Annotated in this window: 29 protein-coding genes and 3 pseudogenes (1 of these 32 cut by a window edge); 13 read left to right on the top strand and 19 right to left on the bottom strand. The window is 71.3% G+C overall.

The features are described from left to right. Positions 1–506 precede the first annotated feature (506 nt). A complete protein-coding gene (locus ABZ910_RS27710; RefSeq protein ID WP_361369892.1) occupies positions 507–1,283 on the top strand; it encodes a VOC family protein in 777 nt (258 codons plus the stop codon). Positions 1,284–1,345: 62 nt separating this feature from the next. Here the strand turns inward: ABZ910_RS27710 and ABZ910_RS27705 are convergent, their stop codons facing one another. The 4 genes from ABZ910_RS27705 to ABZ910_RS27690 all read right to left on the bottom strand — a co-directional run bounded on the left by ABZ910_RS27705 (position 1,346) and on the right by ABZ910_RS27690 (position 3,845). Further along, the gene (locus ABZ910_RS27705) at positions 1,346–2,323 is read right to left on the bottom strand and encodes an MBL fold metallo-hydrolase (protein ID WP_361369890.1); all 978 of its coding nucleotides are present in this window, start codon (positions 2,321–2,323) and stop codon (positions 1,346–1,348) included. Continuing rightward, positions 2,320–2,775, bottom strand: a complete 456-nt coding sequence (locus ABZ910_RS27700) for a PaaI family thioesterase (protein WP_361369900.1) — start codon at positions 2,773–2,775, stop codon at positions 2,320–2,322. The genes ABZ910_RS27705 and ABZ910_RS27700 overlap by 4 nt, the downstream gene beginning before the upstream one ends. A gap of 176 nt (positions 2,776–2,951) precedes the next feature. Continuing rightward, positions 2,952–3,440, bottom strand: coding sequence for a hypothetical protein (locus ABZ910_RS27695; RefSeq protein WP_361369888.1), 489 nt, complete (start codon positions 3,438–3,440; stop codon positions 2,952–2,954). A 93-nt stretch (positions 3,441–3,533) separates the two neighbouring features. Further along, complete coding sequence (locus ABZ910_RS27690) at positions 3,534–3,845, bottom strand: helix-turn-helix domain-containing protein (RefSeq protein WP_361369887.1); 312 nt, start codon at positions 3,843–3,845, stop codon at positions 3,534–3,536. Positions 3,846–3,964: 119 nt separating this feature from the next. Between ABZ910_RS27690 and ABZ910_RS27685 the strand changes: the two genes are divergently transcribed. Further along, positions 3,965–5,530 carry an MFS transporter gene (locus tag ABZ910_RS27685; protein ID WP_361369886.1) on the top strand — a complete coding sequence of 522 codons (1,566 nt, stop codon included), beginning with the start codon at positions 3,965–3,967 and terminating at the stop codon, positions 5,528–5,530. A gap of 126 nt (positions 5,531–5,656) precedes the next feature. Here the strand turns inward: ABZ910_RS27685 and ABZ910_RS27680 are convergent, their stop codons facing one another. Next, on the bottom strand, positions 5,657–6,877 hold the full coding sequence (locus ABZ910_RS27680) for a PucR family transcriptional regulator (protein ID WP_361369884.1): 1,221 nt from the start codon (positions 6,875–6,877) through the stop codon (positions 5,657–5,659). 124 nt (positions 6,878–7,001) lie between these two features. Between ABZ910_RS27680 and ABZ910_RS27675 the strand changes: the two genes are divergently transcribed. Further along, a complete protein-coding gene (locus ABZ910_RS27675; protein WP_361369882.1) occupies positions 7,002–8,546 on the top strand; it encodes an NAD(P)/FAD-dependent oxidoreductase in 1,545 nt (514 codons plus the stop codon). Positions 8,547–8,604: 58 nt separating this feature from the next. Here the strand turns inward: ABZ910_RS27675 and ABZ910_RS27670 are convergent, their stop codons facing one another. Next, positions 8,605–9,174 carry a TerD family protein gene (locus ABZ910_RS27670; RefSeq protein ID WP_361369880.1) on the bottom strand — a complete coding sequence of 190 codons (570 nt, stop codon included), beginning with the start codon at positions 9,172–9,174 and terminating at the stop codon, positions 8,605–8,607. 151 nt (positions 9,175–9,325) lie between these two features. On the opposite strand from ABZ910_RS27670, the gene ABZ910_RS27665 reads away from it, so the two are divergent. Then, positions 9,326–10,006: a TetR/AcrR family transcriptional regulator gene (locus ABZ910_RS27665; RefSeq protein ID WP_361369879.1), complete on the top strand. Its 681-nt coding sequence runs from the start codon at positions 9,326–9,328 to the stop codon at positions 10,004–10,006. 121 nt (positions 10,007–10,127) lie between these two features. Here the strand turns inward: ABZ910_RS27665 and ABZ910_RS27660 are convergent, their stop codons facing one another. Then, on the bottom strand, positions 10,128–10,721 hold the full coding sequence (locus tag ABZ910_RS27660; protein ID WP_361369877.1) for a response regulator: 594 nt from the start codon (positions 10,719–10,721) through the stop codon (positions 10,128–10,130). Then, the gene (locus ABZ910_RS27655) at positions 10,718–14,890 is read right to left on the bottom strand and encodes a HAMP domain-containing protein (RefSeq protein WP_361369898.1); all 4,173 of its coding nucleotides are present in this window, start codon (positions 14,888–14,890) and stop codon (positions 10,718–10,720) included. The genes ABZ910_RS27660 and ABZ910_RS27655 overlap by 4 nt, the downstream gene beginning before the upstream one ends. Positions 14,891–15,180: 290 nt before the next feature. Between ABZ910_RS27655 and ABZ910_RS27650 the strand changes: the two genes are divergently transcribed. Then, a complete protein-coding gene (locus ABZ910_RS27650) occupies positions 15,181–17,040 on the top strand; it encodes a SpoIIE family protein phosphatase (RefSeq protein WP_361369896.1) in 1,860 nt (619 codons plus the stop codon). A 91-nt stretch (positions 17,041–17,131) separates the two neighbouring features. On the opposite strand, the gene ABZ910_RS27645 is transcribed toward ABZ910_RS27650, so the two are convergent. The 3 genes from ABZ910_RS27645 to ABZ910_RS27635 are packed head-to-tail and all read right to left on the bottom strand — an operon-like array spanning position 17,132 to position 20,528. Continuing rightward, on the bottom strand, positions 17,132–18,040 hold the full coding sequence (locus ABZ910_RS27645; RefSeq protein WP_361369875.1) for an oxygenase MpaB family protein: 909 nt from the start codon (positions 18,038–18,040) through the stop codon (positions 17,132–17,134). Next, positions 18,037–18,873: an acyl-CoA dehydrogenase family protein gene (locus ABZ910_RS27640; RefSeq protein WP_361369873.1), complete on the bottom strand. Its 837-nt coding sequence runs from the start codon at positions 18,871–18,873 to the stop codon at positions 18,037–18,039. The genes ABZ910_RS27645 and ABZ910_RS27640 overlap by 4 nt, the downstream gene beginning before the upstream one ends. Continuing rightward, positions 18,870–20,528 carry a long-chain fatty acid--CoA ligase gene (locus ABZ910_RS27635; RefSeq protein ID WP_361369871.1) on the bottom strand — a complete coding sequence of 553 codons (1,659 nt, stop codon included), beginning with the start codon at positions 20,526–20,528 and terminating at the stop codon, positions 18,870–18,872. Before ABZ910_RS27635 ends, ABZ910_RS27640 begins: the two co-directional genes overlap by 4 nt. 358 nt (positions 20,529–20,886) lie before the next feature. On the opposite strand from ABZ910_RS27635, the pseudogene ABZ910_RS27630 reads away from it, so the two are divergent. Together ABZ910_RS27630 and ABZ910_RS27625 are read left to right on the top strand one after the other, a co-directional pair. Continuing rightward, positions 20,887–21,078 (top strand): annotated as a pseudogene (locus tag ABZ910_RS27630) (hypothetical protein); the annotation flags it as partial. A 43-nt stretch (positions 21,079–21,121) separates the two neighbouring features. Next, positions 21,122–21,523: pseudogene (locus ABZ910_RS27625) on the top strand (aldehyde dehydrogenase family protein); the annotation flags it as partial. Positions 21,524–21,955: 432 nt separating this feature from the next. On the opposite strand, the gene ABZ910_RS27620 reads toward ABZ910_RS27625, so the two are convergent. Further along, positions 21,956–23,197 (bottom strand): hypothetical protein, encoded by a 1,242-nt coding sequence (locus ABZ910_RS27620; protein ID WP_361369869.1) that lies wholly within the window; start codon positions 23,195–23,197, stop codon positions 21,956–21,958. A 197-nt stretch (positions 23,198–23,394) separates the two neighbouring features. Between ABZ910_RS27620 and ABZ910_RS27615 the strand changes: the two genes are divergently transcribed. From ABZ910_RS27615 to ABZ910_RS27605, 3 genes are all read left to right on the top strand, one after another. Then, positions 23,395–23,703: a hypothetical protein gene (locus ABZ910_RS27615; protein ID WP_361369867.1), complete on the top strand. Its 309-nt coding sequence runs from the start codon at positions 23,395–23,397 to the stop codon at positions 23,701–23,703. 156 nt (positions 23,704–23,859) lie between these two features. Beyond that, positions 23,860–24,063, top strand: a complete 204-nt coding sequence (locus ABZ910_RS27610; protein ID WP_071365560.1) for a cold-shock protein — start codon at positions 23,860–23,862, stop codon at positions 24,061–24,063. Between the two features lie 86 nt (positions 24,064–24,149). Then, a complete protein-coding gene (locus ABZ910_RS27605; RefSeq protein WP_361369865.1) occupies positions 24,150–25,853 on the top strand; it encodes a DEAD/DEAH box helicase in 1,704 nt (567 codons plus the stop codon). Between the two features lie 232 nt (positions 25,854–26,085). Here the strand turns inward: ABZ910_RS27605 and ABZ910_RS27600 are convergent, their stop codons facing one another. The 7 genes from ABZ910_RS27600 to ABZ910_RS27570 form a co-directional block, all read right to left on the bottom strand. After that, entirely contained in the window at positions 26,086–26,979 is an 894-nt protein-coding gene (locus ABZ910_RS27600; RefSeq protein ID WP_361369863.1) for an alpha/beta hydrolase, read from the bottom strand. Positions 26,980–27,029: 50 nt separating this feature from the next. Continuing rightward, positions 27,030–27,416 carry an AraC family transcriptional regulator gene (locus ABZ910_RS27595; RefSeq protein ID WP_361369862.1) on the bottom strand — a complete coding sequence of 129 codons (387 nt, stop codon included), beginning with the start codon at positions 27,414–27,416 and terminating at the stop codon, positions 27,030–27,032. A 147-nt stretch (positions 27,417–27,563) separates the two neighbouring features. After that, positions 27,564–28,991: a DEAD/DEAH box helicase gene (locus tag ABZ910_RS27590; RefSeq protein ID WP_361369861.1), complete on the bottom strand. Its 1,428-nt coding sequence runs from the start codon at positions 28,989–28,991 to the stop codon at positions 27,564–27,566. A gap of 169 nt (positions 28,992–29,160) precedes the next feature. Next, positions 29,161–29,364 (bottom strand): cold-shock protein, encoded by a 204-nt coding sequence (locus ABZ910_RS27585; RefSeq protein ID WP_361369859.1) that lies wholly within the window; start codon positions 29,362–29,364, stop codon positions 29,161–29,163. 441 nt (positions 29,365–29,805) lie between these two features. After that, a complete protein-coding gene (locus ABZ910_RS27580; protein ID WP_361369857.1) occupies positions 29,806–37,386 on the bottom strand; it encodes an amino acid adenylation domain-containing protein in 7,581 nt (2,526 codons plus the stop codon). Continuing rightward, the gene (locus ABZ910_RS27575; protein WP_361369855.1) at positions 37,383–51,800 is read right to left on the bottom strand and encodes an amino acid adenylation domain-containing protein; all 14,418 of its coding nucleotides are present in this window, start codon (positions 51,798–51,800) and stop codon (positions 37,383–37,385) included. Before ABZ910_RS27575 ends, ABZ910_RS27580 begins: the two co-directional genes overlap by 4 nt. 397 nt (positions 51,801–52,197) lie before the next feature. Further along, complete coding sequence (locus tag ABZ910_RS27570; protein WP_361369853.1) at positions 52,198–52,416, bottom strand: MbtH family protein; 219 nt, start codon at positions 52,414–52,416, stop codon at positions 52,198–52,200. A gap of 528 nt (positions 52,417–52,944) precedes the next feature. Here ABZ910_RS27570 and ABZ910_RS27565 point away from each other — a divergent pair. The 3 genes and pseudogenes from ABZ910_RS27565 to ABZ910_RS27555 form a co-directional block, all read left to right on the top strand. After that, a pseudogene (locus ABZ910_RS27565) lies at positions 52,945–53,546 on the top strand (MFS transporter). After that, positions 53,480–54,196, top strand: a complete 717-nt coding sequence (locus tag ABZ910_RS27560; protein ID WP_361369894.1) for an SDR family NAD(P)-dependent oxidoreductase — start codon at positions 53,480–53,482, stop codon at positions 54,194–54,196. The pseudogene ABZ910_RS27565 and the gene ABZ910_RS27560 overlap by 67 nt, the downstream one beginning before the upstream one ends. 373 nt (positions 54,197–54,569) lie before the next feature. Continuing rightward, a protein-coding gene (locus ABZ910_RS27555; protein WP_361369851.1) for an MBL fold metallo-hydrolase crosses the window boundary here: on the top strand, positions 54,570–54,958 show its start. The gene runs 976 nt beyond the window's last position; the window shows 389 of its 1,365 coding nt (coding positions 1–389); the start codon lies at positions 54,570–54,572; its stop codon lies off the right edge, out of view.

Genomic DNA, 54,958 nt, shown 5'->3' with positions numbered 1-54,958 from the left:
CCTATCCCCCTCTTAGGGCGGGGGGCGTGCTTCCCCCCCGGCACCCCCCGCCCCCTGCCTGCCCGCTCAGCCTGCTGCGGACGCCCGGCCGAAGAGGCGCCCGGCCGAAGAGGCGCCCGGCGAGGTCGATACCTCGCGCGTGCGCGGACCATCGAACCATGTGCGGCCCGCCCTGGACGATCATTTCCTCGCCCCATGGCCAAGCAGTCCGCAAGCCCAACATCCCTGTCGCGCAAGGATGGTTCGGGATCCTGGCCGGAGCCCGTGGCATCGGCGGCCTCCATGCGGGCCACCCTCATCCATAGCATCAGGGCAGCGGCAGCTCCCGCCTCCACGCCCCAGGACAGGGCGGCCGGAACACCGACACCGTCGCCGGCCGACAGCGCTGGTCGAGGCTTCCCCAACCCGGGTGAAACGAACGGGCTGTCCGGACCGGTGTGCCAGGCACCGTCCAGGCAGTCGACATAGTGACGGGGTCTGCGCGCCGGACTCGTAGGAGGAAACGCATGCTCGGCACCCACTTCCGCACCGGGTCGCCCATCTGGATCGACCTCGGCAGCCCCGACACGGACGTGGCCGCGGCCTTCTACGGGGCCGTGTTCGGTTGGCAGTTCGTGTCGGCCGGGCCGCTCGCGGGCGGGTACGGGTTCCTCCAGAAGGACGGGAAGACCGTCGCCGCCCTCGGACCGATGACCGAGCCAGGCGCCAAGCCGACCTGGATGACGTACTTCCAGAGTGATGACATCCAGGCGACCGCCCGCGACGTGGCCAGCGGCGGAGGCACCGTGCGCGTCGCGCCCATGAGCGTGGGGGACGGGTCGATCGCCCAGTTCACCGACCCGCAAGGCGCGCAGTTCGCCGTACTGCAGCCCGGAAGCGGTCTGGAGAGGACGTCCGCGGCCGATTCGCTGGTGTGGGTCGAGCTGCACGTCGGCGATCCGGAGGCGGCAATCCGTTTCTACAGCGGCCTGTTCGGCTGGCGCTCCGCGGAAATGCAGGTGCCCGGCATGACGTACTGGGTGCTCAGCATCGCGGACGGCGACCAGCAGGAGGGGTCCTTCGGCGGCGTGGCTCCACTCCCGGGCGGCCAGGAGAATCCCGGCTGGCTGCCGTACTTCGCCGTGGCCGACGCGGATGCCACCGCCACGGCGGTGCAGCAGAACGGCGGCACGGTCCTCATGCCGCCCTCGGACGTACCCGACGTCGGCCGGATCGCCTGGCTGGCGGATCCGGGCCAGGCGGTGTTCGCCGTACTGAAGCCGAACCCGCGCCAGGGCGGCTGACCTTGGGCCGGTAGCAGCGCGGGCGCGGCTCGGCCCCTCCCGGGCCAGCCCCGGTGGGTACGTCAACGCGGCGCCGGTTCCGGCCATGCGCGGGGGTACGGCACCCTGAGCGACTCCGGAGCGACCGGGACGTGGGAGGCGGCGGCGTGGAGGCGTCCGCCGCGCAGGACGACGGCGCCGCTGCGGAGCATCGTGTCGATCAGCTCGGCGGCGAGCGTCTCGGGCGTGCGGTCCAGAAGGCGTGCCGCGTCCGTCAGCCACGCTCGCGCGTGGAGGTACGGCTCGACCTCGTCGGTCGGAATCCCGCTACGGATCATCAGGGCGTAGGCGAAGATGCGGCGGGCGCCGTACCAGACGGCGCCGTCCGGGTCGTCGACCAGGCGCTGGGCGCGGCGCAGCGCCGTGGCGAAGGCCGCGCCGGGGTCCGCGGGGATCGGTCCGTGCGAGGGGAGGATCACGCGTGGGGCGAGGTCGGCCAGCCGTTGCACGGAGGCGAGTGCCGTCGTGGCCGCGCCGGGTCCGTCGAGGGCGAGGTTCACCCAGCCGACGTCGTAGTCCGACAGCGCGTCCCCGACCACGAGAAGCCGCTCGTCCGGCTGCCACAGCCCCAGGTGGCCGGGCGTGTGTCCGGGCGTGCGGACGACCTCCCAGTCGGCGTCCCCGAGCGTCAGGATCCGTCCGTCGTCGAGCGGTATGTCGACCGTGTACGGACCGACAGGCTGGTCCAGGTACTCGGCCGCGCAGCAGCCCGGGTCCCTGCGGGTGATGGCCTCGGCTTCCGGGGTGCCTGCGGCGACGGCGGCACCCTGTGCCTGAAGCAGGGCGTTGCCGCCGACATGGTCGGAGTGCCAGTGGGTGTTCACGACCAGATCGACGGATCCGGCGTGTGCGTGTGCCCAGGCGGCGGTCTGTTCGGCGTGGCCGACGAACCCGCTGTCCACCAGGGCCGGTCGGCGTCCGTTCAGCAGGAGCAGGTTGGCGTCGGGGAACGGCCGTTGCCGCCAGGTCACCCAGGACGGCAACGCCGGCTGCGGACTCACTGCTCGGGCCCGTTCAGGCTGATCAGCGTCTGCTGACCGTGGGCGACGAGTTTCCGCCGGTCGTCCTGGACGGCGAACACCTCCAACTGGCACACGGTCAGGGTGCGTCCGTACTTCAGGACGGTGCCGACGGCTTCGAGGTGGTCGCCGACGGCGGGCGCCAGGAGGTTGATCTTGTACTCGACGGTGAGCACATCGGTGTTCTCGGGGAACAGGGTGAAGCCGGCGTATCCTCCGGCGCTGTCCGCGATGGCGCTGGTGGCACCGGCGTGGAAGAAGCCGTTCTGCTGGGTCACTTCGGGCCGGCTCGGAAGCACGATGTGCACGCGGCCCGGGGCGATACGGGTGATCCGGGCACCCAGGTGGCTCATCAACCCCTGCCGGTCGAAGCTCTCCTGGACGCGCTTGCGCACCGCCGGGCTCGCCTGTTCCCGCTGCGTCTCGTCGTCCACCTGTTCCACGCGTTCCACATGCTCTCCTTCAGCGAGTAGGTAGCCGAAAGGCGACGATAGGACCTGGGCGACGACGACCCAGCGACCGCGGACCGGGCGTCACTGAAGGGTTCCGTTCCGCGTGATCCACCGGACAGGCGACAGGACCTAATCCGCACGGCCGGTGACGGCGACGGTCACTCCGAGTCCGAGTCCAGTCTGACCGCCCAACGCGTTTCGTCGTAGCCACGGGCAGCGTCCAGACCGAACTCCGCCTCCCCCACCACCTCGGCACCCGAGTCGTCGTACAGGACCACGGCCAAAGGCGGGTTGAGGAGAAGCTTCTGGCGGCTGATCTCGGCAAGGCTTCTGTCCCCGCAGAGGAGGACACGACCGAGTTCGTCCCGCAGGGCGAAGTCGGCCCAGATACGGGGCGGGGAGACATCGACGACGTACGAGATGATCGACCCGCCCTCGCCGTCCCGGTGAAGGCGCCCGCAGTTGCCGCAGACGTACAGCGCCGAGAACGACTCTTCCACGGCGCGCTGCCGCTCCTGGGTACCGAGGTCGGCAGGAGCAGGCCAGGCGATCTGCTCGAAGAGCTCGTCAGGAACGAGCCGGAACTGCTGGCCCGGGTTGTGGGAACCGCTGAAGAGTTTGCCGCACCCGCACTTGAAGCCCCCCATGTTCCTCCCCTCATCCTTCCCATGGCCGGTTCGGCAGCAGCTACTCGATCTGCGCCTAGTCTTCCGGTTTCCCCGACGCCCCGAGCGTGCCCGTCAGGAATTCGCGCTGATCAGGTCCAGCAGGCCGGGGAAGCGCTTGTCGAGGTCCGCTCGGCGCAGGGTGGCCGCCCTGCTGTTGCCGCGGTCCACCTGTCGTACCAGGCCCGCCTCGCGCAGGATCTTGAAGTGGTGGGTCGTCGTCGATTTCGAGACGGGGAGGTTGAAGGAGGCGCAGGTGCGCGCGGCGTCTTCCGGTTCCCGAAGCAGGGCGGCCACGACCCCGTAGCGCAGGGGGTCGGAGAGCGCGCTCAGTACGGTCCGCAGGTCCAGTTCCTCGAGCGAGGGATGACCGTCCTCGTCGGGCATCGTGAGCCTCCTTCCTGAGGTACGGGTTGCATCATACCTTCTCCTGTGCGAGCTTAAGGTTCGATCAAATCCGTACCTGGCCGCGCAGTAGGCCGGGCCGAGCCTGGAGTTGCTCCCTCATGAGTACGCAGACCACGTCGTCCGCCGCACCGCCGGTGCAGGCGGACGGACAGCCGGGCCGCACACCGACCTTGGCCGCCGTGCTCCTCGCGGTGTTCGTCGTCCCGATGTCGATCTCCGGCACGGCCGTCGCGCTGCCCGGCATCGGGGCCGACACCCACGCCGGTCTCGCACCCCTGCAGTGGGTGGTGAACGCCTTCAACGTCGCCTTCGCCTGCTGCACGCTCCTGTGGGGTTCCGTCGCCGACATCGTCGGCCGGGTCAGGGCCTTCGCGGCCGGTGCCGCCGTCTACGCCGTGGCCTCGCTGGCCAGCGCGTTCGCCACGGACGTGCTCTGGCTGGACGCCGCCCGCGCGCTCGCGGGCGCCGGCGGCGCGGCGATCTTCTCCTGCGGCGCGGCGATTCTGTCGACCGTGTTCGACGGCCCGGCGCGCGCCCGGGCGTTCGCCCTCTTCGGCACCGTCGCGGGCGTCGGTGTGGCGTTCGGTCCCTCGCTGGCCGGCGCGCTCACGCAGGGCCTCGGCTGGCGCTGGGTGTTCGCGGGACATGCCGTCGCCCTGCTCCTCGTGCTGGTCGCGGTGCCCGCCATCGCCAAGGCCATGCCGGCCGACGGTGGCAGCGGCGCGCGCGTCGACGTGCGGGGCGGTGCGCTGTTCGTCGTCGCCATGGTGCTGCTGACCACCGCCATCGTGCAGGGCTCGCAGTGGGGTTGGGGCAGCGCGGGCGTGCTCGGGCTGTTCGCGGGTGCGGTGATCTTCCTCGCGGTCTTCGCGGCGGTCGAGAACCGCACGGAGCACCCCATGCTCGACCTGAGCGTGCTGCGCAACCGGCGCTTCGTCGGCCTCTGCCTGGTGCCGGTCGCCGCATCCTTCGGGTTCGTCACCATGCTCACCTACCTGCCGAGCTATCTGACCGCGGTCACCGGTCGCGCCGGCGGCGCCGCCGGTCTGACCATGCTGCTGCTCACCGCGCCCGTGCTGATCTGCCCGATGCTCGCCGCGAAGCTGGTCACCCGCGGGATCTCCGCGCTCACCCTCATCTACGTCAGCCTCGTCTGCCTGGTCGTCGGCGACCTGGCGCTCACGCTCTTCGCGCCGGACGTGAAGATCCTCGTCGTCGCCCTGCCGATGTTCGTCACCGGCGCCGGCATGGGCCTGTCCGCCGGACTCGTCGACAGCCAGGCGCTGGCGTTGGTCGATCCGGCCAAGGCCGGCATGGCGGCGGGCTTCCTCAACACGCTGCGGCTCGGCAGCGAGGCCGTCGCCGTGGCGGTGTACGGGTCGGCGCTCGCGACCGTGCTCGGCACTCGCGTCAAGGACGGAATCGGCGACTACGCCGGCGCCTCGCACGCGGACCGGGTCGCCGACCAGGCGGCGGGCGGCGACCTCGCCCGGGCCACCGAAGTGTCCGGCGCGGCGGACGCGAAGGCCTTCACCCACTTCCTCGCCCAGTCCTACGACTCCGCGTTCCACACGATCCTGTGGGGACTCGCCGCGGTCTGCCTCGTACTGTGCGCCGTGGTCGCCGCCCTGCTGCGCGGCGGCTCCGACGAGAGCACCGCGTGACCCTCGCGCAGGACGTCGACGGTCAGCGGTCCGGAACCATGCCGGCCGCCGCTTTCGACGAATCGCGGTGACGACCAGCGCCGGGCGCGCCTTCCACGACCTTGAGGTCACCCCAGGTCGAACGCGTCAGTCGCGGCCGCGCCAGCGGAGGACTTCGAGCGCGGCCGCCACGTCGAGGGGGTGGGCGGAAAGCGGGAGCGGCAGCAGTTGGTCGGCGCGGGCGAGGCGACGGAGCAGGGTGTTGCGGTGGGTGAAGAGACGGGTGGCGGCCCGGGAGGCGTTGCACTGTTCGGCGACGAAGACGCGTACCGCCTCGATGATGTCGGCCGGTGCCGTCGCCAGGTCACCGAGGGTGCGTATGACGAAGCGGTCGGCGCGTTCGGGGTCCTGGGTGAGGAGCGTGACGAGTTCGACCTCGTCGTACGAGGCCAGGCGCTGCGTGGACGAGAGCCGGGCCAGCATCTGCTGGGTGGTGAGCGCGTCGAGGTGGCTGCGGCGGAAGCCGTCTACGCCGGGCGCGGCCGAGCCGAGCGCGATGCGTACGGTCGACAACCGGCCCAGGGCTGCCTGCAGTTGGTCCGCGTGGGGGTGGCCGTGAACCCATACCCACCGCGTCGCGGCACTGGCGAGGACGCTCAACGGCACTGCCTGGCCTGCCGCGGTGGCGAGGGCGTCCGCGGCACGGTCGAGTTGATGGAGGTCGGCGTCGGGATCGTCGGTCCACACGACGGCCGCGGTGTGCGTCGGGTCGAGTGCGTAGCCCAGTCGCGTCTGGGCGTGCTGCCGGGTGATCGGCGCGCCGTCCAGCAGCAGGGTCACGATCTCCCGGCGCTCGGCGTGGGTACCGCGGGTGAGCTCGCCGCGCTCGACGTGCATCCGCGCGGCGAGGGCGGCGACCGTGTCGTCGACGAAGGCGGAGATGGAGCGCAGCGACACGTCGAGCAGTTCGCTCAGTTCCTCGGTGTCGTCGGTGAGCGAGCAGGCGATCTGCGTCCACACGCGCACGGCGACACCCTGGCCGACCCGGTAGGTGTCGAGGGCGGACTCGTCGAGGCCGCGCCGCACGAGGTCCCGGGCGATGGCCAGGGGTGCGTCGCCCTCGTTCGCGGGCACCGGCTCGCCGGGGGCGCGGACGTTGGAGGCGGCCCAGAACAGCAGGTTGGACCGGTTGGTCCGGCGCGTCCCGGCGGCGAGCACCGGGTCGGCGGCGACCGGTTGCTGCGCCTGGCCGGACAGGGTGGCCGCGTCGAGTTCGTCGAGCCACTCAGGCCTCGGGTTGAGCGCGATCTCGGCGCCCTGGCGGATGAGGTCCCGTACCCGAGGTGACGGCGGTTTCCACAGCGGCATGCGCCGACTCTAACGGTGCACAGTGCACCGTAGGAGCGTCGATCTGGTGCACATCGTGCCTGGCCGCGCTGTTGCCCACGCCTCACCATGGTCGAGCCGCACGTCATCGTCTGGAGTCGCCGCCATGTCTGCTGCCTCAGCTTCGCCCGCCTCGGCCTCGCCCGCCGCCACACAAGTCGAACACCTCGACGTCCTGATCATCGGCGCCGGGATATCCGGTATCGGGGCCGCTCGCTATCTGAAGACCGAACTGCCGTCGAAGAGCTTCGCGATCCTGGAGGCACGGGCCGCCTCCGGCGGGACCTGGGACCTGTTCCGCTACCCGGGCATCCGGTCCGACTCGGACCTGCACACCTTCGGTTACGAGTTCAAGCCGTGGCGGGACGAGGAGTCCATCGCCTCCGCACCGCGCATCCTGACGTACCTGCGCGAGACCGCGACCGAGAACGGCCTGGACAGCCACACCCGTTACCACCACAAGGTGCTCTCCGTGTCCTGGTCGACCGAGCAGGCCCGGTGGACGGTGCTCGTCGAGCGCGCCGACACCGGCGAGCGGACGACGCTGACGTGCGCCTGGCTGTTCTGCGCCGGTGGCTACTACCGCTACGACCAGGGCTTCACCCCGCACTTCGAGGGCCGCGAGCGCTTCCGCGGCACGATCGTGCATCCGCAGCACTGGCCCGAGGACCTGGACTACGCCGGCAAGCGGGTGCTGGTGATCGGCAGCGGCGCCACCGCCGTCACGCTGCTGCCCGCGATGGCCGAGACCGCCGCGCACGTGACGATGCTCCAGCGGACCCCGTCGTACATCCTGCCGGTGCCGAGGAAGGACGTCATCGCCAACACCTTGAGGAAGTACCTCGGGCCGGAGCGGGGCTACGCGCTGACCCGGCGCAAGAACATCGCCCAGCAGCGCCTCGTCTGGGCCCTCTGCCAGCGGTACCCGAAGGCCGCACGCCGACTGATCCGGTGGGTCAACTCCCACCAGCTGCCCGACGGTTATCCGGTCGACGAGCACTTCAACCCGCCGTACGACCCCTGGGACCAGCGCCTGTGCGCGGTGCCCGACGGGGATCTGTTCAAGTCCATCCGCGCCGGGAAGGCCTCGGTCGTCACCGACCGGATCACCACGTTCACCGAGAACGGCGTACGACTCGAATCCGGCCGCGAACTCGAGGCCGACATCGTCGTCACCGCGACCGGCCTCAACGTGCAGGCGTTCGGCGGCATCCAGGTCACCGTCGACGGCGAGGAGGTCCGGCTGTCCGACACCGTCGCCTACAAGGGCATGATGCTCTCCGGCGTACCGAACCTGGCCTTCTCGATCGGCTACACCAACAGCTCCTGGACGCTGAAGGTCGGCCTGCTGTGCGAGCACTTCTGCCGACTGCTGGCCCACATGGACACCTACGGCCAGGACATCTGCCGCCCCGAGGTGGCCGATCCGTCGATGCCGACCCGGCCGTTCCTCGACTTCGCCGCCGGCTACATCCAGCGCGTGGTCGACCAACTGCCGCGCCAGGGCGACCGGATGCCCTGGCTGACCTCGATGGACTACCACTCGGACGTCAAGCTGCTCCGCGCCGACAGCGTCGTCGACCCGGAGCTGCACTTCACCCGGGTCGAGACCTCCCCGGCCACGGCGGCGGAGACGGCGGTCGCCCGGTGAGTGCCGAGTAGGAAGACGGGTTCGTCGGAACTGCGGGACGGCTCACTGCCCGTATCGGCTAGCCGACGTCGACACCGTGAGCGCGAGCGAGTCCGTCGAGACCGTCGGCCCAGCCCTGACCGACGGCGCGCAGCTTCCAGACGGGTTCGCCGCCCGCGGTGTGCCGGTACAACTCGGCGACGACCATGGATCGGAGCCGATGGTCGGCGGGCGGCTGGAAGGTCCAGGTCGTGCCGCTCGCGCAGTCGATGCGCAGGTCGGCGTGGGTGAGGGCGCCGCAGGTGAGACCGGCGTCGACGTCCATGTTGACGGCGATCGCGACGCGCTGGACATACGGCGGGAGGGCGGCCGGATGGAGGGCGGCGCGTTCGACGGTATATGCCCCTTCGATCCCCTTGCCCAGCAGGCGGGCCGCGCCCGCCGCGGCGGAGGGCTGGTTGTAGAAGACGAAGTCCTCGTCGCGGGTGACCCGGCCGTCGGCGTCCGTCAGGAACAGCGTGAGGTCGGCGTCGGCACCGCTGAAGGCGAAGGCGATGAGCATGCCCTGCCGGGCTTCTTCGGGGAGGACCAGGTTCTGTCCGGGCGCGAGGACGATCGCGGGCCTGGTCCCTCGACCGCGCCCGGCCACGGAGGGAAGCAGGGGCCGGCTGACGAGCCAACGAGCTGACGGGCGGATCAAGCTCGGGCCAAGGGGCATTCGCCTACGTTCTGAGATTCTACTTAGCGTTCGTTAGAATGCGGTCGACAACCTGTCGACAGCGGTGGCGAGGAGTGGGCGAGTGGCGGCGAAAGTGCCCGGTGAGGCCAAGCAGAACGCGACGTCCGACCCCGAGGTGCGCATCGACGACTGGCGCGCGTTCGCACCGCTGGAGCTGCACCCGATCCTGGCGGCCGCCGTGGAGGAGTTCCGTGAGCACGGCTACCACGGGACGTCGGTGCGGGACGTCGCGCGCCGGGCCGGGGTCAGCCTGCCGATGATCTACTACCGCTTCGACAACAAGCAGGGTCTGCTCGTGGCGCTGCTCGAAGGCGCGATGAGCGAGGTGCTGCGGCGGGCGCGGCTGGCCGACGCGGAGGCCGAGGGCCGGGTGCTGGATCGGTTCGCCCATGTCGTCGAGTGCATCGTGCTGCACATGACGCACCGGGAGGCGACGGCCGGACTCGACGCCGAACTGCGTTATCTGGAGCCCGCCAATCGCAAGAAGTACGCGGCTCTGCGCAAGGAGTTGGAGGAGCTGCTCCTGGAGATCGTCGAAGAGGGCGTGGCCCAGGGTCTGTTCGAGGTGGACAGCGCTCCCGACACCACGCGTGCGCTGCTGGGCATGTGTCAGGCGGTGAGCGGCTGGTACCGCACCGACGGATCGCTGCCGCCCGCGGAGATCGCCGATCGCTATGTGGCGATCTCGCTGCGCACCGTCGGGGCACGAGTACGACCCGCTCCGCACGGCCGGGCGAAGTGAGCCTTCAAGGCACCACCGATACGCCACCGGTCAACCTTCCTGCGTCGTGGCCCGGTTCATTCCGGCCAGGTGCACAGGGGTGCGATGACGTTTCAGTGGGGCGGGTCACGGTGGATCCGGGCTATGAAGACCTCTGGGCCGGTGGGGCCTGCTGCAGGCTCTCCACCGCGCGCTCCACTTCTGCGATGCGGTCGGCGAGCTCGCCTGCCTCCGGTCCCGGCCTGTTCCGCAGGAGCAGCTCGATCTGGGCGAGCCGCTCGGTGATCTCCCCGAGCCGCTCCGCGTCTCCCGCCGCCGCGTGCATCGCCAACTGGCGCTTCTTGCGGTGCAGATCGAGGAAGACGTTGACTTTGGTGCGCAGCACCCATGGGTCGATGGGTTTGGTGATGAAGTCGGCCGCGCCGACGGCGTATCCGCGGTAGGCGTAGCCCGCGCCCGCCTCGCTCCCGGTCACGAGAATGATGGGCACGTCCTTGGTCTGGTCGAGACGTTTGATGTTGGCCGCGGTCTCGAAGCCGTCCATGCCGGGCATCCGGACGTCGAGGAGGACGACCGCGAACTCCTGGCGCAGCATCGCCTTCAGTGCTTCCTCGCCCGAACGTGCGCGGACCAGGTGCTGGTGGAGGGGGCCGAGTACAGCCTCGAACGCGATGAGGTTCTCCTCCATGTCGTCGACGATCAGGATGTTGCACCGGTCGGCAGGGCCGCGCTTCATGGCGTGTCCCCTGGCGGTTCGTCGGCATCGCCGTCCGCACCCGGCCATTCATCGGCGGTGTCCGGGTCCTGGGCGGGTGCCGGGGAGCCGCCCTGCGGGTCGAGCAGGTCGCAGATGACCGACAGCAGGCGGTCGACGTTCACCGGCTTGGGCACGTAGTCCGAGGCGCCACTGTCGATGGCCTTCTCCCGGTCGCCGGGCATGGCCTTGGCCGTGAGCGCGATGATCGGCAGGTGGGCGAGACGAGGGGTGCTCCGGATGGTGCGGATGGCCTCGTACCCATCCATCCCGGGCATCATGATGTCCATCAGGACCAGGGACACGTCAGGGGATCGCTGCAGGACCTCGAGGCCCTCCCGGCCGTTCTCGGCATACTTCACGGTGATGCCGACGCGGCCCAGCACGTGGGTGAGGGCGAAGACGTTGCGGATGTCGTCGTCAATGATGAGGATGCGACGGTCTGCCAGGACGCGGCCGGCGCGACCGGTGAGCCATTCCTTGAGCCGTGTCGTCTCCGGCCAGGTGTCCTCGCGGCCATCGGCTGTCCGCGTGGTTCCGGTGGCCATCAGGTCGTCCGGGCTCGGCTGGTCCGGAACCAGGGTGTCGGGACCCAGGGGCACCACACCGTCGAACGCACGCTCGGGCGACGCGTCCTCTACGACAGTCGCCGGCGCCGGGGTCTCCTCCACGGGCAGCGCGGGCGGCACGGGCGCGGTCAGGTCCGCCGGACCCTGCGGAGTGGGGGCGCTGGGGTAGTGCGAGGGGATGTAGAGGGTGAACCGGGAGCCCACATCCGGCTCGCTCTCGGCGACGATCTTGCCGCCGAGCATCCCGGCGATCTCCCGGCTGATGGACAGGCCGAGGCCGGTGCCGCCGTACTTGCGGTTGGTGGTGCCCTCGGACTGCTGGAACGCCTCGAAGACCATCGGAAGCTTCTCGGGGGCGATACCGATCCCGGTGTCCTTGACGGAGAATGCGATGACGGCTTCGGCGTTCTTGAGCGTCTCCTCCTCGAACTGCTCCCCCGGCACCCGGTCGACCCGCAGCTCCACGCTGCCGGAGTGGGTGAACTTCACTGCGTTGGACAGCAGGTTGCGCAGCACCTGCTGGAGGCGCTGCTCGTCGGAGTACAGCTCGGTCGGTATGTCCTCGCTGACGGCGATCTCGAAGCCCAGGCCGCGGTCGAGGGTGAGCGGCCGGAACGTGGCGTGGACGTAGTCGAGCAGCTTGATCAGCGGCACCACCGTCGGGTGCACGTCCATCCGGCCGGCCTCGATCTTCGACAGGTCGAGGATGTCGCTGATCAGCTGGAGCAGGTCCGAGCCCGAGCGGTGGATGGTGGTCGCGAACTGCACCTCCTGTTCGGACAGGTGTCCGTCGGGGTTGTCGGCGAGCAGCCGGGCCAGGATCAGCAGCGAGTTGAGCGGGGTGCGCAACTCGTGCGACATGTTCGCGAGGAACTCCGACTTGTACTGCGAGGCGGTCGCGAGCAGAGCGGCCTTCTCCTCCAACTCAGCGTTGGAGCGCTGCAGTTCGTCCGACCGCTCGCGCAACTCGGCGGTGAGTCGCTGGGACTGCGACAGCAGCGACTCCGTACGGGAGTTGGCGATGATCGTGTTGATCGAGACACCGATCGTGTTGGCGAACTGGTCGATGAAGGCCAGGTGCACATCACTGAACTTGCTGAGCGAGGCCAGCTCGATCACGCCGAGCACCTGGTCCTCGAAGAGGATCGGCCGGATGACGATGCTGTCCGGGCACGCCGTGCCGAGACCGGAGCTGATGGTGATGTAGTCCGGCGGGACGTCGGTGATGAGGATGCGCTGCTTCTCCTGCGCGGCCTGTGCGATCAGGCCGCGGCCCGGGGTGCCGGTACCGGGGAGCGGACTGCCCCCGCCGGCCTGGTCGGTGCCGTACCCGGTGATGAACTGCAGTCCCTCGCCGGGCGGCGCGCCCGCCTCGGCCAGGAAGAACGCACCGAACTGCGCGTTCACCAGCGGCGTCAGCTCGCGCAGGATCAGGTCGGCGACCTCCACCAGGTCGCGGTGGCCCTGCATGAGGGCGGCCATACGGGTGAGGTTGGACTCCAGCCAGTCCTTGGCCCGGGTGGTCTCGCGGAGGTTGGAGACCATGAGGTTGATGTTGTTCTTCAGTTCGGCGACCTCGCCCTGCGCCTCCACCGTGATGGCGCGGGACATGTCGCCCTGGGTGACCGCGCTGGCCACCTCCGCGATCGCCCGCACCTGGGTGGTGAGGTTCAGGGCGAGCTCGTTGACGTTGGTGGTCAGCCGCTTCCACGTGCCGTAGACGCCCTCGACACGGGCCTGACCGCCCAACTGCCCCTCGCTGCCTACCTCTCGGGCGACGCGGGTGACCTCGGACGAGAAGGAGGAGAGGGTGTCGACCATGGTGTTGATGGTCGTCTTCAGCTCCAGGATCTCACCGCGCGCGTCCACATCGATCTTCTTCGACAGGTCGCCCTGGGCGACGGCCGTGGCCACCTGGGCGATGTTGCGGACCTGCGAAGTGAGGTTGTCCGCCATGAAGTTGACATTGTCCGTGAGGTCCTTCCACACCCCGGACACCCCGCGGACCTGCGCCCGACCGCCCAGTCGTCCCTCCGTACCGACCTCGCGGGACACCCTGGTGACCTCGTCGGCGAACGCGCGCAGCTGCTCGACCATCGTGTTCACGGTCTCCTTCAGCTGCAGGATCTCGCCCCGCGCATCGACCGTGATCTTCTTCGACAGGTCGCCGTTGGCGACGGACGTGGTCACCTGGGCGATGTTGCGGACCTGCGAGGTCAGGTTCGACGCCATGAAGTTGACATTGTCGGTCAGCTCCTTCCAGACGCCCGAGACCCCGCGGACCTGCGCCTGCCCGCCCAGGTTGCCCTCGGTGCCGACCTCGCGGGCGACGCGCGTGACCTCGTCCGCGAACGCCGACAGCTGGTCGACCATGGTGTTGATCGTCGACTTCAGCTCCAGGATCTCGCCCTTCGCCACCACCGTGATCTTCTTGCCGAGGTCGCCCTGGGCCACGGCCGTGGCCACCAGCGCGATGTTGCGGACCTGCGAAGTGAGGTTGTCCGCCATGAAGTTGACGCTCTCCGTGAGGTCCTTCCACACCCCGGAGACGCCGCGCACCTGGGCCCGGCCGCCCAGCCGTCCCTCCGTACCGACCTCACGGGCGACGCGCGTGACCTCGTCCGCGAACGCCGACAGCTGGTCGACCATCGTGTTCACGGTCTCCTTCAGCTGCAGGATCTCGCCCCGCGCGTCCACCGTGATCTTCTGGCTCAGATCGCCGTTGGCGACCGCCGTGGTCACCTGGGCGATGTTGCGGACCTGCGAGGTCAGGTTCGACGCCATGAAGTTGACGTTGTCGGTGAGGTCCTTCCACACGCCCGAGACGCCCGGCACCTGGGCCCGGCCGCCCAGCTGCCCTTCCGTGCCGACCTCACGGGACACCCTGGTGACCTCGTCCGCGAACGCGCGCAGCTGGTCGACCATCGTGTTCACGGTCAGCTTCAGCTCCAGCAGCTCGCCGGTCGCCTCGACCGTGACCTGGCGGGTCAGGTCGCCGCGCGCGACCGCCGTGGTCACCACCGCGATGTCGCGCACCTGCGCGGTCAGCCGCGACGCCATCGCATTGACGGCCTCGGTCACGTGGCGCCAGTCTCCGGTCAGCCCCTGTACGGTCGCCCGGCCGCCGAGACGGCCCTCGGTGCCGACCTCCCGGGCGACCCGGGTCAGCTCGCCGGTGAACAGCGACAGCTGCTCCACCGTACGGTTCACGCCGCGCCCCAGGCGCCGCAGATCGCCGCGGAGCTGGCGCTTGCCGTCGTGCAACTCGACGCGCTCTGTCAGGTCACCGTCCGCGACGGCGTTCAGGACACGCGTGGCGTTCACGACCGGGACGACCAAGGCTTCCAGCAGTGTGTTGGCCGCGTCCACGCTCGTGGTCCAGGCCCCCTGCCCGGGACTCGCCGCGAGCCGCTCGTCCAGCCTCCCGTGGCGCACCACCTCGCGGCGCACCCGCTCGAGCTCCGAGGCCAGATGCGCGTTCCGCATGACGATCTGGTTGAACATGCCCGCCATCTCGGCGAGCACGCCTTCGGGCAGACTCTCTATACGTACGGTGAAGTCACCGTCACAGAACGAATTCATGGCCGCGAGCAGCGGACGCAGTTCGGCCACGCGCAGCCACTCGCCGCCCGAGGTGGGACCTGGACGGCCCGCGGCTTCGGGGCCGGCTTCAGCGGGCCCCCGCTCCCGGAGCTCGGGCTCACGGGCAGCGAGGTCAGGTTGGGTGGCTGATTCCATGGACCCGTTTCCCTGCAGACGCGGAATACGCCTTCTTCCCGTTTAGGCTACATTCATCCCATATGCGTCGAAAGCGAGCCAATCGGGAGTGACCAGTGGGCTCGTCCTTTGATCCACGGGAATCCGTGTCGCGGATGCGCGTGCCCGCCAACGAGCTCGCGGCCTCGGCGGCACGCAAGTTCCTGCGCGCCGTGCTCGCCGAGCGGACCGCCCTGCGGTTCCCCGGGACCCAGACGTTCGACGACCGTCACATCGACGACGCGGTACTCCTCGTCAGCGAGCTGGTCAACAGCGCCGCCCCGCACGCCGGGTTCGAGGTCGAAGTGGCCTGCCACCTCGAGACCCACGGCGGCTCCCGGCCCGATTCCGCGCCCGGCGGGGCCGAGTGCACGGGCATCCTGGTCGAAGTGGTGGACCGCGCCCCCTACGGCGCCGGCCACGGCGACACGGGCGAACAGACCGACATACACGGCTACGGCCGGCAGGAGATGAGTGCGCTCGCCGACTCGTGGGGCGTGACCCACCGGCCCACCGAGAACACGGTCTGGTTCCGGCTGGAGTGCGTGACGCAGGCCCCGCCCGAGACCACGGAGCACGACCTCACCGACTCCGTGACCGGAGCACTCCCCGATCTCGTGTTCGCCCCCGAACCCGCCCAGGCCGTCCTACCGCGCGACAGTCTGGGCCGCAGCGCCGAGTGGGCCGAACGCGAAGGACAGTCGTTCCTCGCCGAGGCCGGCGAACTCCTGGCGGGACAACTGGACGAGGACATGGTCGCGGCGCTCGCCGGACAGCTCGTGGTCCCCCGGCTCGCCGACTGGTGCGGTGTCTGGCTGACCACAGACATCGGCGACATGCGGCTCTCCCACGTCTGGCACATGGACGAGCAGCGGATCCGCGACCTCCGGCTCGCGCTGGAGAACGACCACCCGCCCACCAGGCTGAGCACGACGGGTCTTCCATGGCCCTGGCCGCACGGCGCCGGCTCCAAGGACACGGGCGGCTCGGCGCTGGCGCTCCCGCTCGTCGCGGGCGGCCGGTACCACGGCACGCTCCTGATCGGACAGGGCGGACTGCCCCAGATGACCGACGCCGTCGTACGACTCGCGGAGGACGTGGCCCGTCGGGTGGCCCAGGCGGTGGTCACGGCCCGCCACTACACGCGGCAGGCCGCCATCAGCCGCACGCTCCAGCGCCGACAGCTCCCCCTGGCCCTCGCCACCATTCCGGGCGTCGACACGGCGGTCGTCTACGAGCCCTACGGTGAGGGCCAGACCGTCGGCGGGGACTTCTACGACCTGTTCCCCATAGGCGACCGCCGCTGGTGCTTCCTGCTCGGCGACGTGTGCGGCCACGACCTGGAGGCGATGTCCGTCACCGGCCTGGCCCGGCACCTCGTACGGCTGCTGGCGCGTGAGGGCCACGGCGTCGAGTCCCTCCTCAACCGGCTGAACCGCGCGATGGCGGAGGAGGGCGCCGAGGCCACGGCCTTCCGCGGCGAGCAGGAGGGTTCTCGCTTCCTGAGCCTGCTGTACGGGGAGTTGGAGCCCGACCTGGTCTCCGGCGGCGCACGGTGCACGATAGCCACCGCCGGGCATCCGCCACCGCTGCGGCTGTCGACGGACGGCTCGGTGACACCGGCCGCGGAGCCGCAGATGCTGCTCGGGATCGACGAACACGCGGAGTTCCACGCCGATTGCTTCACCTTCGCACCGGGCGAGACCCTGCTGTGCGTGACCGACGGGGTGAGCGAACGGCGCAGAGGAGCACGGCAGTTGGACGACGACGACGGCCTGGCTGAGTTGCTGCGGGGCTGCGTCGGACTCGGCGCCATAGCCGTGGCGGAACGGGTCCGGCGTGCCGCCCACGACTTCAGCCCCGAACCGATCCAAGACGACCTCGCCGTGCTGGTCCTGGAGGCGGTGCCGGTGCCCGGAGGCACGACGAACACCACCACGGTGCCGACGGCCCTCCCGGACGGCCGCGCCACATGACGACGCCGAGGTACGGCGGACGACCTCCGCCTCGCCGCGTCTCCAGCGCTCGCCGGCCCTGTACGCCCCCGGGAACGATCGGTGATGTCCCTCACGCTTCCGGTTCCTCGACGGCGGCCGGCACGGCGGTACCCGCGTGCGGCACGGGACAGGTCCCCGGCGCGAATGTGCCGAGTTCCGCGAGGCGGTAACCGCCCTTGTAGCCACGTACGTTGGGCGACTGGCGGGCGAAGAACGCCTTGCGGCGCGGTGGCAGCAGGCGCACCGCCCGTCCGCGCAGGCGCAGGGCGCCGCGCGCCGCCGACCGCAGCAGCCGGTTCGGGGGCCGGTAGCCGAAGGCCTTCAGCAACGCGTCGTCCATCAGACAGACGGACACGGCCCGCATGACCTTCCCGAGCGGGCCCGGATACCAGGAGGCGATCAGGTCCAGCGTGGCGTCGGAGACCGCCACCCCGCCCTCGTCGTAGGCGAAGTGCTCGCGCTCGTAGTCGTCGAGGAGCCGCTCGAACTCCTCGTAGGTCTCCGGGATGTCCTGGATGTTCATGTGTTTGCCGAGCGCCCGGTAGTAGTTGGTGAGGGCGCGTACCTCGTGCTGGCTGTGCGGGCGCCAACCGTAGGCGTCCATCCAGCGCTTGGGGACGACGACGAACGTGGCGAGCACGTAGCGGAAGTCGTCGTTGGAGATGTCGTAGCGGCGGTGCATCTGGTTCATGCGGCGCACCGCCTCCCGCCCCTGCTGCGAGGCGAAGCCGTGTTCGCCGACGGCGTCGAGGAGGAGGACCGTGTCGTCGTACCGCTTCTGCGAGTGCTCGGTCAGCTCCGCGGTCTCGGCGAGGAGCCGGCCGACACTGGGCACGGCGTAGGTGCGGTAGAGGGCGAAGCCCAGGGCCTGGATGGTGTCCCAGGGGAACTCGTGGTAGACGGAGATGCTCTGGATCTCCTCGAAGTCCCGCTCGGGGTCGAGGCGTTCGATGTGCCTGAGCCAGTGGTCGCGCTTCATCGTCCTGCCTTTCCGCTGGTCGCCAGGGACCGGCCGCTGATCTCCTTCATGATCTCGGTGGTCCCGCTGTAGATGGTCTGGATGCGGGCGTCGAGGTAGGCGCGCCCGATGGGGTACTCGGCCATGTAGCCGTAGTCTCCGTGCAGTTGGAGGCAGCGGTCGACGGTCTTCGTCTGGAGTTCGGTGGCCCACCACTTCGCCTTGGCCGCGTCGACGGCGGTCAGCGTCCCGTCCTTGAGCGCCTCGATGGCGCGGTCGACGTAGACGCGGGTGACGTCGGCCTGGGTGGTCAACTCGGCGAGCAGGAACCGGCTGTGCTGGAAGTCGGCGACCGGCTTGCCGAAGGCGGCGCGTCCGGTGCAGTACTCCAGGGTCTGCTCCAGCGCCGTCTCGGTGACGCACTGGGCCCACACCGCGATCGACATGCGCTCGCGAGGCAGCCGCTCCATCAGGTGCACGAAGCCCCGCCCTTCGGTGCCGAGCAGGTTGGCCGCCGGGACTCGGACGGAGTCGAAGAACAACTCGGCCGTGTCCTGGGCGTGCAGGCCGATCTTGTCGAGCAGCACGTCCGCATGGCCCGCAAGTCGCCTGACGAGAGCGGCACCTTCGGGGTGCTTGAGGTCGAGGGCGATCGAACGCCGGCCCCGGGCCAGGGGGTCGGTGGAGTGATTCGTCTCAGGGTCGACGTCCGAGGCGCGGTCGAAGCGCAGCACCTCCGCGCCCAGGTCGGCGAGCAGGGTGCAGGCGAAGGGGGCGGGGGCCATGCTGGCGATCTCCATCACGCGCAGGCCGGCCAGCGGGCCGCCCGCGGCCTGTGGTGGGGTGTGACTCACGCGTCCGCCCCGCCGCCCTCGACGCGCATCTCGCCGTTCTGGTACATCCGCCGGACGGCACGCTTGTCGTACTTGCCGACGCTCGTCTTGGGCACGGCGTCCAGGAAGGTCCAGCGCTCCGGTATCCACCAGCGCGCGACCCGTCCCTCCAGGAACTCCCGCAGTTCGGCGGGGGTGACGGAGGCGCCCTCGGCCAGGGCGACGCAGGCCAGCGGGCGTTCGTCCCACGTGGGGTCGGGGACGCCGACGACGGTGGCCTCGACCACGTCCGGGTGCTCGGCGATGGCGTTCTCCAGCTCGACCGTGGAGATCCACTCGCCGCCGCTCTTGATGCCGTCCTTGAGCCGGTCGCGTACGACGATCCAGCCGCCGGGCTCGATCGTCCCGAGGTCACCGGTGCGCAGCCAGCCGTCGTCGAACTTGTCGGCGGTGTTCTCGGTGTGCAGGTAGGAACCGGTCACCCAGGGCCCGCGCAGCTGGAGTTCGCCGACCGACGTCCCGTCCCAGGGCTGCTCGGTGCCGTCCATGCCGATGAGGCGGACGTCGACCAGCGGCATCACCCGGCCGCTCTTGACCAGCCAGTCGACGTCCTCGTCCTCGGCGGTGTCGCGCGGCGGCGCCGACCAACTGGCGAGCGGGCTGGTCTCGGTCATGCCCCAGCCTTGCACCAGTTGGACGCCGTACCGCTCCTTGAACCCGGCGATCAGGGCGCGCGAGGGGCTGGAGCCGCCGCAGCCGGCGAGCCGGACGGAGGAAAGGTCGAGGGGGTGCTCCTCGCCGTGGCGCAGGAGGCCGTTCCAGAGGGTGGGGACGGCGGCGACGGCCGTGGGCCGTTCCTCGTTGATGATGCGGGCCAGGTCGGGGATGTGCAGGTGGCGGCCGTTCATGAGGAGGTCGGCACCGGCCAGCCAGGCGGCGTACGGCCAGCCCCAGGCGTTGGCGTGGAACATCGGCACGATCGGCAGCACCCGGTCGCGGTCGCCCATCGCCGCACCGCTGCCGGTGGAGACGCCGAGCGTGTGCAGCACGATCGAACGGTGGCTGTAGGCAACGCCCTTGGGGGCGCCAGTGGTGCCGGTGGTATAGCACAGAGCGGCGGCGGAGCGTTCGTCGACCGTGGGCCACGCGAAACCGGGCCGCTCGGCGGCGAGCAGGTCGTCCCAGCGGTGGACGGCGATGTGCCCGGGCAGCTCCGGGACTTCCCCGTCGGTCGCCTTGCCGGCCTCCCCGCCACCGATGACCACGACGTGGCGCACGGTGCCGAGCCGCTCCCGGACCATGCCGAGCAGGCCCAGCAGGGTGGAGTCCACCAGCAGGACGCGGTCCTCGGCGTGCTCGATGACGTAGCCGAGCTGATCGGGGTGGAGGCGCAGGTTCAGGGTGTGCAGTACGGCGCCCATGGAGGGGACCGCGAGATAGGCGGCCAGGTGCTCGGGGGTGTTCCAGGCCAGGGTGGCGACTCGGTCGCCGCGCTCGACACCGAGCCGGGTGAGGGCGGCGGCCAGCAGCTCGGCCCGTTCGGCGGTCTCGGCGAAGGTCCAGTGCCCTGAGCCGTCCTGGGGGCAGCGCACCACGCGGCTGTTCGCGTGCACCAGCTGTCCGTGCCGCAGCAGGTCACTGACCTGGAGTTCGCGGTCCATCATCGTGCTCTTCATCGGTCGGCTCCTCGATGGGTGCGCAGCGCGCGGCGGGCGATGGACCAGCGGTGGCTCTCGGACGGGCCGTCGTAGATCCGGAAGGGCCGCTTCGGGCTCAAGGGTGAAATCGATCGCCATGCGGTCCTCGCGGCTCTGGAAGTGGCGACTACTTAACGCTCGTTAGAAACTAGGAGCGGGATCATTGGAGGTCAATACTCCAGGCCCCAGATTTCTTACCGCTCGGCATACCCAACACCCCTGGAATGACGCACGCATGGCGCCCGAGACGCGAGAAGGGTGGCAATCTCGCCACGCTCAACCGCTTGACGCGCCCGCCGCGCCACCCTAGCTTCCCTAACGTTCGTTAAATACGGCTGTGCGCAGCAAGCCAAGGAGGCGAGCACATGCAGGACGGAGCACCGCCTGCGACGCTGGAGCGGCGCGGCGCCACCGCTCTGGTCACCCTCACCGGCCCGGTGCCCTGAACGCGGTGAACGCGGAGGTCTCCGCCGCCGTCGGCGCGGCCCTGGAGGAGTTCGACGCCGACCCGGCTCTGCGGGTCGCGGTGGTGACCGGTGCCGGGCGCGCCTTCTGCGCCGGCATGGACCGCCATCGACGCGTACGAGGTCAACGAGGCCTTCGCCCCCGTGCCGCTGCTGTGGCAGCGGGAGTTCGACGCCGACCCCGAGCGTCTGAACCCGCGCGGCGGCGCCATCGCCCTGGGGCACCCTCTTGGTGCCTCCGGCACGCGGCTGCTGGCCACCCTCGTCAACCACGTCGCCCTAGCCACCGACTCCGAGTTCGGCCTCGGCGGCACCGTCTGGCCCGCCGACCAGGAGCGCGGCACCGCCCTCGCCCGCCGCGTCCGCACCGGCACCATCGGCGTCAACGGCTACGCGCTCGACATCAACTCCCCCTTCGGCGGCCGACGCGCCAGCGGCCTGGGCCGCGAACTCGGCCCCGAGGGCCTGAGCGCGTACCTGGAGTGGAAGTCGGTCTACCTGCCGTCCTGACCGGCGACGGTTCGGCCGAGGAAGCTCAACCGCACCTGACGGTCGGGGTTATCCCTGCGCCGATTCGGATCTCGCCTGAAGATGCCGCCCATGACCACAGCACCGGCCTGGTTCATGGGGCGCATCTGCTTCCGGTACACCTCCTCCGTCACGGCCGTCCCGGCATGGCCGACGAGCCGGGAAATCTCCTCCAGCGGGATGCCTCGGTCGGAGAGGGGAGGCAGTCGCCAGCCTCAGGCCGCGGCGCGCTCGGCGAGTGGGCGGCGCCGCAAGGCGGTGTCGGTCAGTGATCGCGGGAGGAGGGAGGCGCTGGGGGTTGAGAGTCTCCGTGAGCATCGTGATCGTGTGGCCCGTGAGGCTGCCGTGCTCCATGCCGTCGCATCCTGCTGGGGGCCAACGGCATCATGGCCGACACGGTCGCTGTCATGGTCGCTAAGGCGTGTATCGGAACCGCTGTTCGCGGAGCTCATCGGCGGCGGGTTTCAAGGTGCGGTGTCCGGCGATGGCCACGGCGTAGCCTGCGGCGGCGCAGAGCGCGGTGACGGCAAGGGCCTGCCGGACACCCGCGTGCTGGACCAAGTGGCCGGCGAGCGCGGAGCCCAGCGCGACTCCTGCCGCATTGGCGCTGACGAGCCAGGTGTACGCCTCGGTCAGTGCGTCGCGCGGCGCGAGGTCGTCGAGCAGGAGATACGCCGAGATCAGCCGGGGCGCATACACGATGCCTGCGAACGACAGCAGTACACCGAGCTGCAGGACTGTCCTGGCCAAGGCGAGGGGAGCCACCGTTGCGGCGAAGGCGCCCGTGAGCCGTACGTAGCGCCGGTCGACGCCGGATGTCCAGGTGCGTGCGCCGTAACTCAGACCGCCGATCATGCTGCCGCCTGCCATGACGGCCAGAAGCGATCCGGCATTGGCGTTCTGCGCGCCGCCGGCAAAGGCGGGCACCTCGATGTAGAGCATCCCGATCACGGTCGCGGCGGCCGCGAGCGTCAGCACCAGGATGCGCATGCCCGGCGTGCTCAACGCACCCAGCAAGCTGCGGCTGCGCGTGGGCCGCCCTACTGCTGAGCGCGACGCCGCAGCAGTGGCGAAGACGGCCGTGCCCAGCAGCGCCGCGGCTTCGGCGAAGACCAGCACCATCACCGGTGACGCGAAGGCGAGCACCAACGGCACGATCAGAGGGCCGGTCACGGCGATGAGGTCCTCCAGCAGTGCCTGCAGCGCATACGCGGCCGGCAGTTCCTCCCGCGAGCGCACCAGCACCGGCCATATCTGCCGCATCGAGCCGCCGAGCGTCGAGTTCGTCGCGCCCACAGCGGCGGCCAACGGGATCAGGCCCCACACGCTGTGTCCGGCCGACGCGGCAATGAGGAAGCCGGCCATCGCCACCGTCTGAACAAGGACAAGGGGCACCAAGGTACGGGACTGTCCCCAGCGGTCGACCAGGCGCCCGCGGAACGGAGCGCTGCATGTGGTTCCCAGCATGAGTGCGGCCAACGCCGCACCGGACACGGAATAGGAACCCGACGAGCGGTGCAGCACAAGCACGATACCCAGGGGAAACATGCCGTTGGGCAGACGGCCGACGAACATCGCCACCACCAGGCGTGGTGCCTGCGGTGCCCGAAGAACGCGTAGGTAGTTGCGGAAGCGGCTCGAACCAACTGGCGCCACGAGACTCTCCTCAGATCACTCAGCACGAAGTGACCTCAGGGCTTTTGTCCCGTCAGTTGCGGCGCTGGACTTTACCGGCGCTGGCATCGCTCGGTCACGGACCTCCCACCACTTGCCGTACGTCATGACATCGACGCACCCGCGGGAGCGGAACCCTAGATGCAACCGCGCCGACCGTACCGGAGCGGGGGCGCTGCGTGCCAGGCCATGCCGGTGCCGCCCAGGGCCTGGGCGCCGTCTGGTGCCTCGTCACGCCCTGCTGGGAAATGCTGTTCACCCGGGTCGTCGGCCGCGATGGCGGAATCTGGCGTCCAGACGGGGGCACAGTCCTCAACCTGGCGGGCATGTGGAGCGCACTGGACCTCCTGTCGGTGCCGACCACGATGGAGATCCCGTGGGTCGCCATGGGGGTGGCCACGGGCGCCTGTGCGGTGCTCGCGGTCGTCTTCTCCGTCGCCCCGGCTGCACTCGCCCTGCGCCACCGAGCCCTGGACTCCGATCAGTGACCCATCACAGTCAGCCGAACTGTGCTACGGTTTCCGAGTTGCAGTTGTGGTACCCATGAACCTATGTGCGCCTGACAGGAATGTTTCTCCTTCGGGCGCATTATTTGTTTTTCCGGCATCTCCGGATGGGGCCTCTGCCTACAGAAGGAGAATGTCATGGCACAGGGAACCGTGAAGTGGTTCAACGCCGAAAAGGGTTTCGGCTTCATTCAGCAGGACGGCGGCGGCCCGGACGTGTTCGCCCACTACTCGAACATCGCCACCCAGGGCTTCCGTGAGCTCCAGGAGGGCCAGCGCGTCTCCTTCGACGTCACGCAGGGCCAGAAGGGCCCGCAGGCGGAGAACATCATCCCCGCCTGATCTCCGGCGGCGTATCCGCTCACCGGGGTCCGCACCGTCATGGTGTGGACCCCGGTTTGCGCTGTTTCCAGGAAGGCACCAACCGCATGTCCCGCAGGCCCCAGAAGTCGAACCGGCGCGCCTCGTCACCCTCACCGTCCGCGTCGTCGCCAAGGGAATTCCGGCTGCCGGAAAACACGACGCCCGCACTTCCCGCCGTCGAGGACTTCGCCGGTATGGACATGCCCGCAGGGCTGCTGAAGACCCTCGCCGCACAGGGCGTGACCACCCCCTTCCCCATCCAGGCCGCCACGCTGCCCAACTCGCTCGCCGGCCGTGACCTGCTGGGACGGGGACGCACCGGCTCCGGCAAGACCCTCGCTTTCGGGCTGGCGCTTCTGGCCCGTACCGCAGGACTGCGGGCCGCACCCAAGGCGCCCCTCGCCCTCGTGCTGGTGCCCACCCGTGAACTCGCCCAGCAGGTGACGGACGCGCTGGCCCCCTACGCCACAGCGGTGAACCTCCGGCTGGCCACCGTGGTCGGCGGGCTGTCCATCACCAAGCAGGCCGCCGTGCTGCAGCGCGGCGCCGAGGTGCTCGTGGCGAGTCCCGGCAGGCTCAACGACCTTGTGGAGCGCGGGGACTGCGTGCTCGACAGCGTGCGCATCACGGTGCTGGACGAAGCCGACCAGATGACCGACATGGGCTTCCTTCCGCAGGTCACCAAGCTGATCCAGCAGGTACGGCCCGACGGGCAGCGCATGCTCTTCTCGGCCACCCTGGACGCCAACATCGACCGCCTGGTGCGGCGGTTCCTGACCGACCCCGTCGTGCACTCCGTGGACCCGTCCGCGGGAGCGGTGACCACCATGGAGCACCACGTGCTCCACGTCCCGGACGAAACCGACAAGAAGGCCGTCACCACGCGTATCGCGGCCCGTGACGGCCGGGTCATCCTCTTCCTCGACACGAAGAGGTCCGCCGACCGTCTCGCCAAGCGGCTCCTGGCCGTCGGGGTCCGCGCGGCCGCACTGCACGGAGGCCGCACCCAGCCACAGCGAAACCGCACCCTGGAACAGTTCAAGAACGGCCAGGTCACCGCGCTGGTGGCGACGAACGTCGCGGCCCGGGGTATCCACATCGACGACCTCGACCTCGTCGTCAACGTAGACCCGCCCGGTGACCACAAGGACTACCTGCACCGCGGTGGCCGTACGGCCCGTGCCGGCGGCTCCGGCAGCGTGGTCACCCTGGTCCTGCCCGACCAGAAGCGGGACGTCACCCGGCTCATGTCGGACGCGGGCATCCGTCCCAAGACGGCCCGCATCACGTCCAGCGACGTGGAACTGGCCACGATCACCGGCGCCCGTGAGCCTTCCGGTGTTCCCGTCACCATCGAGGTCCCCCAGCCGGCGACACCGGCCGCGCCTCGCCGAGACGGGAAGACCGGCGCCGAGCCCGGCAGGCGCTCCGGCCGCCGCCGAAGGGGCGGCAGCGCAGCGGCGACAGGTGCTGCCACCGGCGCGGCGGGCCGGAACTCGAACCGCCGGGCCGCCGCCGGGACAGCAGGCGCCGGCGAGGCTCCCGCCAGTGGCGGGCGCAACTCTGCCCGCCGGACGGGGGCAGGCAAAGCCACTGGTGTCGGCTCGGGCGGCCGCAGTTCCGAGCGCCGAGCCGGGGGCAGGGCGGCCACCGGCACTGCCTCCGGCAAGGTTGCCCGCGGATCCGGCCGACGGACGGCGGCCGGCGGTGCTACGGGCGCCGGCGACCGTGACTCCGGCCGAGGAGGCCGCCGCAAGTCTGCGACCTAGCGCCGATCATGCCGCGTTGCTCCTGCCGGTCGTCGACACCCGAGGTGGCGACGACCGCGTCAGGGCCCGGTCGAGCGCGGTGGACAGCTCGGTCAGCGCGGCTGCGGTGCCCTCTTCGTAGGCGTTCCCTCCACGCGGTTCGGCCGCGGTCCGGGCGCGCGAGATGACCCGCGCGAAAGCATCACGCTTCGCAGACCCGCAGCCCGGTGACGGTCCGGCAGCGGCTACCGCCTCACAGGCTCCCGTCGAAGAAGACGACGGCGCGGTCGACGGCCGGCAGGACATGGGGGTCGTCGTCGTACAGCTCGATGTGGTTGCTCGTGTCCAGCACGAGAAGCTCCTTGGGCTCGGGTGCCTTGGCGAAGGCCGCCTCCGCGTCGGCCACCGGGACGGCCTGGTCGCCACGGCCGTGCACGATCAGCAGCGGCTGGGTGACCAGCGGCAGGTACGCGTCCACGTCGAGCGTCACCTCCTGCAGCACCGACAGCGCGGTGCAGCGGTTCTCCCAGCCGGGGCGCGCGCCGCGCTCGGTGCCGTAGTACGCGAACGGTTCCGGGCCCGGGTTGCCGGCCGGCATGCCCTCCGGGTTGACCGCGGGCCAGTACGTGACTTCCCCGGTGTCCGCCTGGTGCTGCGCTATCTGTGCGAACTGTCCCGTCAGGGCAGCGAAGTTGTCCGCCCCGAACCGGTCACGGATCAGCGTCGGGTTGTTGTACGCGGCCGCGATCAGCGCCACCGCCTTGACGCGGGGGTCGAACGCGGCGAGCTGTACGGCGTAGATCCCGCCCAGGCACACCCCCGCCACAGCGATCCTCTCGGCGTCGATCTCGGGGCGCCCGCCCAGGAACCCCACAGCGCTCCGCAGGTCCGCGACCTTGGCGGTGGCGTCCTCGTGCTGGCGCGGCGTGCCCTCGCTGTCGCCCCAGTTGCGGTGATCGAAGGCCAGCGCCGCATAACCGCGCTCGGCGAATCGGGCCGCGTAGTACCCGACCACCTGATCCTTCACCCCGGAGAACGGCCCCGTCAGCACGACCGCGCCGCGCGGTTCGCTGCCGGGCCCGGGCAGGTGCAGATCACCCACGAGCCGATAACCGTCGCTGTCGAATTCGATCTTCTCGATCGGCACGTGCGTTCCCTTCGATCGCGCCGAGGCGTCTCCTCGGCCCAGGAGGAAAGCTAGAAGCGGCGGCCTCCCGCCGTATTGCACGTTCTTGCCCCGCCCACGTCAGCGCGGAGCCCTGCCGTCCACGCCGCGCCACGGAACGTCGTCCGGTACACGGCCGGGGTGACGCCGTACGCCGAGGTGAACACCCGCGTCAGATGCGACGGGTCGTGGAACCCCGTCGCGTACGCGGCCTCGGCGATCGCGCTGCCGCGGCGCAGCAACTCCCGTGCCATCTCCAGCCGGAGCCGCAGATGCAGCTTGTGCGGCGGAAGCCCGAACCACGCCGTAGGTGTCGTCCAAGACGTCGTCCGACGCCTTTGGAGTCGTGCTCCGATCCGCCCCCGGCATGGCAGCAACCATAGCCGCCGGGAAGCCGGACCGACTGAGGAACGAAGCACGCTCTACCCACGAACTGCCGTTGTGCCGCCGTGCGTTGCCAGGTTTTTCGTCGAACGGCGTACCGCCGTGCCGGCCGCCGACCACCGTGGACAGCACGGCCGACGATTCCGGTCGCCGCGCCCTGTGATGGTCGATCCGCGCTCGCTCTACGCGCCTCGCCGTACCCGGGCGGCCTTGCGGGCCTCGGCGATCTGGCGAGACTCGGCAGAGCGGCGGGACTCGCCACCGCCACGACCGGGCTGCCCCCGGCGGGTGCCCAGACCGCGAAAGGGGGCACCGCCGCGCTTGGGGCGCTCCGCGACCGGCCCGCTGCCGCCGACGGGGACGTTGGAGGGAGCCTGGGCCCCGGTGATGCGGCTCAACTCGGCCTCGCCGGAGCGGACCTGCGTGACCTGCGGCCTGATGCCCGCGTCGGACATGAGACGGGCCATGTCCCGGCGCTGGTCGGGCAGGACCAACGTCACGACAGTGCCGGACGCGCCGGCGCGGGCGGTACGGCCACCGCGGTGCAGGTAGTCCTTGTGGTCACCGGGAGGGTCTACGTTGACGACGAGGTCGAGGTCGTCGATGTGGATACCCCGGGCCGCGACGTTGGTGGCCACCAGCGTCGTGACGTCACCGGTCTTGAACTGGGCCAGGGTGTGGGTGCGTTGGGGCTGCGACTTGCCCCCGTGCAGTGCCGCGGCCTTCACACCGCTGCTCAGCAGGTGCTTGGTGAAACGGTCGACAGCGTGCTTGGTGTCCAGGAACATCAGCACGCGCCCGTCGCGGGCGGCGATCTCGGTGGCGGTGGCGTACTTGTCGGCGCCGTGCACGTGCAGCACGTGATGCTCCATCGTGGCGACCGAGCCTGCCGACGGGTCGACCGAGTGGACCACCGGATCACGGAGATAACGGCGGACCAGGAGGTCGACGTCGTCGTCCAGCGTGGCGGAGAACAGCATGCGCTGGCCGTCGGGGCGTACCTGGTCCAGCAGTTCGGTGACCTGGGGCATGAAGCCCATGTCGGCCATCTGGTCGGCCTCGTCGAGGACGGTGATGTTCACCCGGTCCAGGCGGCAGTGCTTGCTCTCGATGAGATCGGTGAGGCGACCCGGCGTCGCGACGACCACCTCGGCTCCGGCGCGCAGCGCACCGGCCTGCTTGTTGATGGGCATGCCGCCGACGGCGGTGGCCAGCCGCAGCTTCAGCAGCCGGGCGTACGGGGTGAGCGCATCGGTGACCTGCTGCGCAAGCTCGCGCGTGGGGACGAGGACCAGGGCCAGCGGCTTGCGCGACTCGGCACGCTGCCCGGCGGTGCGGACGAGGAGCGCCAGACCGAAGGCGAGCGTCTTGCCCGATCCGGTGCGCCCGCGCCCCAGGACGTCGCGCCCTGCGAGGGAGTTCGGCAACGTGGCCGCCTGAATCGGGAACGGCTCGTGCACACCGAGGTCGGAGAGCATCTTCAACAGCTCGGCGGGCATGTCCAGTTCATCGAAGGACGCAACCGCGGGAAGGGCCGGCGTGACGGTGGCCGGCAGCGCGAACTCACCCTGTGGGCGCGAACGGTCGTTCGCGCGAGCTGACCGGTTCATGGAGAACTCTCCTCGACAGGGCACGCATCGAGGAATTCCCGACAGGAACAAGCCGGATAAATCACAAGAACGAGCCGAACGTAAGACCAAAATATTAAGGGAACACAAAAACAACCAGCTGGGGACTCACGTGGAGGTGAGAACCCCAGCTGTCGCATGCAGCGTGACGTCAGGCGGGAGTGATGTTCTCCGCCTGCGGACCCTTCGGTCCCTGCGTGACGTCGAATTTCACCTTCTGGCCCTCCTGGAGCTCACGAAAGCCCTGGGCTGCGATGTTGGAGTAGTGAGCGAAGACGTCCGGGCCTCCGCCGTCCTGCTCGATGAAGCCGAAGCCCTTTTCCGCGTTGAACCACTTGACGGTGCCAGTAGCCATGCCACATCCCCTTCGGGGCAGTACCCGGTTGCCACAATGAACCCCGTCCGGATGAGCACCGGAGACACGAAAGCGACCGACGGTATACGACCGTCAGGGCACTTGAAGTTTCGGGAACCACAACTGCAACTTGTGTCGATTTTAACACAGATCCCCTCTGCATGAATTTCTTCCCATTCGGCAAGGCTTCACCCTCACCAGAGCCGCAGGTGAGCGACCTAATCCGACACATCCGAGAAGAATTCAAATTCTTTATAGTATCGCGTCTGGATTTCAGGCGCCTCGGAGCCCGATTCAATGCCCTGTACCGCTGTCAGGCGGCCCTGTCCGGAACGAGATCCTCGAAGGCGGAGCGGGCGGTCGCGAGGAACGCCGGCACGATGGGGCCGAGTTCGAGATCAACGAGGCGGCCAGAGCCTCGTGACCCTCGCCAACGGATGATCACTCGCCTCGCTTCCCGGGACCCTTTGCAGGGCCGGGGAGAAAGCCCGACTCGTGGAAATAGGTCAGGTAGAGGGCAAGGACGTCGTCGGTCAGGGGAGGCAGGAAGGCGCCCAGCGCGGCCGCGGCCTTGACCGTCTGGTGGGAGTCGAAGCGGCGGTGGTCCCTTGCCGCGTGCCGGGCCTGCGTCTCGTCGCCGAGGAACAGTTGCGCCGCGTTGTCCTGCTGAGCCTCGACGCGGGCCTGCCACTGCGGTGCGGGAACGATGCGCAGTTCGTGGCCGAGACGGGCGGCCACGTCGAAGACCCGGTCGAGGCCCGGCGCGTCCGGGTTGGTGAGGTGATAGGTCTCCGCGCCGGTCCGGTCGGACGCGGCGAACGCCACGACCGCCTTGCTCACGTAATCCACCGGCACCCAGTCGGTCGAACCGTACGGCAGATCCGGCACGGCCTTCGCCTGCAGGCACCCCTTGATGAGCTGCCACAGCAGGTCACGGTCCTGGCAGGCCCCGGTGGTGGTGTCGCCGCTGATGCGGCCCGGCCGGTGGACGGTGACCGGCAGGCCGCGTTCGCGGGCGAGAGCGACGAGTCCCTCGGCGACCCACTTGCTCTGGGCGTAACCGTCGGGCAGGTCGGCTGCCGGGCCTGTCGGTGTCGACTCCGTGATGACGACGGGATCCGGTCCGGACGCCGGGGCGAAGACGCCGGTGGTCGAGATGTAGTGCATGCCCGGTGACGCGGAATCGGCGAGCAGACGCAGCATTTCCTCGGTGCCGGCCACATTGGCAGCGCGCAGATCACCGTACCCGGCGGCGAAGTTGACCCGAGCACCGTTGTGGACGACGGGGCCGAGGCGACGGACCAGGCAGGTGCGGTCCTCGGGTGACAGGCCGAGGCCGGGGGCGGCGAGATCGCCGGGCACCGGGGTGATCAGGGTCTCGTAGCGGGGGCGCCACAGGCCGTAGCGTTCCAGGTTGGCTCGCAGCCGCTCCCCCGCGCGCTGTCGGTCCCCGGCCCGGACGAGACAGTCCACAGGGCCGTCGGTGGTCTCGATGAGGTCGCGCAGGAGGAAGGCCCCGAGGAAGCCGGAGGCGCCGGTCAGAAGAGGGCGGGCGGAGGGGCGGGAGCGGCTGTGGCCGGGCGACGGCACCGGTGCGGCGGCGGCGCGGCCGGTGGCCGTGATGTCCTCGCCCAGGCGGACCTCGGCAGCGAGGTCGGGGGCGGCGGCGTTCTCCTGGCTCGTCCTGCCCGGCGTACGCCCCAGGAGACGGTCCAGGCCTTCGACGGTGGGCGTGGCGAACACCTCGCGCAGGGAGAAGCGTCGGCCACACCGTTCCTCGATCCGCTGGGCGAGCGTCACGGCGAGCAGGGAGTGGCCGCCGAGGGCGAAGAAATCGTCCGTGACGCCGACCTCGGGCACGCCGAGCGTCTCCGCGAACGCCGCGCACAGGGCCCGTTCGCGGACGGTGCTCGGCGCCCGGCCCGCGGCGGACACGGTCCGATCGGGAGCGGGCAGGGCACGCCGGTCGGTCTTGCCGTTGGGGGTGAGGGGCAGCGCGTCGAGCCGGACGAAGGCCGCGGGGATCATGTGATCGGGCAGGGTGGTGGCGAGGTGCGCGCGCACCTCGGTCTCGTCCGGGCCCGCCTCGCCGTCCTCGGCGACGGTGTACGCGACCAGGCGCCGGTCGCCGGGCCGGTCCTCGCGGACGACGGCGCAGGCCGCGGCGATGCCGGGCAGGGCGGTGAGCGAGGCCTCGATCTCGCCGAGCTCGATGCGGAAGCCGCGGAGTTTGACCTGGTCGTCGACACGGGAGACGTAGACGAGTTGTCCGTCGCCGGTCCAGCGCGCCAGATCGCCGGTGCGGTACATGCGGCCCCCCGCAGGGTCGAACGGGTCGGCCACGAAGCGGGAGGCGGTCAGGGCGGCCCGGTCGTGGTACCCGCGAGCCAGTCCCGCGCCGGACACGTACAGTTCACCGACGACGCCGGGCGGAACGGGTGCCAGCCGGTCATCGAGGACGTGGACGCGGGTGCCGTCGACGGGGACACCGATGGGCACGGTGCGATCGGGGGCGAGCGGGCCGTCGGCGTTCTGGAAGGCGCTCATGGTGGCGCAGACGGTGGTCTCGGTGGGGCCGTAGGCGTTGGTGAGGAATCGGTCCCGGGACCAGCCGTGGACCAGGTTCGGCGGGCACGCCTCACCGGCGAGGACCATCGTGGTGCCCGCGGGCAGCGAGCCGGGCGGCATCACGGCGAGGGCTGCGGGCGGCAGGGTGAGGTGGGTGACACCCCGCTCGCGGACCGTGGCGGCGAGGGCGGGGCCGGGCAGCAGGGCGTCGCGTTCGTCGATCTCCAGGCAGGCTCCGGAGAGCAGCCCCATGCACATCTCCCAGAACGCGGCGTCGAAGCTGACGGACGCCATGTGCAGCACCCGGCTGCCCGGGCCGACGCGCAGCCGCTCGCTCTGGGTCCTGGCCATGGCGCCGACGCCCTGGTGGGTGACCACTACGCCCTTGGGGAGTCCGGTGGAACCGGACGTGTAGATGACGTACGCCGGGTGCGCCGCGCGCAGCGACGGGGCGTGGCCGCCGGTGGACGCGGCGCTGTCGGCGAGATCCCCGAAGTGCACATGGGGTACGGGGAGTTCGGGGAGACGGCGATGGACCGCGGGCGTGGTGAGGAGCAGGCGCGGGCGGGCGTCTTCGACCATGTGGGCCAGGCGCCGGGCCGGATAGTCGGGGTCGAGCGGTACATAGGCCGCCCCTGCCTTGAGGATGCCGAGAAGGGTGATGACGAGCTCGTGGGTGCGGGGCAGAGCGACGGCCACCCGGTCCTCGGGGCCGATGCCCCGCGCGGTGAGCCTGCGGGCGACGGCGTCCGCGCGGGTGTCGAGCTCGCGGTAGGTGAGGGTGGTGCCGGCGTCGCGGAGCGCCGGGGCGTCCGGGGTGCGCCGTACCCACCGCTCGAAGAGGGCGGGAACCGTCCCGGCGGGCCGGTCCGGGGCGGGGCCGGTTCCCCACGCGGTCAGTCGGGCGCGTTCGGCGCCGGTGAGTACGTCGTAGGCGTGCAGTGGGCGGTCGGGGTCAGCGGTGACGGCGTTGAGTAACAGGACGAGCCGCTCGGTGAGTTCGCGGACCGTGGGCGCGTCGAAGAGTTCCCTCGCGTAGTCGACACTGGCCCGCATGGCGCCGGGTACGCCGCTGTCCTCGTACGTCTCGGTGAAGGTGAAGGACAGGTCGAACTTACTGACCCCCAAGTCGACCGGGACCGCGCTGACGGTGAGGTCCGGCAGACCGAAGGGAGCGGCCGGGGTGTGGTTCTGGAGGACCAGCATGGTCTGGAAGAGCGGGTGGTGGCTCTGCGAGCGGGCCGGGTTGAGCAGTTCCACCAGACGCTCGAAGGGGACGTCCTGGTGCGTGTGGGCGGAGAGGTCGAACTCCTTCACGCGCTCCAGCAGTTCGCGGAAGGTGGGGTCGCCCGTCAGGTCGGTGCGCAGCACGAGCGTGTTCACGAAGAAGCCGACGATGTCCGCGGCGGCCTCGTCGGTGCGTCCGGCGACGGCCGTGCCGAGCGGGATGTCCTCGCCCGCGCCGTGCCGGGAGAGCAGGAGGGACAGCGCCGCCTGGAGAACCATGAAGACGCTGCATCCGCTGGTGCGGGCGAGGTCCGCGACCCGGCGCGCGGTGGTGGGGTCGAGGGCGAAGTCGTGGGCGGCGCCGGTGTGGCGTGGCACGGCGGGGCGCGGCCGGTCCCACGGCAGTTCGATCATTTCCGGCAGGCCGTCCAACGCGGCTTTCCAGTGGTCGAGTTGCCGTGAGACAAGGCTGTCGGGGTCGTGTTCGTCGCCGAGCAGACACCGTTGCCAGAGGGTGTGGTCGACGTAGTCGACCGGCGGTGCGGCCCACACGGGGGCCTCGCCTCTTGTACGGGCGTGGTAGGCCATGCCCAGGTCGTGAGTGAGGGGTGCGAACGAGGAGCCGTCGGCGGCGATGTGGTGGACGACGAGGACGAGGACGTGGGCTTCGTCGGACAGGCGCAGCAGGGCCGCGCCGAGCGGGAGTTCGTGCTCGATGTCGAGGGGCTTCGTGGCAGCGCCCCTGACGCGGTCCGCGAGTTCGTCCTCGGCCACGGTGTCGACGGTGAACGGCAGGGGGATCTCGCCGGGTTCGGTGACGTGCTGGCGCGGTCCGTGGTCGTCCTCGGGGAAGACGGTGCGCAGGGCGGCGTGCCGGGCGACGACATCACCGAGGGCCGCGCGCAGGGCGTCCGTGTCCAGTGGCCCGTCGAAGCGGACGGCGAAGGGGACGTTGTACGTGGCGGAGGGACCTTCGAACCGGTGCAGGAACCACAGGCGCTGCTGGGCGTAGGACAGCGGGACCTGGACGGGGCGCCGCTGCGGGACCAGGGCGGGACGGGCCGGGCGGCCTCCCTCGGCGAGGACCGCGGCGAGAGCCGCGACGGTGGGGTTCTCGAAGAGGGCGCGGATCTCGGTCTCGGTGCCCAGGGCGGTGCGGATCCGGCCCACGAGACGGGTGGCGAGCAGCGAGTGGCCGCCCAGGGCGAAGAAGTCGTCGTCGACGCCGACCCGGGCCACGCCGAGGACGTCCGCGAACAGAGAGGCGAGGATCTCCTCGTGTGCGCCACGCGGCGGCCGCCCCGTCGCACCGGCCGGGGTGGCGGGCGCGGGCAGGGCCGCCCGGTCGAGCTTGCCGTTGGCGGTCAGCGGCAGCGCGTCGAGCGGGTGGATGGCGGCCGGCACCATGTAGGCGGGCAGGTGCCGGCCGACGTGCGCGGTCAGCCGTTCCGGGTCCGCGATGCGTCCGGGGGCGGCGACGACGTAGGCGGCGAGGGTGCGGTCGCCGGACAGGTCCTCGCGCACCAGGACGCAGGCCGCGCGCACGGACGCGTCGGCGCGGAGCACCGCCTCGATCTCGGCGGGTTCGATGCGGTGGCCACGCAGTTTGATCTGCTGGTCGGCCCGGGCCACGTAGTGCAGCGCGCCGTCGGCGCCCCAGCGCACGAGGTCGCCCGTGCGGTACATGCGCGACCCGGTCGCGTCGAACGGGTCGGCGACGAACCGCGTGGCGGTCAGGCCGGGCCGCCCCAGGTAACCGCGCGCGACGCCAGGACCCGCGACATACAACTCGCCCTCGGCGCCTGGCGGCACGGGCCGCATCGCCGCGTCCAGGACATAGGCCCGCGTGCCGTCCAGGGGCCGGCCGATCGGGGGCGCGCCGCCGGGATCGTCGTCGGACCGGACACGGTGGAGGGTGGCGAAGGTCGTGGTCTCGGTGGGCCCGTAGACGTTGAGCACCGTCGTGCCGGGGTGGGCGGCGGCGAGTCGCTGGAGGACGCCCGGTGCGGCGGCCTCGCCTCCGGCCGCGGCCAGGCGCAGCAGGCCGAGGGCACCGGGGTCGGTCTCGGCGATGACGTTGAACAGGGCGGTCGTCAGGAACGCGGCCGTCACGCCGTGCTCGGCGACGAGGTCCCGGAGTGTGGCGGGCTGGAGGGTGCCTTCGGGGGCCACGACGACGCGGCCGCCGTTCAGGAGCGGGGCCCAGATCTCGAAGGTGGAGGCGTCGAAGACATACGCCGAGTGCATCAGGACGGCGTCGGCGGCGCCGCCCTGCCAGGCGGAGTCTGCCGTGAGCGCGACCACGTCGGCGTGCGTGACGCCGACACCCTTGGGCAGGCCGGTCGAGCCGGAGGTGAACATCACGTACGCGAGCCTGGCGCCGCCGGTGGCGGCGGGGAGGGCGCCCGGGGTCGCGGGACCTCCCGAGAGGACGCGGCCGGCAGCGTCCACGGTCAGCACCGTGACGTCGAGGCCGAGTCGACGTACCCACGGGTGGGCGCGGGTGGTCTCATCGACGACCAGGGCGCGCAGTGGGGCGGCTTCGGTGACGCGGTCGAGCCGTCCGGCGGGCCAGCGGGGATCGAGCGGGATGTAGGCGGCGCCCGCGCGCAGGGCCGCCAGTGATGCGGTGACCTGGGCGGTCGAACGGGCCATGAGGATGCCGACGCCGTCCTCGGCGCGCGTTCCGGTCCCGGTCAGCGCCCCGGCCAACTCGGCGGACAGGTCGTGGAGTTGCCGGTAGGTCACCTGCTCGCCCGCGCCGGTGACGGCCATCGCGTCCGGGTGGCCCTCGGCGCGCCGGGCGAAGGCGTCCGGGACACTCATCTCGCCTTTGTCGCCGAGGAGTTCGGCGCCGCGGCCCAGGGCGAGCAACGTCTCGCGCTCCCCCTCCAGGAGGACGGGGACGGTGTCCGCGCGGCGGTCGAGCCCGTCCGCCATCACCGTGAGCAGACGTCGCATACGGGCGACCGTGCGGACGACCTCCGCATGGTCGAGGAGGGCGGGCCGGAAGCCGAAGGTGATCCTCAGGGTGTCGCCGCCGGGGGCGATGGTGAGGGTGAGGGGATAGTGGGCCGCGTCCGTGCCGTCGAACCCCGCGACGGTGAGGCCGGGCAGTCCCCGCTGCGCGGTGCGCAGGGCCTCCGCGTCGAGCGGATAGTTCTCGAACACGACCAGGGTGTCGAAGAGCTGGTCCAGTCCGGCGGCCTCGCCTATCTCGGTCAGACCCACATGCTGGCTGCCGAGGAGACGGCCCTGCTCCTCCTGGAGCCGGGTCAGCAGGGCGGCCAGCGTTTCGCCCGGCGCCGGACGCAGCCGTACCGGGACGGTGTTGATGAACAGGCCGACCATCGACTCGATTCCGGGGATCTCCGGCGGACGCCCGGAGACGGTGGTGCCGAACACGACGTCGTGACGTCCGGTGAGCCGGGCGAGCAGCAGCCCCCAGGCGCCCTGGACCAGGGTGTTGAGGGTGAGCCGGCAGGAGCGGGCGGTCTCGCGCAGCCGGTGCGTCGTGGCGCTGTCCAGCTCCAGCACGAGGGTGTCGGGCAGTTCGGCGGAGCCGGGGACGTCCGTCGCGCGGCGCCCGGCGAGCAGGGTCGGCGCCTCGAGTCCGGACAGGGCGTCGCGCCAGCTCTGCAGAGCCAGGGGGCGGTCCTGTCCGGCCAGCCAGGCGAGGTAGGTGCGGTAGGGGGCGACGCGGGGCAGGTCGCTGTCGTCGCCCTGGCGGGCGTACAGGTCGAAGAGTTCGCGCACGAGCAGGGGGAGGGACCAGCCGTCGAACAGGATGTGATGGCTCGTCATCACGAGCCGGTGCCGGTCCGGTGCCGTGTGTACCAGGGTGAACCGCATCAGCGGAGGAGTGGTGAGGTCGAACCGGCGGGTGCGGTCGGCGGCGAGGAACGCGGAGAGGCGCTCCTCGGGCGTGCCCGTGTGGTCCGCCGCGGTGAGATCGAGTTCCTCCAGCGGCAGCGGCACCTCGACGGCGACGGCCTGGACGGGCTCGTCCAGGTCCTCGTGAAGGAATCCGACCCGTAGGTTGGCGTGGCGGCGCAGCAGGGCGGCGACGGCGGCACGCAGCGCGGGAAGGCTGACGACCCCTTCGAGGTCCAGGACGAACTGTGTGGTGTAGACGTCCGGGGCGTGGGAGTCGTAGAGCGAGTGGAAGAGCATCCCCGCCTGCAGCGGCGTCAGCGGCAGCACGTCCTCCAGCTGGAACCCGGTCACTTACGTCCACCCCACTTGTTCTGCAGTCTGTCGATCTGTGCCTGGTCGAGCGAGACCAGGGGAAGGTCGGACGGCGTGTAGCCGCCCGCGTCGGGCCTTTCGGCGTGTTCGGCGATGGCGCGCAGGGCGCGGGTGAAGAGCCCGGAAAGGGCCTCCACGTCCTCCTCCTTGAGGAGATCGCTGGGCCAGGCCCAGCGGGCCACCAGGCTCGGGCCGTCCGGAAGGTCCTCGGTGTGCGCATTGATGTCGAGGACGTGGTGGACGGGCATGTCCGGGTCCTGGCTACGCGGGCCGCCCCCGTCGAGCAGCACCTCCCAGTCGCCGCCCGCGCTGGCTGCTCCGTCCGGCCCCTCGGGCGAAGCCGTGTACCGTCCCAGGTAGTTGAAGCCGATCTGGGGTTGCGGGGCTGTGGCCAGCCGGGACCGGGTGGCCGGGTTGAGGTGCCGCAGCATTCCGTAGCCGACGCCGTGGTCGGGTACGGTCCTCAGCTGCTCCTTGACCCGTTTGACGGCACGGTCGATCACGGTCGCGTCGAGGCGTCCGGGGTCGTGGGCGTCACCGGGTCCGGGGTCGAGCCGGACCGGGTAGAGGCTGGTGAACCAGCCGACCGTGCGGGACAGGTCGATGTGGTCGGCGATCTGCTCCCGGCCGTGGCCTTCCAGGTCGAGGAGGACGGCTGTGCCGTCCGCCCGGGCCCAGCCTCGTACGGCGGCCTTTTCGTCGCGCCAGGAGCGGACGGCGAGCGCGAGAGCCGTGAGCAGGACGTCGTCGACTCCGGCGTGGAACGCGGCGGGGGCGGTGGTGAGCAGGGGCCGGGTCCACCGGGCGGGCAGCCGGGTGGTCAGGGTACGCGTCCGGTCCGCGGTGTCCAGGTCGGGGTCGAGCGGCCGGTATCCGAGCTGGGGATCGGGAGTGTCCAACACCGTTTCCCACAAAGGGAGTTCCCGCTCGCGCTCGGCACTGCGCGCCCGGGCGGCGAGGAGCCCCGCCCAGTGCCGGTAGGACGTGGTGACGGCCGGCAGTGCCGCCCCGGCCGTGGGTCGCTCGCCACCGGCCGCGCCGTCGGTGACGGCCTGCCAGGCGGCGGCCAGGTCCCCGGCGAGGATGCGCCAGGAGACCGCGTCGACCGCCAGGTGGTGGACGACGAGGAGCAGTCGCCCGCGCGCGTGGGGTCCCGCGTCGCACCAGACGGCCTCGATCACCTCGCCGTGTGCGGGCCGCAGCCGCCCGCGGGCCTGTTCGCCCACCTCGGTGACGGCGGCACGCACGGAATCGGCGGCGAGGCCGGCGATGTCGAGACGGGTGAAGCGGTCCCGGGCCGCCACCGCACCGGGCGGCAGGGCTTCCAGGACGGGTTCGCCCTCGGCGGAGCGGGTGACGCGCAGACGGAGCATGTCGTGGTGGTCGATGAGGAGTTGGAGGGCGGCGACGAGGGATTCCTCGTCGGCGTCCACGGGGGTGCGCAGCACGCCTGACTGGTTGTAGCCGTCCGTGGTTCCGGACCGCTCCAGGAACCAGGCGGCGATGGGCGTGGGCGGCATCTCGCCCGTGCCCGGTTCGGCCGACTCCACGGCGCCTTGGTCGAGCGTGGTGGTGACGGCCGCGATGGCCTCGGGTGTGCGGTGGACGAAGACGTCGCGAGGAGTGACACCGAGGCCGGCCTGACGGACGCGGCTGACCAGTTGGATGGAGAGGATGCTGTCGCCGCCGAGGGCGAAGAAGTCGTCGTCGGTGCGGACGTCGGGGACGCGCAGCACGGAGGCGAACACGTCGCACAGGACGCGTTCCGGCGTGGTGCGCGGCCGGCCTCCCGGCCTGGTGGCGGCGGGTCGCACGGGAGCGGGCAGGGCGCGCCGGTCGGCCTTGCCGTTGGGCAGCAGCGGCAGCGCGTCGAGGGTGACGAAGACAGCGGGCACCATGTACGGCGGCAGCACGGATGCCAGCCCGAAGCGCAGTTCGTCGTCGGCGAGGACGACGTCGTGATGCTTCTCGGGAACGACGTACGCCACCAGGCGCCGCTCGCCCGGCTGGTCCTCGCGTACGACGGCGCAGGCGGCGGCGACGGCGGGCAGCGCGGTGAGCGCGGCCTCGATCTCGCCGAGCTCGATGCGGAAGCCGTGCAGCTTGACCTGGTCGTCGGCGCGGGAGACGTAGGTGAGCAGGCCGTCGGCGTCCCGCCGGACCAGATCGCCCGTCCGGTACATACGGCTCCCGGCGGGGCCGTGGGGATCGGCGACGAACCGTGCGGCGGTCAGGCCGGGGCGCCCCAGATAGCCACGGGCGAGGCCGTCTCCCGCGACGTAGAGCTCACCGGTGACGCCCGAAGGCACGGGCTGGAGGCGGGAGTCGAGGACGAGGGCGCGGGTGTTGTCCACGGGCCGACCGAGCGGCACGGTCCCCTCCCCCGCCGGGGAGTCCCTCTCCTCGTCCCGGTGGTGGTGTGCGGTGGCGTCGATCGTGGTCTCGGTGGGCCCGTACAGGTTGTGCACCTCGACCCGCCAGCCGTCCCTGGCTCGCCGGGCCAGCGATCGGGTCAGCGGTTCGCCGCCGCACAGGACGGCCCGCAGGGTCGCGGGCGCCTCGTCGGGGCCGGTCTCGCCGAGGACGAGCGAGAGGTGGGAGGGAACGAACTGGGCGATGGTGACGCCCGCCTCGCGCATCCGGGCGAGCAGACCGGCCGGGTCATGGTTCGCGGCGGGGGGCACGGGGCAGGTGGATCCGCCGTGCAGCAGCGGCAGCCAGGTCTCCCACACCGAGGCGTCGAAGCTCGGCGAGGTGCGGGCGAGGACCCGGTCGCGGTCGGTGAGGCCGAGATGGTCCGCCATCCAGGCCATGTGGTTGGTGAGCGAGGCGTGGGTGACGACGACGCCCTTGGGACGGCCGGTGGAGCCCGAGGTGTAGATGACGTACGCCGCGTCGAGCGGGTCCGGTGGCGCGGCGGGCGGTGCCGCGTGTCCGGTGGACCAGGCGGCCCGGTCGTCGAGCGTGAGGCAGGGGACGGACAGGCGGTGCCGCGCGGCGCGGTGCGTGTGCGTGAGGAGCAGCGCGGGGCGTGCGTCGTCGAGCATGTGGGCGACGCGCGCCTCGGGGTACTCCAGGTCGACCGGCAGGTAGGCGGCCCCGGCCTTGGCCACCGCCAGCATCGCGACCGCCTGGTCGGCGGTGCCCTCCAGGGCGAAGGCGACGAGGGCGCCGCGGCCGATGCCCCGGCCGCGCAGGTGGTGCGCCAGGTCGTCGGAGAGCAGGTCGAGTTCGGTGAAGGTCAGGCGGTGCGCGCCGTCCCGCACGGCGACGGCCTCAGGGGTCCGTGCGCACTGCGCACGGAACGCCTCGGGCACGGTGCGCGCCGCCACGGGCCGGACCGGTCCGTGCGCGGCGCGGTCGAGGCCCTGCCGCTCTGCCGCGTCCAGGACGTCGGCCGCGTGGACGCGCTGGTCGGGGTCGGCCGCGAGCGAGGCGAGCAGGCGGGTCAACCGGGCGGCGAGCGCGTGCGCGGTGGTGTGGGTGAAGAGTTCGGTGGAGAACTCCAGGACACCGTCGAGGCCGGCGGGCCGGCCGGTGCCGTCGCGGGTCTCGGTGAAGGTGAAGGTCAGGTCGAACTTGCTGATGCCGGTGTACACGGGTTGCCGGGAAACCGTGAGACCGGGCAGTTCGACCGCGGCGTCCGCCTGGTTCTGGAGGACGAGCATGGTCTGGAACAGCGGGTGGTGGTTCTGGGCCCGGTCCGGGCTCAGGGCGTCCACAAGCCGCTCGAACGGCAGGTCCTGGTGATCGTAGGCGGCCAGGTCGAACGCGCGCACCCGCTCCAGCACTTCACCGAAGGTGGGGTCCCCGGTCAGGTCGGTGCGCAGAACGAGGGTGTTGACGAAGAAGCCCACCAGGTCGTCGAGAGCCTCGTCGGTGCGTCCGGCGACGGCGGTGCCGAGCGGGATGTCCTCACCGGCACCGTGCCGCGACAACAGCACCGACAGGGCCGCCTGGAGCACCATGAAGAGGCTGCACCCGCGTGCCCGGGCGAGCCGGGCGAGGGACAGATGGGTGCCGGCGTCCACCGGGAAGGCGAACGCGTCGCCGCGGTGCGCGCCGACGGCGGGGCGCGGCCTGTCGCACGGCAGGTCGAGCAGATCGGGGGCACCGGCGAGCGCGGTGCGCCAGAAGTCCAGTTGCCGGGCGGCCAGGCCGGCCGGGTCCTCCTCGTCGCCGAGCAGCGCGCGCTGCCACAGGGTGTAGTCGGCGTACTGGACGGCGAGCGGGGTCCAGGCGGGTTCCTCGTGCGCGACGCGGGCCCGGTACGCCTCCCCCAGGTCGCGGGCGAGCGGGGCGAGCGACCAGCCGTCGCCCGCGATGTGGTGCAGGACCAGCACGAGGACGTGGGCCTCGGTGCCGAGCCGCACCAGCCGTGCCCGTACCGGGAGCTGCGCACCCACGTCGAAGGCGTGGGCCACCTCGGCGGCCAGCACCTCGTCGAGACGGTCGGGGTCGGTGTCGCGGGGTGTGAGGTCGAGGTCGGCCGCGTCGGCATCGAGGACGAGCTGGCGTGCCACGCCGTCGGTCTCGGGAAAGACGGTGCGCAGGCTTTCGTGGCGCTCGACGACATCCGTGAGAGCGCTCTGCAGGGCTTCCACGTCGAGCGGGCCGTCCAGGCGCAGCACGAGCGGCACGTTGTACGTGGCGCTCGGTCCCTCGAACCGGCCCAGGAACCACAGGCGCTGCTGGGCGAAGGACAGCGGCAGCGGATCGGGGCGGTTTCCGGCACGCTCCAGGGGCCGCCTGGCCTCCCCGGCGCCGTCGAGTACGGCGGCCAGCGCGGCCGGCGTGGTGTGCTCGAAGAGGGCCTTGACCGTGACCTCCAGGCCCAGGGCGACGCGGATGCGCGCGGCGAGGCGGGTGGCGAGCAGGGAGTGTCCGCCCAGGGCGAAGAAGTCGTCGTCGGGGCCCGCCGCGTCGAGGCCGAGCACATCCGCGAAGAGTCCGCAGAGGATCTCCTCGCGGGCGGTGCGGGCGGTGCGCCCGCTTGCCGGGGCGTGCTCGGGCGCCGGCAGGGACCGCCGGTCCACCTTGCCGTTGGGAGTGAGCGGCAGTGCGTCGAGCAGGACGAAGGCGGAGGGCACCATGTAGGCGGGCAGAGACCGGCCGACGGCGCGGGCGAGGTCGCCGGGTCCGGGGCTGGAGCCGGCAGCGGGCACCACGTAGGCGACGAGCCGCCGGTCGCCAGGGACGTCCTCGCGGACGACGGCGAAGCAGTCGGCGACGCCTTCGCAGGAGGCCAGCACGTTCTCGATCTCGCCGAGTTCGATGCGGTAGCCGCGCAGCTTCACCTGCCCGTCGACGCGCCCGACGTAGGCGATCTGTCCGTCGGGGGTCCACCGGACGAGGTCGCCGGTGCGGTACATGCGTCCGCCCTCCGGGCCGAACGGGTCGGCCACGAAGCGTGCGGCGGTCATTCCGGGCTGCCCCGTGTATCCGCGTGCCACGCCCCGTCCGGCGAGATGCAGCTCTCCCACGACGCCCGGCGGGACGGGGCCCAGGGAGCCGTCGAGGACGTAGAGGCGCATACCGTCCAGGGCGCGCCCGATGGGCGGCGGGCCCGACGGCAGGTCGGCCGCCACCTGGTAGCGGGTGGCGAAGGTGGTGGTCTCGGTGGGGCCGTACACGTGCAGGACACGGGTACCGGGCGCGATGCCTGCGACACGCTGCATCGCGTCCGGGGAGGCCAGTTCGCCTCCGGCGCAGACCAGCCGGAGGCCGGTGAAGGCGCCGGGGTCGGTCTCGGCGATCATGTTGAACAGGGCGGTCGTCATGAAGACGGCCCTCACCCCGTGCGCGTGCACCGCGTGGTCGAGGCCGCGGGCGTCCAGGACGCCGTCCGGTGCGACGACGATCCGGCCGCCCCTCAGGAGCGGGGCCCAGATCTCGAAGGTGGAGGCGTCGAAGACGTACGCCGAGTGCATCAGGACGGCGTCGGCGGCGCCGCCCTGCCAGGCGGAGTCTGCCGTGAGCGCGACCACGTCGGCGTGGGTGACGCCGACGCCCTTGGGCAGGCCGGTCGAGCCGGACGTGAACATCACGTAGGCCAGGGAACCGGAGCCCGCCGGGGACACCGGGCGGCTCGGCCGCCCGGACGCGCCCCGCAGGACCCGGCCGAGCCGGTCCACGACGACGACCGGCATCCGGCCGGCGGCCGCAGTCACCCAGGGGGAGGCGCAGGCGTTCTCGTCGACGACGAGAACGCGCACGTCCGCCACCCCGGTGACCTGGTCGAGCCGTTCCTCGGGCCAGCGCACGTCCAGCGGGACGTACGCGCCGGCCGCGCGGACCGCGGCGAGGGAGACCGCCACCACGGCCGGTGAGCGGTCGAGCAGCACGCCGACCCGTGATTCGGGGCCGACCCCGAGGCCCGCCAGGACATGGGCGAGGGCGGTGGAGATCCCGTCGAGTTCGGCGTAGGTGAGGGTGGCGTCGTCCCCGGTGACCGCCACCGCGCCCGGTGCGCGGTGCACCTGGGCCGCAAAGAGCGTGGGCAGCGTGGCGTCATCGGTGCCGGCGGGCAGTGGACGACCGGCGCCCCACCGCGTCACCCGGGCGTGTTCGTCCGGCGTCATCAGGTCGTAGTCGGCCAGGGGCAGACCGGGGTCGGCCACCACCTGCTCGAGGAGGCGTACGAGACGGGCCGCGAAGGTCTCGGCCGTGGTTCGGTCGAAGAGGGCGGTGGCGTACTCGATCCCGGCGGTGAGGCCGCCGTCGTCCCGGTCCTCGGTGAAGGCGAAGGTGAGATCGAACTTGCTCAGACCGTTGTGGACGAGCCGGTCCTCGACGGTGAGGCCGGGCAGTTCGGGGCGTGCGCCGTCCTGGTTCTGCAGCACCACCATGGTCTGGAAGAGCGGGTGGTGGTTGCGCGCCCGGACCGGGTTGACGCTCTCGACGAGGCGCTCGAAGGGCACATCCTGGTGCGCGTAGGCGGCAAGGTCGAACTCCCTTACGCGCACCAGCAGTTCGCGGAAGGTCGGACGGCCGGACAGATCGGTGCGCAGAACCAGCGTGTTGACGAAGAACCCGACCAGGTCTTCCAGGGCCTCGTCGGTGCGGCCCGCGACGGGTGAGCCGAGCGGGATGTCGTCGCCGGCACCGTGCCGGTGCAGCAAGGTGGCCACCGCCGCCTGGAGCACCATGAACAGGCTGCTGCCCGACTCCCGTGCCAGGCGCAGCAGTCGGCTGTGCAGCGCGGCGGGCACGTCGAAGGTGTGGACGGCCCCCCTGGGGTCCGTGGTCGCCGGGCGCGGCCGGTCCAGCGGCAGGTCGATCAGTCCGGGCAGGCCGGCCAGGGCGGTGTGCCAGTGGTCGAGTTGCCGCCGCAGCAGGCTCTGCGGCGCATCGGAATCATCGTCCCCGTCCCCCAGGAGGGCGTGCTGCCAGAGGGTGTAGTCGGCGTACTGGAGCGGGGTGTTGGTGGTCGACTCGGGCTCCCGGCCCGCGAGCCGGGCCCGGTAGGCGGCGCCCAGGTGCCGGGCGAGCGGGGCGAGGGACCAGCCGTCACCGGCGATGTGGTGCAGGACGAGGACCAGCACATGGTGACCGGGGGCGGAACGCAGCAGCAGGGCGCGCAGCGGGAGGTCCGTGGTGACGTCGAACGGCTCGCGTACGGCGGCCAGGACGGCGGCCTCCAGATCGGCGGGCGCCGTACTCACGACGGGCAGGGCGGGTGCGGCCGCCTCGGCGGCAAGGACCACCTGGTGCGGTACCCCGTCCCGCTCCGGGAACAACGTGCGCAGCGCCTCGTGCCGCTCGACGACGTCGCGCAGGGCGGCCCGCAGTGCGTCCGTGTCCAGGGTGCCGTCGAGTTCGAGGACGAGCGGGATGTTGTAGGTGGAGCTGGGGCCTTCGAGCCGGTTGAGGAACCACAGGCGCCGCTGCGCGTAGGACAGCGGCAGTGGATCGGGGCGCCGCGTCGCCGGCAGGACGGCGGGACGGGCCTGGCCGGTGGTGTCGAGGACGCGGGCCAGGCCCGCGACGGTCGGGTGTTCGAAGAGGGCGCGTACGGCGATCTCGGCGCCCAGGACGGCGCGGACTCGGCTGACGACGCGCATGGCGAGCAGTGAGTGCCCGCCGAGGTCGAAGAAACTGTCGTGCGAGCCGACGAAGGGGCGGTCCAGGATGTCGGCGAAGATTCCGGCGAGCAGGTCCTCCTGGGGGGTGCGCCGAACCGGTCCGGCCAGGGCGTCGGGGCCAGGGGCGGGTTGCGGCAGCGCGCGCCGGTCCACCTTGCCGTTGGGCAGGAGCGGGAGGTCGTCCAGGACGACCACGGCGCCGGGCACCATGTAGTGCGGCAGTGTCTCGGCGAGGGCGTCACGCAGGTCGGTGGAACGCGGCGCCGGGGCGCCGGTGACGGCGTAGGCGACCAGGTGCCGCCGGCCGGGGGCGTCCTCCCGGATGACGGCACAGGCGGCCGTGACGCCGGGGCGGGCGAGGAGCGCGGCCTCGACCTCGCCCAACTCGATGCGGAATCCGCGCAGTTTGACCTGGTCGTCGGCGCGGGCCACGTAGTCGAGCAGACCGCCCCGGTTCCACCGCACGAGGTCGCCCGTCCGGTACATGCGGGCGCCGGCGGCGTCGAACGGGTCGGCGACGAAGCGTTCGGCGGTCAGGCCGGGCCGGTCCAGGTAGCCGCGCGCGAGGTTGGGGCCCGAAAGGTACAGCTCACCGGTGACGCCGGGCGGTACGGGCCGCAGCCGGCTGTCGAGGACGTAGGCGCGCATGGTGTCGACGGGCCGGCCGATCGCCACGGTCTCGGGCGGGTTGCCGGCGCCCGCAGGTGCGCCGGTCTTCCGGCCCCGGACACGGTGGGCGGTCGCGTCGGTGAGCGCACGCGTCAGCGGTTCGCCGCCGCACAGGACGGCGCGCAGGGAGGGCAGCGGCGTCGCGTGCGCCGCCTCGGCCAGGACGAGGGCCAGATGCGAGGGCACGAACTGGGCGACGGTGACGGCGTATCGGCTCATCCAGGAGACGAGGGTGCGGGGTTCCCGGTTGGCGCCGTCGGGCAGCACGCAGACCTCGGCGCCGTTCATCAGCGGGAGCCACAACTCCCACACGGAGGCGTCGAAGCTGGTGGAGGTGCGGGCGAGGACGCGGTCGTCCTGGGTGACGGCCAGGTGCCGTGCCATCCAGGCCATGTGGCCCGCCAGTGCGCCGTGCGGGGTGACCACGCCCTTGGGGCGGCCGGTGGAGCCGGAGGTGTAGATGACGTATGCCGGATCCGCGGGGTGGAGTGCGTCCGGGGCGGGAATGAGGGGGCCGGCGGGTCTTACGGCGGCCGGGTCGTCCAGGGCGAGCCACGGTATGGCGCAGGCCGGCAGGTCCGCGTGGACGCCCTTGGTGGTGAGCAGCAGGGCCGGCCGGGCGTCGTCGAGCATGTGCCGGATGCGGGCGGGCGGATACTGCGGGTCCACGGGCAGATACGCGGCGCCGGCCCGCAGAACGGCGAGCTGGGCGACGACGGAGTCCGCGGACGGTGGCGCGGCGAGAGCCACCCGGTCCTCGCGCCCCACGCCCCCCTCGCGCAGGACCTGGGCGAGGGCGTCGGCGCGGGCGTCGAGCTCGGCGTAGGTGAGCGTCGTGTGCGCGTCCCGCACGGCGACCGCCTCGGGCGTGCGCGCCGCCCATGCGCGGACCGCTTGGGGGACCGTGGGCGCGGCGGGCGCGCCCTCCGCGCCGCGCCCCTGGCGAAGGAGCCGCTCCCGCTCGCCCGGCACGAGCGGATCGAGGTCGCCGACGCATCGGTCGGGGTCGGTCACGGCCTGGGTGAGGATGCGGGCGAAACGCTCGCACAGGGCGCGGGCGGTGGCGGCGTCGAAGAGGTCGGTGGCGTATTCGAGGTAGCCGCCGATGCCCGCGGCCGCGACGACCGCGGACGTCTGCTCGGCCGGGTCGGTGGGATCGGCGAGTTCCGCGGGGCCGGTCGGCCGGGTGGTCTCGGTGAGGGAGAACGTCAGGTCGAACTTGCTGATCCCGGTGTGCCGGGAGCGGTCGTGGCTGGTGACACCGGGCAGATCGATCCCGGCACTTTCCTGGTTCTGGAGGACCAGCATGGTCTGGAAGAGCGGGTGGTGGGCGCCGGAGCGTTCGGGGTTGAGCTCTTCCACGAGGCGTTCGAAGGGGATGTCGCCGTGGCTGAGGGCGGCGAGGTCGAACTCCTTGACCCGCTCGAGAAGTTCACGGAAGGTCGGGTCGCCGGACAGATCGGTGCGCAGGACGAGGGTGTTGACGAAGAACCCGACCAGGTCGTCCAGTGCCTCGTCCGTGCGTCCGGCCACGGCGGTGCCCAGCGGGATGTCCGTACCGGCGCCGTGGGCGTGCAGCGTCACGGCCAGGGCCGCTTGGAGCACCATGAACGGGGTGCAGCCCGCGGCGCGGGCGAGCCGGGTGAGCGCGGCGTGCGCGGGGGCGGCCAGTTCGAAGGGGACCGCGCCGCCCGCGTGGCTCGGCACGGCAGGGCGCGGTCGGTCGAGGGGCAGGTCGAGCAGGTCCGGAGCGCCGCGCAGCGCCTCCCGCCAGAAGGCGAGCTGGCGTGCGGCCGGGCTGTCCGAATCGCTGTCGTCGCCGAGCAGGCGCCGCTGCCACAGGGCGTAGTCGGCGTACTGGACGGGCAGGACGGGCCAGTCGGGCGTGTCCGTGCCCGCGATCCTCGCGCGGTAGGCGGCACCGATGTCGCGGCTGAGCGGGGCGAGGGACCAGCCGTCGGCGACGACATGGTGAAGCACGAGGATCAGGACGTGGCGGGCGGGATCCAGGCGGAGCAGACGGGCCCGGACGGCGGGGGCGCCACCGAGGTCGAAGGACGTGCCGGCCAGTCGGCGGATCGTCTCCTCGGCCCAGGCGTCGGCGCTCTCCTCGTCCGGCGGTCCGTCGACGACGAGGGGGACGAGGGACGCGGCGGCATCGGCGTCGAGGACGACCTGACGGGCGACACCGTCGTCCTCGGCGAAAACGGTGCGCAGGCTCTCGTGGCGGGCGACCACGTCGGCCAGGGCGCCGCTCAGGGCATCCGTGTCCAGGGGGCCTTGCAGTTCGAGGACGAGCGGGACGTTGTAGGTGTCGCCGGAGCCCTCGACCCGGTTGAGGAACCACAGGCGCTGCTGCGCGAAGGACAGCGGCACCGCTTCGGGCCGGTGCTGCGGGACGAGGGCGGGCCGGGTTTTGGCCGAGGTGTCGAGAACGGCTGCGAGCGAGGCGACCGTGGGGTTGTCGAAGAGGGTCCGCAGGCCGAGTTCGGCGCCCAGGCAGGCCCGCACCCGGCCGATGAGGCGGGTGGCGAGCAGGGAGTGGCCGCCCAGGGCGAAGAAGTCGTCGTCGACACCGACGGCGGACACGCCGAGGACGTCCGCGAACAAGCCGGCCAGAACCTCCTCGTGAGCCGTGCGCGGGCCGCGGGCCGTGGTCGCGGCGGCGGGGGGCGCCGGCAACGCCCGGCGGTCGACCTTGCCGTTCGCGTTGAGGGGCAGCGCGTCGAGGGGGACGAAGGCGGACGGCACCATGTAGGCGGGCAGGGACCGTGCCACGCCTCGGGCGAGGGCGGCGGCGTCCGGGTGCGCGCCGGGAGCCGGTACGACGTAGGCGACGAGCCGCCGGTCGCCGGGTACGTCCTCGCGGACCAGGACGTGGGCGGCCCGCACGTCCTGGTCCGCGAGCAGGGTGTTCTCGATCTCGGTGGGTTCGATGCGGAACCCGCGGAGTTTGACCTGCCCGTCCACGCGCCCGACGTACTCGATGTCGCCGCGCGCGGTCCAGCGCGCGAGGTCCCCGGTGCGGTACATGCGGCCGCCGCGCGCGTCGTACGGGTCGGCGACGAACCGGGTGGCGGTCAGCGCGGCACGCCCCTGATACCCGCGGGCCACTCCGCGGCCGCTCACGTACAGCTCCCCGACGACGCCGGGCGGCACCGGGCGGAGGGCGGCGTCGAGCACGTACAGGCGCATCCCGTCGAGGGCCCGGCCGATCGGGGGGACGCCCCCCGCGCCGCCGGCGACCGGATGGCGGGTGGCGAAGGTCGTGGTCTCCGTGGGGCCGTACACGTGCAGGACGCTCGTGCCGGGCGCGGCCGCGGCCACCCGCTGCATCAGGCCCGGGGCAGCGGCCTCGCCGCCCGCGGCGACCAGGCGCAGCTCCGCGAGGGCCGCCGGGTCCGTCTCGGCCACCACGTTGAACAGGGCGGTGGTCAGGAACAGCGCGGTCACCGCGTGCCGGTCCACCGTGTCCTTGAGGACCCGCGCTTCCAGGGTGCCCGCGGGCGCGACGACCACACGGCCGCCGTTCAGGAGCGGCACCCAGATCTCGAACGTGGAGGCGTCGAAGACGTAGGCCGAGTGCAGGAGCACCGCGTCGCCGACGCCGTCCGTCCAGGCGGTGTCGGCGGCGAGCGCGAGGACGTCGGCGTGTGTGACGCCGACGCCCTTGGGCAGGCCGGTGGAGCCGGAGGTGAACATCACGTAGGCGAGCCGGTCGCTCGGGATCACTCTGGGCAGCGGCCCCGGCCGCGCCGGGGCGCCACGCAGGACGGCGCCGCGCTCGTCGACCACGATGACCGGCAGCGTGGCGGCCGTCTCCGCCACCCACGGCTCATCGGCGGCGGCCACGTCGACCACCAGAGCGCGTACCCCGGCGATCTCGGCGACGCGGCCGAGTCGTTCGGCCGGCCACGTGGCGTCCATCGGCACATACGCTGCGCCCGCGCCGACCGCGCCGAGCGTGGCCGCCACCACGGCCGCCGAGCGGCCCACGAGGACGCCGACGCCGTCCTCGGCGCCGACGCCCCAGCCGGCCAGGGCGCCGGACAGGTCCTCCGCCGTTCGCGCGAGCTGACGGTACGAGAGGGTGAGGGCGCCGTCCACGACAGCCGGCGCGTCCGGGGTTCGGCGAGCCTGCGCTCCGAACACCTCCGGGAGGCTCCTGGCCACGACCTGGTCCGGCAGGCCGGTGCCGCGCCCCTGCGCGAGCACCGCCTCGGCGGTGGTGTCGTCGAGCAACGGCAGGTCGCTGAGGAGGGTGTCGGGGTCCGCGCCGGCCAGAGCCGTCAGGAAGGAGACGACGGCCTGCTGGTACAGCCGGACGTCCTCGGGGTGGTACAGCTCGGGGTTGGTGTCGAATCCGATCAACGGCCCTTGGCCCTCGGGCCGTTCGGAGACGAACAGGGACACGTCATCGACCGGGCCGAGGGACAGCAGTCGAGAGGTGGCGGGGCTGCCCGCGAAGTCGAGGTCGTATCCGTAGCCCATGATGTTGACGACCGCGTCCGTCAGGCGCGCCGCGCCGTCGGCCATGTTCAGCTCGCGCGCGAGCTGTTCGCGGGAGAAGCGGCGGTGGCGCAGCGCGCCGCGCATCTCGGCTGCGACTGCGCGTATCAGGGCGCCGACCGTCATGTCGGCGGTGACGGCCAGGCGCAGCGGCAGGACGTTGGAGGTCATCCCGACGATGTGCCGCAGGCCGCCATGGCGGCCGTTGGAGGCGAGGCCCAGCGTGACGTCCTGCGTCCCGGTGACCCGGGCGACGTAGGCGGCGACCGCGCTCACGAGAACGGCGGTCCAGCTGGTACGGCTGCGGGCGGCGAGCCGGCGCAGGTCGTCGAGGACGGTGACGGGGAGGGTGTCGCCGGAGTGCAGCTGAACCTCCGCCGCGGAGGCCGAGCGCGAGGCCGGGACATCGGTGCGCCGGCGGATGAGCGGCGTGACGCCCTGCCTGTCCACGTCCTCACCGGCTCCCGCTGTGTCCCCGGCGCGGTCAGCGAACTTACCGGTCCAGTAAGCGCGGTCGGCTTCGTAGTCGTCCGAGTCGCGGTAGGCCGCCTCGGCGGCCACCAGATCGCGCAGGGGCTCGGAGAGAGGCCCGGCTTCGGCGAGGTTCTCGCCCCGCCCGGCACGCGTGTAGAGATCGGCGACGGTGCGGGTGAAGACGGCGCCACCGAGACCGTCCACGGCGATGTGGTGAAAGCGGACGTACCAGTAGTGCAGACGCCGACCGAGACGCAGCAACGCGAAGTGGTGGTGTGGGGCGTCGATCCGGTCGACGGTGGCCATGTCGTCGGCCATGTACCGCTCGGCCGCGGCCACGGCATCGTCCGCGTCCGTCAGGTCGACGCGGTGCAGCCGGCCGGTCGCGGGCGACCGGGGGTGGACGACACGCTGAAGAACCGATTCGCCACGCGTCACGAACTCGACGTTGAGGCTGTCACACAGCGCTAAGGCCCGGTCGAGTGCGGCGGCTAACAAATCCTCGTCGAGGTCGCCTCGGATCTCCAGGCATTCTCCGATGTTGTATTTCGGACTGCCGGGGTCGACCAGTTGCCCGTACCACACACCCTGTTGGGCAGCGGTCAGGTCGAACAGATCTTCGGACGCGACATCGAATGCGGAGCTGTTTTCATGCATGCCGAATCGACACCTTTGGGGAGAGTTTTCGGGGACGATGAAGAAAGCGGAGTGAAACGGTCCCGCCGTCACACGGTTCGCTCGTGACGATCCGATGACAGCAGAGGGGGAGGATACGCAGCCTCAAGGCGTCAAGCTCTGCCGCAGCTCACGCAAATCAACCCCCGACGCAAGACAGTCCGCCCGTTTCCACGCGCGTTGACTGCAGGCGCAAGACGTCCACCGAATCACCCGAGAAAGAAATACGGGACGACGGCGAACACCCTGCGCGCGAGGGTCGACCGGCCGACATGCCGGCCCCACAGGTCCGCACGCGCGAGAGCGGCGCCAGCCGGAGTGCAGTGGACCAGAGCACCGCTCGACCTGGGACGACGTCCCGCGCGATCGCGCCGCCGGCCTATCCGGCGTCAGCCCCCATGGCCCGAACCAGACTGGCGGGCCGCATGTCGGTCCAAACAGCTTCGATCGCTTCCAGGCATTCCTGACGCGACCCTTCCGAACCACTGACGCGCCAACCGCCCGGAAGGGCGATATTCGCAGGCCACAGCGAGTACTGGCCCTCGTCGTTCACCAGCACCAGAAACCTGCCCGACTCGTCGTCGAAAGGATTGGTCACAGCATCCCCCTTCATGGACACCCATCAGTCATTTCCCGGCTCGCTACGCCGACCACCTTCACAGCCACGCCGACGAGCCTTCGGCCCACGCGGCGCGACGGGCCGAACGAAGAAGCGAATCGCTCCGCCCCCCGGCATTACAGCGACACATAGGCGGGTCAGCCCAGACGGCCGTGACGCTGCCCTTTCATGCCAATCACACTAAGCGAACCGCGACGGCCAAAGGTACACATTCGATCGATTACCGGCGAGTAGATATTTGAGGAATGGACATCAGGGCTGCCCGGGACATATGCCAAACACCCTCCCAGCGCAACTATTCAGTCAATCCGATGCCTTAATTGTCGAGAATCTTCGCTTATCACCCATGCAATTCCAGTGAGTCTCGTATGCACTCTCACATGCGCGCACGGGAACCTCGCCGTGCTCCCGTGCGCCGAGCATGCGCCGTCCAGAGCGTGCCGTCATACCGAGGCCCATCGAACTGCTGGAGCGTCTCGCTGCGGCCGACTTGAGCGCCGGCGCCATATGAGCACCGCCCCGGCCCGGGCCGGTGTTCCGGCGCGCGATCTTCGGCGTCGGCCCTTCCCGTGGACCTTCACCACGTCCCTCTACGTGGGCTCCAGCCTCAACCCGATCAACAGCTCCATCATCGCGACCGCCCTGGTGCCCATTGCCACCGAGCTGCACGTCTCGGTCGGCAGCACCGCCGTACTGGTCTCCTCGCTCTACCTGGCCAGCGCCGTCGCGCAGCCCACCGCGGGCAAGCTGGCGGAAGTGATCGGCGCACGCCGGATCTCCTCTCCGGGATCGTGCTGGTGCTGCTCGGCGGCCTGGTGGGCGCCCTCGGCCAGAATCTGACGGTGCTGACGCTCGCCCGGGTGCTGGTCGGCATCGGCACCTCGGCCGGGTTCCCGTGCGCCATGGTGCTGATCCGCCGCCGCCCCGAGGAGGCCGGTCTCGACGCTCCGCCGGGCGGGGTGCTCGGCGGCATCGCGATCGCGGGCATGGCCGTCCTCGCGGTCGGCCCGCCGATCGGCGGTCTGCTGGTGGGCGCCGCGGGCTGGCGCTGGGCCTTTCTGATCAACAATCCTGTCACTGCCGTTGCGCTGGTGATGGCCGCCCGCTGACTTCCCGGGGATACCGGACTCGACCGCACGCAGAGCGGATTCCGCCGGGTCGCCGACCGGATCGACCTGCCCGGCATCCGCGCGACACGGCCAAGGCCAACCCTGCATCCACCGGCCTCGCCGACTTCCTGGTGACCCGACTCGACGTCACCGACCCCGCCGGCATCGAGCTGGCCGTCAAGGAGGCACTCGATCGCTTCGGCGCCATCGACGCCCTCGTCAACGCCGCCGGCTACGGCCAGGTCGGCGCGGTCGAGGAAGTCAGCGCCGACGAGCTGCGCGACCAGTTCGAGACCAACGTGGTGGGCGTTGTCCAGGTGATCCAGGCCGTACTCCCGCACATGCGGGAACGCGGCTCCGGCCACATCCTCAACATCGGTTCCATGGGGGGCCACGTCAGCCTGCCCACGATGGCCGTGTACTGCGCTTCCAAGAGCGCTGTGCAGAACCTGACCGAGGGACTGGCCGCCGAGGTCGGCCCGCTCGGCATTCGCGTCACCCTGGTTGAACCGGCGGGCTTCAACACCCAGTTCGCGACCAACTCGGCGCTCCCCGCCCCGTCGATCCCCGCCTATGCGCCCGCTTACGCAACCATGGCCGCATTCGACAAGCAGGCGGTCAGGTCGACGCCACCGGATGCCCTCGGCTGAAAGCGTCGGGTCCAGGCGGTGCGGTCGGGGCCTCGAACCACGGGACCAGCCCCCGACCGCCTGGACCGCTCGCACTCGCGCAGGGCGGTGCGCCACAGGTGGTCCTGACCTGGGGGACGCCTTGGCGAGCATGTGTCGAGCCAATGAGTCGGGCGTCCCGGGGACCAGCCGGCCCTGACGCCGTCGGGCACCTGAGGCCCCCAGCGCCGACCAGGGCGTCGCGAGCACGAGTGACCGTCGTGGCGAAGTCGGTGTCGCCCTGCTCGTGGTCTCTCCCACCGGGCCTCCCCTCCTCAAAAATACCCCCCGGGGTACCCGTGCTACCGTCTGACACATACCCCCGGGGGTAATTGCTGATGGAAGGGAGTACCTCGTGTTCTTCGTCGACACGATCGAAATGGCCGGACTCGGCAACCGCAGCTACCTGGCAGGCGGCGAGCGGACGGCGGTAGCGGTCGATCCTCCGCGCGACATCGACCAGGTGATCGCGGTGGCGGCGCGACGAGGGGTGCGGATATCCCACGTGGTCGAGACACACGTCCACAACGACTACGTCACCGGTGGCCTGGAGCTGGCCCGGGTCACGGGCGCCGCCCACCTCGTCCCCGCCGGGGCCCGGGTCTCGTACGAGCGCGTGCCCGTGCACGACGGCGACCGCTCCGAGATCGACGCCACCGCGGGCCTGACACTGCGCGCACTGGCGACAGGCGGCCACACCCCGCACCACACCTCCTACGTGCTGGAGGAGAACGGGACGGACGT

Source organism: Streptomyces sp. NPDC046805, from assembly GCF_040645355.1.
GTDB lineage: Bacteria > Actinomycetota > Actinomycetes > Streptomycetales > Streptomycetaceae > Streptomyces.
Note: the sequence above shows the minus strand (reverse complement) of the source record. Positions and strands in the feature narration are given on the sequence as shown.

What these genes read in the sequence shown, in the direction of transcription:
- ABZ910_RS27710 (WP_361369892.1), top strand. Translation starts at nt 507, where the DNA reads ATGCTCGGCACCCACTTCCGCACCGGGTCGCCCATCTGGATCGACCTC.
- ABZ910_RS27695 (WP_361369888.1), bottom strand. Translation starts at nt 3,440, where the DNA reads ATGGGGGGCTTCAAGTGCGGGTGCGGCAAACTCTTCAGCGGTTCCCAC.
- ABZ910_RS27690 (WP_361369887.1), bottom strand. Translation starts at nt 3,845, where the DNA reads ATGCCCGACGAGGACGGTCATCCCTCGCTCGAGGAACTGGACCTGCGG.
- ABZ910_RS27685 (WP_361369886.1), top strand. Translation starts at nt 3,965, where the DNA reads ATGAGTACGCAGACCACGTCGTCCGCCGCACCGCCGGTGCAGGCGGAC.
- ABZ910_RS27680 (WP_361369884.1), bottom strand. Translation starts at nt 6,877, where the DNA reads ATGCCGCTGTGGAAACCGCCGTCACCTCGGGTACGGGACCTCATCCGC.
- ABZ910_RS27675 (WP_361369882.1), top strand. Translation starts at nt 7,002, where the DNA reads ATGTCTGCTGCCTCAGCTTCGCCCGCCTCGGCCTCGCCCGCCGCCACA.
- ABZ910_RS27660 (WP_361369877.1), bottom strand. Translation starts at nt 10,721, where the DNA reads ATGAAGCGCGGCCCTGCCGACCGGTGCAACATCCTGATCGTCGACGAC.
- ABZ910_RS27655 (WP_361369898.1), bottom strand. Translation starts at nt 14,890, where the DNA reads ATGAATTCGTTCTGTGACGGTGACTTCACCGTACGTATAGAGAGTCTG.
- ABZ910_RS27650 (WP_361369896.1), top strand. Translation starts at nt 15,181, where the DNA reads ATGCGCGTGCCCGCCAACGAGCTCGCGGCCTCGGCGGCACGCAAGTTC.
- ABZ910_RS27645 (WP_361369875.1), bottom strand. Translation starts at nt 18,040, where the DNA reads ATGAAGCGCGACCACTGGCTCAGGCACATCGAACGCCTCGACCCCGAG.
- ABZ910_RS27635 (WP_361369871.1), bottom strand. Translation starts at nt 20,528, where the DNA reads ATGAAGAGCACGATGATGGACCGCGAACTCCAGGTCAGTGACCTGCTG.
- ABZ910_RS27610 (WP_071365560.1), top strand. Translation starts at nt 23,860, where the DNA reads ATGGCACAGGGAACCGTGAAGTGGTTCAACGCCGAAAAGGGTTTCGGC.
- ABZ910_RS27605 (WP_361369865.1), top strand. Translation starts at nt 24,150, where the DNA reads ATGTCCCGCAGGCCCCAGAAGTCGAACCGGCGCGCCTCGTCACCCTCA.
- ABZ910_RS27590 (WP_361369861.1), bottom strand. Translation starts at nt 28,991, where the DNA reads ATGAACCGGTCAGCTCGCGCGAACGACCGTTCGCGCCCACAGGGTGAG.
- ABZ910_RS27585 (WP_361369859.1), bottom strand. Translation starts at nt 29,364, where the DNA reads ATGGCTACTGGCACCGTCAAGTGGTTCAACGCGGAAAAGGGCTTCGGC.
- ABZ910_RS27575 (WP_361369855.1), bottom strand. Translation starts at nt 51,800, where the DNA reads ATGCATGAAAACAGCTCCGCATTCGATGTCGCGTCCGAAGATCTGTTC.